This window comes from Rhizomicrobium sp. (genome assembly GCF_056722145.1).
On sequence record NZ_JBWZET010000320.1, the window covers coordinates 1 to 52,683 of the forward strand.

Sequence of the window (52,683 nt, forward strand, 5' to 3'; positions counted from 1 at the left end):
GTTGAGAAGGGATACTCGAGGGGGTAGGGTTGCCGGCAGGGTTTGGCTCTGCGGTCCCCTGCAATCTTTGGGCGCTGTTGTTGTTTCCGTCCGGGCTGGTTCGTCGTCGTTGGCCGCCTTCGGCAGACCGCCCGGCGTCCCGCTCAGCGCCTTTTCGATTTTCGCCGCCACGCAATCCGCGGCCTCGATCAGGTACTTGTCAGGCAAGCGGATGTAGTGGGTCGCGGTGACGCCGCGACGGGCGTGCGCGGTCATCTCGTCGATGGTGGCGTCGCTGTAGCCGAGTTCCGCGGCAGTGGTTGTAAATGTGCGGCGCAAGTCGTGTGCCCGGACATTATCAGGATCGGCAGGGTGTCCCGGCTTCGGTGGTTTCCGCAGGCCCGCGGCGATGAAAATGTCTTCGATGCGATGATCGAAGTCGGCGGAGCCATTGCCTGTCACGTTGGGAAATACCCAGTCACGGGCAGGGCTGTTCAATTCGGTATTATCCGCCTTTGCTTTCAAATCGGCGAGGATTGCCAGCGCCGTCGCGGCTACCGGGCGAGCATTGCGACAGTTCTTGGTGTTCTGGCGCCGGACACAATGGTGTTCAAAGTCGACCTGCGCCCATTTGAGGCCGCAGATTTCCTCCTTGCGAAAGCCGGTGTAGGCCAACAGGCGCACCGCCGTCGCCGCGGCTGGTTGCATGGTTTCGTTCGCCCGTAGCGTCTTTCCCAATGCCCGCAATTCAGCAGTCGAAAGAATGCGATCACGCGGGACCGCTTTGGCCGTCTCAACACCGCGAGCGGGGTTCACGCCCGACACGTAGCCGCGGCGCTCGGCCCAGGTCCAAATGCCGCCGAACATCTGAACGACGCGTGATGCCGAAAAGCTGCCGCCCTTCACGATGCCCTTGCCGCGGCGCTTGGTCTTGAACACGCCGTTGGTCTTTCCCGCTGCCACGGCATCCGCCATACGCTGCACATCGGCGCGTGTGAGCTTGGTAACCGGGATCGTGCCGACCAGGGGCTTGATGTGGCGGGCGATGCGGCTGCGGTCGTTCTCGATGGTGGATGGACGCTTGGGCGTGCGGAAGCGGCTCAGCACCAAGCCGGAAGCTGCGGCTTTCAGGTAGAGATCGCAAACTTCTGCCACGTCGAGGGTTTCGCGGGCATCGTGGCGGGTGCGAGACGGATCACCGCCAGTGCAGACCTCAATAAGCTTAGTCTTGCCAAGGTCGCGGGCGGCGTTCGGAGTGAGGGTGCCGACCTTGCCGATGGTCAGCCGCCGTGTTTTCCCTTCGGGTGTCCGATACTGGATGAAGTAGGAGGCACATCCGGAAGGCATGACCCGGATGCCAAGGCCATGAATGTCGTCGTCCCAGACGAAGTATTCCTTCGTCGGATGCCGGTCCAAATTATCAACGGTGGTCTTGGTGATTTTACTCATCGCGGCCCTCATGTATATTGTTGCGAGGGCCGAATTGAACCGTCACGACCGCATGTTCGCGGAAGCAGGGCGGAAGCTGCGCGAAGAAAAAATCGTCCAATTTTTGGAAATTGTGGAAAGAACGAGAAAACGCAGTTTGACGCGGCTTTTGTGAATTCGTGTGTGGGGCCATGTATTTATCCAAGGCTGTCTGACGCACGAAAAAGCCAGTAAAATCAGGCAAAAATCAACAGGGGCCTTTACACCGAGAGGGTCGGGAGTTCGAAACTCTCACCGCCCACCAGAGAAGTCGTTGAACTGATTATATAATTCATGATTTGTGTCGTAATGCGCTGGGCCGATCGGCGCCCGGGCGCAGAGCGATGCGGTGTGGCGTTCGTTATCGCGAGCCACTCATCGAGTCGGCCCTGGACACGGGATGCGCATTACTGCACCTCGATCCGTGTCACGTCGTGCACCTGGCGACCGCCTTCCTTGTCGCCGGGGACGACGAGCCGGAAGCCGTCGCGCAACGGACGGCCGTCGACTTCGTAGGCGATGATGACGGATTTGGCCTCGTAATTGGGCTCGAATTCGCCGATGGCGAGCGCGGCGGCATAGCCATCGCGCCCGATCACCATCACGCTGTGCTGCAGGAAGGCGTTCTTGCCGGGCTTGTCCTTCAAGCTGGTCTGATCCAAGAGCTTGTACAACAGCACGCCTTTGTATGTACCCTGTGTTCCCGGCTTGCCCGTCAGCACGACCTCGGTCGGCGGCAAACTCCGCAACGTGCCCGCGGTCAAGTGCAGCGGCTTGAGCACGGCGCCGGTGACATCGAGCTCGCCGGTTCCGGCCACGGCTGCGGCCAATGCGAAAAAGGCAGTGGCGCATACGGCAACGACGGTCCTTGCCATGGCGGGCCTCACGATTTGATCCGCAGATTGGCGAAGACGTTGCGCCCTTCCGACGGGAAGCCGTAGGTCACGGTGTAGTTGACATCGAACAAATTCTTCACGCCCACCGCCAGCGTGGTGTGATCGCAAAGATCGTAATCGGTTTCGAGGTTGGTCAGGAAATAGGAGCCGGTCTTGTAGTAGGCCGTTCCCGCCGTGTTGGTGCTCCAGCGATTGGACGCCGTCTGGATGCTGGGGCGGAGGGTCCAATCGGGCAGCGGCGTGAAGGCGAGATACACGAACGCCTGGCTGTTCGGCATGCCGGTCAGATGATAGCCCGCGGTCAGCGCCGGATTGCTGGGGTTTTGCGCGCTCAGGCTGCGATCGACATAGCTGTAGGAAATCCCCGCCGTCAGACTGTCGAGGAGCTTGCCGCTCGCCGCAAGCTCGAAGCCGAGATAATCGCCGGTGCCGACGTTCTGGGTCTGGGTGGTGGAGGTCTTGACGCCCGCCACGCCGGCGGCGCCGGTGCAGTTCTTGGTCGCAGTGGAGGTCGTATCGCAGAATACGATCGGGACCGAGACGATCGCCTTGGTGATGCGGCTGTAGAACACCGCGCCGTCGACATGGACACCATAGAACGTATCGGCGCCGCCGATTTCGTAATTGATGGCACGCTCCGTTTCCAGTGCCGGATTGGAGATGGTGGTGCCGAATTTTGTGGAGTAGCGGTCGAACAGGGTCGGGAAGCGGGCGCGATCGGAAATCGAAGCGTGCAGGCTGCCGCCGTCGCCGAGCGTGTAGATCAATTCGCCCTGGACGTTCGCCGCGCTGCCGTCATGCACCGGATAGTGCACGAAGGTGCCGGTCTGGCCGGCCGCAGCGGGGTCGACAAAGTCCTCCGCCTTGAGCAGGTGGCGGTAGTCGTAGGAAAGCCCGGCCACGAACACCAGCGGATCGGCGATCTGGTAGCGGTTTTCCAAAGCGATGGACCTCGTATCCTCAACGCTGGTCTGCTTCGGTTCGGTGAACGCGGGTTTGTAGATGACCTGCCATTCGGTGTGGCTGTCGCGGCGGTAGAAGCCGGAAAGCTTCAGCGTGTCAGCAGTGCCGAAACTGTAGCCGGTTTCGAGATTGGCGCCGTAGGCATAATCCGAATAGAGGCTGCGGAACGATTTCGGCAGCGTCTGCGCCGTGAAGGTGGCGTCGTCGTAGGAATAGAGCCCGTTGAGGAACGACGAATAATAGACCTTGGTCTTCAGATAGGCGCTGTCGCCGAACGCGGTGTTGGAAAGGAAATAGACGTTCTGGACATTCCACCACGGCCACGTCCAGTTGCGCTGCGAGGCGAGCGTGTCGGACACCGAATACGGCGCTTCCTTCTTGCCCCACTGGCCGGAGTAGCTGAGGGAATATTCGTCGGTGGCGTTCGGCGTGTAGCCGGCCTTGAGGTTCAGGCTGTAATTGCGCGACGCGGAATCGATGCGGTCGCCTTTGGGCTGGGTAGCGGTGCCGGCGAAATCGTCGGACAGGCGGAACTGGTCGGTCTTGGTCACCGTGCCGCTGACGGAGAGATAATATTGGCCGGTGGCATGGCCGAGATAGGCCGAGGCGTTATAGCCGTTGTAACCGAGTTCGTTGCCGGCGGTGAGCCCGATGCGGGCGTCGTATTCGAACTCCTTGGTCGGCTTGCGGGTGACGAGGTTGATGGCGCCGCCAAGCGCGCCGGGCCCGGACAGCACCGAGACATAGCCCTTTTCGACCTGCACCTCGGACAGGTTGGCGGTGGTGAAAAAGCCGATGTCGAGCCGGTTGTCGGCGGGCAGATAAACGCGGATGCCATCGACGAACAGCGGTGTCTGGAAACGATCGAAGCCGCGCACGAAGAACAGTTGCTCGTTGCGGGTGCCGCCGGTGGTCGAGGTTGAAACGCCGGGCACCTGATCGAGCACCTTGTCCAGCGTCAGGGCGTTGAAGGCGGTGATCTGATCGTTGCCGATCTTGGTTTCGCCGATAGCCGCTGCGGCGGCGGTTCCGGCGACGGTGATCTGTTCGATGCGTCCCAAGTTGAAAACGCCGTCGCCGCCGGTGGTCTGGGCCAAGGCCGGGGCTGCAGCGGCGACGAGCGCCAGGATGGAACAGGAGTTCAAACAGAAACGGATGCGCATCTTTTCCCCTCGCAAATACGTCTGGCCCGGTCGGGCCGTCGTGTCGCTTCGCAGCGATCTCTGTCATCTAAAAAGGACAATGTCGTCAGCACAAGACGTGAGGCCGGCTCAATGGCGGGCGAGAGGGTGCGCGCATTGTCGCGACGGCACATTTTGCCGGAGGTGTTGCGCGTTGCTGCTGGTGGATTGGGCACGAGCGCGGCCAAGTGCGCGCGAATTGTGCGCCGTTACGACGTTACGGTCGCGAACAGCACATTGTCGCCGAGCGACAGAACTTCGTCGGCACCGGCATAGAGCCGGTCGGCAAGGCGGATTTCGACGCGCTGAGCGTCCTTGGTCAGCACCAGCGACCAATCGGCAATCGATTTCGCCTTGTCGACGAAGTCGAGCGTGTGCCGCAGCACGCTGCAACCGGTGACGCCTTCGATGCCCTGGGCGAAGAACTGGCCGCCGATAACGGCGGCGTGATCGGCCTCGGTCCGCGACAGGTCAAGTTCCTTCAGGGCGCGCTGTCCGGCGCGAAGTCCGAGCGTCATGCCGACATTCATCGTATCCCAATGCAGGAGCCGCGAGGTGACGTCGATATCGTGGCGGGCGGACCAGTGCAGCGGCGCCTCGGCCATCGGGAAGCTGTCGTAGCGCGGAATGTAGATCTTGATGTCGAGGACGGCGGTGCCATCGAAGGCATCGAGACCCTTCACCGTTAGCCGATTGTTGTCGCGCCGGATAAGTTCGACGACGCACGAGCCGATACCCGAAGGCCGGGCCGGCGAGCGGCTGGTCCAGATGCCTTTGCAGCTCGGTTCGCCGGCGAGCGGCATGATCAACGCCTGCTCGTCGGTTTGCGAAAGCCCCATCTTTTGCTGCCATTCCTGCTTGCGATGCTGGTAATAGAGAACGTGAAGGTGCGTGAAGTGCTCGATGCCGATCAGCCCGTCGGCAAGGTCTTCGCGGATCACCACGGTGCTTTCGGCATCGTAACGGGTGGGCTGCGCAAAATCCTTGAACGCGGATTCCACGACGCCGACCGGCGTGATGGTGACAGGCGCGCGCCAATCGAAGCTCATATCGTACCCTATTTTTTGACGGCCTGCGCCAAAAGCGCGTTCAGCTCGGCGTCGGTCAGGTTGCGGTGATAAAACAGCTGATAGAAATGCCGCGTTTCGGCGCGCAGGTCATAGGGAAACAGGGTGGGGTAAAACGTTTTCGCCAGCCACTTGATGCCGATGATGCGGTTCGCCGACGGCGGCCGGTCGATCCAGTTGAAGGGAAACTGCGGCGCCTCGTAGACGGCATGATCCCTCACCGCCCGGACCTGGCTCCACATCGGATCGCTCCAGACGCTTGAATAAAAGGCTCCAGGCGAATGCTCGTGGTCGTAACCGGCGATGATGACCTCGGGATTCCAGACGAAAATCTGCTCCATCGAGACCGGAACTTCGCCATAGCCATGATCGGTCGGCACTTCGGCGACGTTCTTGCCGCCGGCATAGAGAATGGATTCGGCATGCGCCGAACCGCCGGGATCGGTGTTGAGCCCTTTCGGACCTTCGGCGTAATAGACGCGACGGCGCTTGTCGGGCGGGATCGTCGCGACCCTGGTTTTGACGTCGGTGAGGGTGCGGGTAACGTATTCGGCCAGTTCCTTGGCGCGCGCCTGACGCCCGGTGAGCTCGCCCAGCATGCGATAGTTGTCGGCGAGTTTCTCGATCTCCCAGGTGCCCATCACGACCGGAATCCCGGTCTGCGCTTGCACGCGTTCTTCCGTCGAGGTGCTTGCCGGCGCGCCGATGGAGACCATCACGTCGGGATGCACCTTCATGATCTGTTCGAGATTGCCGGTGTTGTTGCGCCCGTACCAGCCGCCAAGCATCGGCAGGGCGTCGTAGGGCGCGACGAGCATCGCCTTTTCGCCCGGCGTCGGGTCGTAATTCCAGCCGGCGAGGAGATCGGGCGCCAGCGTGTACATCAGCACCTGGCAGGTCGGGCTCATGCAATAGACCTTGCGGATTTTGTCCGGCACGGTGAGCTTGCGTCCGACTTGATCGGTGAAGCTGCGGGCGAGAGCGGGCGATGCCGCGATGGCCAGTGCCAATACAAACGCGATCAGTCTGGATATTCGCATTGCCGTCTCCTCACGCGATCAAGGGCACGCAGACCTTCAGGCCGGGTTCGACTTCGGCAATCTTCAGGTCCACGCCATAGGTTTGTTTCAGGCGCGTTTCCGTCAGCACGCTTTCGGGATCGCCGATGTCGATCAGCTTGCCGCCTTGCAGCAGCGCCACCCGGCTGGCGCACAGGAACGCCTGGTCGGGCAGATGGGTGGTGACCAGAAGGCCGTAGCCGCGCGCCATCAGTTCACGGATTTTCTTCAGAACCTTCACCTGATTGCCGAAGTCGAGGTTGGAGGTCGGCTCGTCCAGCACCAGGAAGCGGCTCTCTTGCGCCACCGCGCGGGCGATCAGCACCAGCTGGCGCTCGCCGCCGCTGATCTCGGTGTAGCGCGCCGTCGCGAGATGGCTGAGGCCGAGGGTGGCGATGGCGTCATCGGCGATCGCGACATCGGCGCGGGAAGGTTGGCCGAACATGCCAAGATGGGCGGTGCGCGCGGTCAGCACCACATCGTGGACGGAATACGGAAAGGGCGGGGTGTGCGCTTGCGGAACGTAGGCGAGGCTGCGTGCGAGGCGGGCCCGTGACCATGCGGCGGTGTCGGTACCGTCGATGGCGACATGGCCGCCCTGGCGCGCCAGCAGGCCCAGCACCGTCTTGAACAGCGTCGTCTTGCCCGAGCCGTTGGGCCCGAGCAGGTACAGCGCTTCGCCGGCTGCGACCGAAAACGAAATCGCTTCGGTTACCGGATGGCCGGGATAGCCGCAGCAGAGATGGGAGACATCCAATCTCATGCCCAGCCCCGGTTCGACCGCATCATCAGGTAGAGGAAGAACGGTGCACCGATCAGGGCGGTGATGATGCCGAGCGGAATCTCGTTCGCCAGGATCGAGCGGGCGAGATCGTCGGCGAGCAGAAGATAGCTGGCGCCGATCAAGACCGAGGCCGGCAACAGCACGCGATAATCCGGCCCCACCAGCATCCGCGCCAGATGGGGAATGACGAGGCCGACCCACCCGACCATGCCGGCGATGGCGACCGATGCGGCGGTCAGAAGCGTGGCGCAGGTGATGATGATCCAGCGCAGGCGGACGGTTTCGGCGCCGAGGGCGTGGGCTTCCTCCTCGCCGAAGGCCAGCACGTTCAAATTCCAGCGCAGCAGGTGCAGCGGCACGAGGCCGATCACCATCGGGATCAACGCGAGCCCCAGGTCTTTCGGATTGATCGCCGACAGGCTTCCCATCAGCCACAGCGTGATCGCCGGCAGCTTCGAATAGGGATCGGCGGCATATTTGGCGAGCGACACCAGGGCGGTGAACACCGCGCCGATCAGGATACCGACCAGAACCAGCGTCAGGATGGGATCGCCGACGCGTTTGAGCCGGGCCGCGGCGAGGCATGTCAATCCAACCGCCGCAAGCCCGAAGCCGAAGGAGAGAAGCTCGATGCCGACGATCGACAGGCCGTAGAGGATCGCGGCGGCGGCACCGAAACCGGCCCCTGCCGAAGCGCCGAGAATATCCGGCGACACCATCGGATTGCGGAAAATGCCTTGATACGCCGCGCCTGCTGCGGACAGTCCCGCGCCGATCAGAATGCCGGCGGCAATGCGCGGCAAGCGCACCTGCAACAGGATTTGTCCGGCGACGCCGGCCTTGTCGGGGGCGGTGACGAGCTGCCACCACGTTTCCAACGGCACATCGTAGCGGCCAAGCCCCAGCGACCACCACGCCACCACGAGGAACATCGCGGTCAACGCGATCAGGGTGGCGCGGGCTGGCTTGCGGTTTGTCATCCAGCGATCCGGCGTTCGAGCGTTACCATCCGCGCGCCGCTGTCGAACAACTGGTGCTGGCCGCCCTGCTGGATCGTGCGCAGAACCTGCGGATCATCCTCGACCACCAGCCCGGCCAGCATGTCGATGCCGAAATCGTAGAGGATCGGCGTCAGCGGCGTGGTCGGGCCTGTCAGCACGATCCGGGCACCTTTGGCGAGCTGCAACAGCCGCGGCAGCGTCTTGTTGATCAGCGTCACCGCCGTGATGACGACGATGTCCTGGCCCGGAAGCACGAATTCGCAGGCCGGATCGGGCAGATCGCCGGGCTGAGGTTTGCGCTCGAGGATCGTCAGCTCACAGATGTCTTGCAGCGGTTCGAGGTCGCGGAAATGGCCGACCACCGCAACCTTCTTGCCGCGAAACGCCTCGCGCAGATAGTGAAAGCAGTTGGCGCTTTCGATGTCGGCGAGGGGCTTGCCGAAAGCGTTGGCTACCGCGGCCGGGGCATTGAAGGCGGCATTGATGGCGGCGACCCCGAGCGCCGCCTCATGGAAGTTCCACGATTTCGACAGCGCTGCAAGGTCGCGCAACGCCATACCGGCGTAGCGTCCGGCCAGCGGCAGCGAGGGCGTGCCGTCACCCGGCGCCATCGCAAGCCCGACGCCGGCGGCGCGGACCGCAAACCAGTGGAGCCCGCAAACGCAATCTTCCACACGCGCTGCGGCCGGCACGGCCTCGATCAGCGCCTCGTACAAATCCCACCGTGTGTCGCTCGATCCCATGGCCATCCGTCGTGATTGTCGCTGTCGTTTTAACAGAACACATGTCATTGGAGAACGACACTGGGGGGCGTGGGGGCGCGCAATGGTGCTAGAGACGGCTGTGGCGACGGTAGGTCGCAAGCCGGGACGGGTGCTTCTGCCCGGTAATAAGCCAGTCCGATTAAGGCCTGAGCACGCGACCGCCTCGATTTCCCGCGGCCATCGTCCGTGCTAAGACGGATGGTGTCACACGCACGGGTCCGGCATGCCTTCGCACAATCGTCTGCTTGAGATGCGCCAGAAGCGCGGCCTCGGTGCTGCCGAGTTGGCGTCCGACATCGGCGTGTCGCGCCAGACCATCTACGCGATGGAGGCCGGCAATTATGTCCCCAATACCACCGTTGCGTTGCGGTTGGCCCGGGTTCTGGGCTGCAAGGTCGAGGAGCTGTTCTTCATCGAGGAGGAGGCGCCGCCGCCGCCCGAAAGTCTCGATGCCATCCTGATCGCCGGATCGCAGCCGAGCTATGAAGGCCAGCCGGTCCAGCTCTGTCCCGTGAATGGCGAATTGATCGCGGTGGCGCCCGACAGTCTCGACTGGAGTCTGCCGCCGGCCGATGCAGTGCTGCTGAGCAAGCCGCGCATCGGCAAGCCCGTCCGCGTACAGCCTTTCCACGGCCATCTCGATCTGTCCAAGCGGCTGCTGGTCGCCGGCTGCGATCCCGGAATCTCGGTGCTGGCGCGACACCTGCGCCGGGCGGGCGTGGAACTGGTGGTGCTGAACCGCAATTCGACCGCGGCGCTCGATCTGTTGAAGCAGGGGCTCGTCCACATCGCGGGCTCGCACTTGAGCGATAGCGACGGGGGCGCGGCCGACAATCTCGGACCGGTGCGGCGGCTGTTCGACCGGCGCAGCGTCGCGGTGATCGGTTTCTCCAATTGGGAAATTGGCATCGTGACGCCGCGCGGCAATCCCAAGGCGATCCGATCGGTCGCCGATTTCGCGCGCAAGGGCGTCAAGATCGTCAATCGCGAGCCCGGCGCGGTGGTGCGGTTTCTTCTCGACGGCGAGCTTGAGAAGTGTGCGATCGCGCCCAAGGCGGTGCAGGGCTACGATACGCTGGCGCGCGGACATCTGCCGGCGGCAATGCAAGTGCTGGCGGGCGCTGCCGATTGCTGCATCGCCACCAAAGCGGCGGCACGGGTGTTCGGCCTCGATTTCGTGACCTTGGTGCGCGAGCGCTACGACCTGGTGCTGCGCAAGAAGCATCTCGACATGCCCGAGGTGCAGGCCTTGTGCGACACCCTCGGGCGGACGCAATTCCGCCAGGAACTCGAAGCGATGGGCGGCTACGATACCAGCCCCGCCGGAACGCAATTCGCCTGACGCTATTTGCCGATCATCACGTCCGACGCTTTGATGATCGCATAAGCGTCGTCGCCGACCGCCAGCCCAAGGTCATCGATGGCCTCGTTGGTGATCGACGACGTGATCACCATTCCGCTGCCGAGGTCGATGGTCACATGCGCGGTGGTCTGACCTTTGGTGACGGCGACGATCTTGCCTTTGAGCTGGTTGCGGGCGCTGAGTTTCATCGCGTTATAATCTCCAAATCCGGGGCGAATCTCACGGGATTCGTCAGCCGGTGCAAGCGGTGTCGTCGGCGCTGAGCGCTCGAAATGGCGGCACACAGCCTACGCCGTGGGCAATCGGCAGCGTAAAGCCAGCCCGCCGCGGCAATATGGCGGCCGTGATGGTATCAATTGCTGCGCATCGCGCGCTTGCACCGCTGGGACGGCGTGGCGCACTTCCTGCAAGATAGGACGCATAAAAAGAAGTCTTCGGGAGGACCGGCCGGCAAGCGACGGAGCGGTCATGCGTGCGGTCGTTATGGATCAGGGTCGTGCGGACCTTTTAGCTGCCCGCAATCGCGCCGAGATGGCGCTTGGCGGCATTTACGAGATTTCCAAACTGCTCGCATCGCCGAACCGGCTGGAGCCGACGCTGTCCGGCGTGCTGGCGCTGCTGTCCAGCTTCCTCGACATGCGGCATGGATTGATCGCATTTCTCACGCCCGACGGTGCGCCCGATCTCGTTGTCGGGTCGGGCTGGACCGAAACCAACGGCAAGACGTTTTTCGAGCGCCTGCCGGAGCGCGCCATCGGCCAGATCGTCGTCACCAAGATGCCGCTGGTGGTGCCCGACATCGCCCGCGATCCGATGTTCTCCTCGGTCGGTGCCGACCTGCGCCGCATGGAGGGCGAGATCGTGTCGTTCATCGGAGTGCCGATCAAGCAGGGCGATGTCGTCCTCGGCACCCTGACCATCGACCGCGTGCAAACTGCGACGCGGCCGGTGCCGTTCGACAGCGACGTTCGCTTCCTCACCATGGTCGCGAACCTGCTCGGTCAGGCATTGCGCTTGCACAAGGTGGTGGCGCAGGACCGCGAGCGGTTGCTCGCCGATCAGTCGCGCCTCGCCAAGGAACGCGAGGACGTGAAAGGGCACAGCGCCGCCACCGTCAAGGGGATCATCGGGCGCAGTTCGGCGCTGCAAGAGGTCTTGGAGAAAGTGCGGCGCGTGGCGCGGAGCAATTCCACCATCATGCTGCGCGGCGAAACCGGCACCGGCAAGGAGATGGTCGCCAACGCCATCCATCATCTGTCGCCACGCAAGAATGGGCCGTTCGTCAAGCTCAATTGCGCAGCGCTGCCGGAAACGGTGCTGGAATCGGAAATTTTCGGCCACGAAAAGGGCGCTTTCACCGGCGCCATCAACCAGCGCAAAGGCCGCTTCGAGCTGGCGCACGGCGGCACGCTGTTTCTCGACGAGATCGGCGAGATTTCGGGCGCGTTCCAGGCCAAGCTGCTGCGCGTTTTGCAGGAGGGCGAATTTGAGCGGGTCGGCGGCGCGCGCACGATCAAGGTCGATGTCCGTCTGGTCTGCGCCACCAATCGCGATCTCGAAGCCGAAGTCGCCAAAGGGGCGTTCCGCGCCGATCTCTATTTCCGTCTCGCGGTGGTTCCGATATTCCTGCCCGCCTTGCGCGACCGGCGCGAAGACATCGGCCCGCTCGCCAAGGAATTTCTCGGCCGCTTCAACCGCGAACACGGCACCGAGCTGACGCTCAACGCGGCGGCGCTGGCGATGCTGGAGTCCTGCTATTTCCCCGGCAACGTGCGCGAGCTCGAAAACTGCATCCGCCACACCGCCACGCTGGCGCGTACCAAGCTGCTCGCCGATGGCGATTTTCCCTGCCAGAAGGAAGGCTGCCTGTCGGCGATGCTGTGGAAGGGCGTCAAGGCGGAACCGCAGCGCGCCGCGCCGGTCGTGGCAATAGCGTCGACGCCGGTGGCGGACGCGGCGCCGGAACGGACCCATCTCGTCGAGGCAATGGAAAAATCGGGATGGGTTCAGGCCAAAGCGGCGCGGATGCTGGGGCTGACGCCGCGCCAGATTGGCTACGCCCTCAAAAAACACGGCATCCCGTTGAAGAAGTTTTGAACCATGACTCCGGACGCTGCCTATCGTTGGTTGATCGGTGAAAACGCAAGTTTCGAGGCGCATGTGCTGGCCTCGATCCTGGCGCTGTCGATCGCGGAAGCCGCCGCCGCCGACCAGCCGGTGCGCGACATGGCTGGCTACGACGGTATGCCGCTCGCGTTCGTTGCGCTGTTTCCGCAGGCTTATGGCTTGCTTGCGGCGGGGAGCGATGTGGTGCGCAGCGACGACGAAGCCTGCCTGCTGAGGCTGCTGCGGCGCGGCACCACATTGGGTTCGCCGCTGGACATGCTGCTCGCCGAACTGATCGCCCGTCGTGCGCAACGTCCCAATCACTTGTGGCAGGACCTCGGTCTGCGCGACCGGGGCGAGCTTTCGGCGCTGATGACGGCGCATTTTGCCCCGCTGGCCCGCCGCAACGCCGCCGACATGAAGTGGAAGAAGTTCTTTTTCCGAATGATCTGCCGCGACGCCGCCTACAATCTTTGCACCGCGCCGTCGTGCGGCGAGTGTTGCGACTACGATGCCTGCTTCAACGGAGAAACCGGTGAATCGCTGCTGGCCCATTTGCGCCGCTCGACAGAGAGCGTGACGTGATGTGTCGGGCGTTGTCGGGTTTCCGACAATGGCCGCGACAAAGCCGCGGCAACGCGCCGTTTCCGGCTGGCATCAACCTTGCTGCGTGTTGCGGCGACGGTTTTCACCGGAGGCTGCCGTGCACTGGGCCTATTTTGACAATGCCGCCACGACGCGGACCGATCCGGACGTGGTTCAGGCGATGCTGCCGTTTTTCGACCAGAGTTTCGGCAATCCGTCCTCGACGCACGATTTCGGCAAGGCGGCGGCAGCGGCGGTGGCCGAGGCGCGCCGTCAGGTCCAGAGCCTGATCGGGGCCGAGCACGACAGCGAAATCGTCTTCACCGCCGGCGCCACCGAGGCCAACAACGCGGCGCTGCTGCAATCGCTGCGGCGCGAGGAACGCAACGAGGTCATCACGACGACGGTGGAACATCCGGCCGTGCTGGCGGTGCTCGCCGATCAGGAAAAGCATGCCGGCATCGTGGTGCATCGCATCGGCGTCGATCGGCACGGCCGCCTCGATAGGACCGCGTTCCGGCGCGCCCTCAGCCGTCGGGTGGCGCTGGTGTCGGTGATGCTGGCGAACAACGAGACCGGAACGATATTCCCGGTCGCCGACCTGGCGGCGCTGGCGCATGACGTCGGCGCCGTCTTTCACACCGATGCCGTCCAGGCCGCCGGCAAAATCCCGATCGACGTCACGGCGACGAGCATCGATCTGCTGTCGCTGTCGGCGCACAAGTTCCACGGCCCCAAGGGCGTCGGCGCGCTCTATGTCAGGAGGTCGACCAAGTTCCGGGCGCTGATCCGCGGCGGACGGCAGGAGCGGGCGCGGCGCGCCGGCACCGAGAATGTCCCCGCCATTGTCGGACTGGGCAAAGCGGCGGAGCTGGCGGTGGCGCGGTTTGGCGAAAATCGGCTGGTGGCCGCCTTGCGCGACCGGCTTGAGCGCACAATTGTCGCCACGATCAACGGCGCCTTCGTGCTCGGCGATGGGCCGAACCGCGTGCCCGGCACCAGCGCCATCGCTTTCGATGGCGCCGATGGCGAGGAGATTCTGTTCCGTCTCAATCAAGCCGGGTTCGCGGCGTCGGCCGGTTCGGCGTGTTCCTCCGGCGCGATCGAGCCGAGCCATGTGGTGCGGGCGATGCGGGTGCCGTATTCCGCGGCGCATGGTGTGGTGCGGTTCTCGCTGTCGCGGGCCAACTCCGATGACGAGGTCGACCGGCTGCTTGGCGTTCTGCCCGAGATTGTCGCCGAGGCCCGCGCCGGTTCGCTGTTTGCCGCGGCCGAATAGGCGATGGTCGAGGAACGCGGGCACTCCACCAATCTCGTCGGCGTTCCGACCGGGCTGATCGCGTCGGCGGCGTTCAACGCCTATCCGGTGGCGCTCCACATCGCCGCGGTGCGCGAACAGAACCGCTCGCTGTTCAAGATGCTGGCCGAAGCCGACACGGCGGAGGTCGCGGCGGGCATGTTCGAGGCCTATATGGCGACCATGTTCGATCTCGACGATCAGGATCGCGATGGCCGCGGCCCGGCCCGCTTCCGGGCGTCGTCGTATCTGCGCCTGCTGCGCGGCTGGGGCTACGAGGCCAACTCGCCGGAAGGGGCGGTGCTGAAAGGCTGGGTGGAAAGCCGTTTCGGGCTGTTTCCGACTTTTCACAAAAAGCCGATCGATCGCTTTTCCGGCGATGCGTGGATCACCTATGTCGAAGAGAAAATGTCGAGCCGGTTTCATTCCAACGCCATCCAGGCTCAGCTCGATCTGTTGTACGAGTTCTGCCAGTGGTGTCTCGGCCGCTTCCATTCGGTCGGCCAGAAGCATGTCCAGCTCTACCGCGGCACCAACGCTTTCGAGGAGCAGAAGTTGATCAGCCGGATCGACAAGCAGCGCGTGGTGGTCAAGCTCAACAGCCTGCTGTCGTTCACCTCGGAGCGCGATCTGGCCGAGAGTTTCGGCGACATCATTCTGGAAGTCGATGTGCCGACGGTGAAGATCCTGTTCTACAACTCGCTGCTGCCGCGCCATGCCCTCAAGGGCGAGGGCGAATATGTCGTGATCGGCGGCGATTACGAGGCCCGGGCGCTCTATTACTGATGAAAATCGACGACAAAACAGTGATGGATCGCGCCCTCGGGGCCTATCTCGGGCTGGCGATCGGCGATGCGCTGGGAGCGACGGTGGAGTTTCTCACGCCGCGCGAGATCAAGCTGAAGTACGGCGAGCACAACAAGATCGTCGGTGGCGGCTGGCTCAAGCTGAAGCCGGGACAGGTAACCGACGATACCGCGATGTCGCTGGCGCTAGGCCGGGGATTGATCCGCAGCGACGGGTTCGAAGCGCGGACGGTGTGCGAGGAATTTGCCGCCTGGCTGCGGACGCGGCCGGTCGATGTCGGCAACACCTGCCGGCGCGGCATTGCCCGCTTCATCCATGATGGCACGACCGAAAAGCCTTACAACGACGGCGATGCCGGTAACGGCGCCTGCATGCGCACTCTGCCCGTGGCGCTCGCCAGTCTGCATTCGCCTTACGACTTCAAACGGTGGACGCTCGGCCAATGCCACATCACCCACAATCATCCGCTGTCGGATGCGGCGACGCTGGCGATCGGTACGATGGTGCAGGCGCTGGTGCTGGGGGGCGGCCCCAAGGAGGTGCGCGCCTTCGCCAATGCCTTGATCGCCGAGCACCGCAGCTTCAATTTCACGCCGTATCACGGCCTGTCGTCGCCCTATATCGTCGATACCATGCAGACCGTGCTGCATTACTATTTTTGCACCGACTCTTTTCGCTCTTGTCTCATTGAGGTGGTGAACCAGGGCGGCGATGCCGACACCACTGGCGCGATTGCCGGCATGCTGGCGGGCGCGACCTATGGCACCGACGGCATCCCCGATGACTGGCTGCGGCGGATGGACCCCAAGGTGACCGCCGAAATCCGCAGCCAGGTACCGGCGCTGGTGGCGCTCGGCGTCAGGATTCCAACCGTCGCGCTTCCAGGCTGACCGGCAGGCGCGTGTCGGGCGCCATGTCGGGGAGCTGGAACACCCAGCCGTTGGCAAGCGTGACGGTGCCGCCCCAGAGGCCGGGCTTTTCCGCCGCCACGACCTTTTCCTCAAGGTCCTTCTTGGCGACGTACACGGAATAGATGTCACCCGCCTTGCGCAGCATGATCTTCATGCGATCTCCAATTCCTTGGCCCGCATGCCGACCACCATGCCGCGGTCGAGGAAATCCACTTCGTAAATGAAAAAGCGCTGCAGGAAGGTGCCGATGGCGCGCACATAGCCGGTCTCGCCGGCCGCAATCAGCTCGTCGCCGACGCGCCGTCCGAGATAGCTGCCGTCGTTGCGCACCAGGCATCGCGCGCGCACCTTGTCGCCGACGCGGAAGGCGGGCGGGGCGTCGAGTTCGACGATCGCATCGTCGCTCATGCGGCGATGCAGGTTTTGGGCACCGGGCAGGCGGCGGCGCATTGCTGCGTCTTGTAGATGCCTTTGCACTCGGTGCATTTGCCGGCGATGATCTGGAACACCGCCCCTTTCGCCTTGATGGCGTTGTTGGGGCATTCGAATTCGCAGGACCCGCAGCCGGTACATTTCTCCGCAACGATCTTGAAAGCCATGTCCAGTCTCCTTGCTTAAGCCGACGCTGCCGCATCGTCGGTGCCGGCATAGCTGCCGTACCAGGTGATTGCCGAAGCCTCGATGTATTCGAACGCATAGTGATCGCTGGCGATGATGCCGGCTTCGGCCAGTCGCGCCCGCGGCCGTTCGCCGATCTTGGCGCACAACAGCGCCGTCACGCCCTCCAGCGCGGCCAGCGTATTGGCCATCGCATCGGCCTCGCCATGGCCGCCGACGCAATACTTGTCGGTGCGGCGATGGCCGACGAATTTGGCGCCGGCGCTGGTGACCTCGAAAATCTGGAATTCGTTGGCGTGGCCGAAATGGAGATTGATGCGGCCGCCGCCCTTGGTCGCGATGGCGACGAGAACGGGCGTTTCCGCATGCCGGTCGGGCTTCTGGGCCATTTCCTTCGCCTTCTGGCGGTCGGCGCGTTCGCGTTCGACCACCGAGAGATACATTTCGCGCTGGCGCGGATCGAACGGTTTCGGCGCCTCGATTTTGTCGAGGGAAAATTCGGCGCCGCGGTCTTCGCCGAGCAGGCCGACGGCATCGGCGCGGCACTGGCGGCAGTGGCGCATCAGCTTGGCATCGGTGCCGAGGCGGTCCTGGGCCGTGCGCAATTCCGCCGGCGTCGGACCGCGCTGACCGGTCAAGCCAAAATGCGTGCCGTGGGCGGGATCGGAAATCAGCGGCATGACGTTGTGCAGGAACGCCCCGCGCGCCCGCACCGCGGCGTTGACGTCGGCGAGATGGGCGTCGTTGATGCCGGGAATGAGCACCGAATTGACCTTGACCAGAATACCTTTCGCGGTCAGCGCCTCAAGGCCCTGCATCTGGCGCTCGTGCAGGATTTGCGCGGCGTCGCGGCCTTCCCAGCGGCGATGGCGGAAGAATATCCAGGGATAGATGCGCTCGCCGACCGCCGGATCGATCATGTTGATGGTGATGGTGACGTGATCGATGCCCATCGCGGCGATGGTTTCGACATGATCGGGCAGCGCCAAGCCGTTGGTCGACAGGCACAGCTTCAAATGCGGCAGCGCCTCTTTGATCAGCGCGAAGGTCCGGAACGTGTTGCTGGGCTGCGCCAGCGCGTCGCCGGGCCCGGCAATACCGACCACCGAAAGCTGCGGCACCTCGGCGGCCACCGCCAGCACCTTCCGCAGCGCCTGTTCCGGCGACAGCTTCTCGCTGACCACGCCCGGCCGGCTTTCATTGCTGCAATCGTATTTGCGGTTGCAGTAGTTGCACTGGATGTTGCAGGCGGGCGCCACCGCGATGTGCATGCGGGCGAAATAGTGGTGGGCGTCTTCGCTGTAGCAGGGATGATCCTGGATCTTGTTCCAGACCTCCGGCGCAAGATCGTCGGCATTCGTGCCGCAGGTACCGGTCGCGGCACAGCCGGTGCTCTTATGATCCTGGAAGCGTCCGATGCTCGATAAGGCGACGATGTTCTGCGTCATGTCCGGGGGCAGGAATGAACTTCGACCCTCCGGGTTGCACGCGGCATGCCAACGCTCGGCGGTCACCGTTTCCCCGATTTCGCAGCGACCAAGCGACAATCGCGTGCGACATACGACAATCGCGGCGCGGACCCGTCGGGCTTTGTCGGTTTTCCGACAACGCGACAAATCAGTGCGGGGCGCAGCGATGCGGGATTCCCGCGGTTTGGGCGCACAAACGCGAAAATGGGAAACTGGCACGGCGATTGCTCCTTGTCGTCGTGGGTTCGAGATTTCAAAGGAGCGTTTCATGGCAGCGTTGCGACAGATCGCGTTCTACGGCAAAGGCGGCATCGGAAAATCGACCACCAGCCAGAACACCTTGGCGGCATTGGCCGAGATGGGGCAGAAAATCCTCATCGTCGGGTGCGATCCCAAGGCGGATTCGACGCGCCTGATCCTGCACGCCAAGGCCCAGAACAGCGTCTTGTCGCTGGCGGCCGAAGCGGGCAGCGTCGAAGACCTCGAGATCGAGGATGTGCTCAAGGTCGGCTATCGCGGCATCAAGTGCGTCGAGTCCGGCGGTCCCGAGCCGGGCGTCGGCTGCGCCGGCCGCGGCGTCATCACCTCGATCAACTTCCTCGAAGAAAACGGCGCCTATGAAGGTGTCGACTACGTCTCCTACGACGTGTTGGGCGACGTGGTCTGCGGCGGCTTCGCCATGCCGATCCGCGAAAACAAGGCGCAGGAGATTTACATCGTGATGTCGGGCGAGATGATGGCGCTTTATGCCGCCAACAACATCTCCCGCGGCATCTTGAAATACGCCTCGTCCGGCGGCGTGCGGCTCGGCGGACTGATCTGCAACTCGCGCATGACCGACAAGGAACTCGAACTGTCGGATGCCATGGCCAAGAAGCTCGGCAGCAAGCTGATCCACTTCGTGCCGCGCGACAACGTGGTGCAGCATGCCGAACTGAGGCGCATGACGGTGCTCGAATACGATCCCGAAAGCCGCCAGGCCGAGGAATACCGCCAGCTCGCGAAGAAGATCCACGCCAACGGCGGCAAGGGCACCATCCCGACTCCGATCACGATGGACGAACTCGAAGACATGCTGATGGAATTCGGCATTCTGAAGCCCGAGGACGAAACCATCGTCGGTCAGGCCAAGAAAGCCGTCGCTTAAATTGCATCGCCAGGAGAACCCATAATGGAAGCGGAAGCCAAAGCAGCCCGCCGCCAGATGCTCGCCGATGTCTTGGCCGAATACCCGGCGAAGACGGGCAAGCGGCGCGCCAAGCATCTGAATGTCTACGACGAGGGCAATTCCGATTGCGGCGTCAAGTCGAACATCAAGTCCATTCCGGGCGTGATGACGGTGCGCGGCTGCGCCTATGCCGGTGCCAAGGGCGTGGTGTGGGGTCCGATCAAGGACATGGTCCACATCAGCCACGGCCCGGTCGGTTGCGGCCAATATAGCTGGGGTCAGCGCCGCAACTACGTCTCCGGCGCGATCACCGGCGTCAATTCCTGGGTGGTGATGCAGATCACCTCCGACTTCCAGGAGAAAGACATCGTCTTCGGCGGCGACAAGAAGCTGGTCAAGGTGATCGACGAGATCGAGGCCATGTTCCCGCTGAACAAGGGCATCTCGGTGATGAGCGAGTGTCCGGTGGGACTGATCGGCGATGACATCGAGGCGGTTTCGAAAAAGAAAAGCAAGGAACTCGGCAAGCCGATCGCGCCGGTGCGTTGCGAATGATTCCGCGGCGTGTCGCAGTCGCTCGGACACCACATCGCCAACGACGTGATGCGCGACTACATGATCGATCCGGCCGCGACCAAGGAAGAGCCAGGTTTCGAATCGACGCCCTACGACGTGATGATCGTCGGCGATTACAATATCGGCGGCGACGCCTGGGCCTCGCGCATGCTGCTGGAAGAGGCGGGGCTGCGCGTCATCGGCCAGTGGTCCGGCGATGCCTCGGCGGCAGAAGTCGAACGCGGCCCCAAGGCCAAGCTCAACCTGATCCACTGCTACCGCTCGATGAACTACATCTGCCGTCATATGGAAGAGAAGTATGGTGTGCCATGGATCGAGTTCAATTTCTTCGGGCCGAGTCAGATCGCCAAGAGTCTGCGCGCCATCGCCGAGCAGTTCGACGATACGATCAAGGAAGGCGCCGAGCGCGTCATCGCCAAATACCAGCCGATGATGGATGCGATCATCGCCAAGTACCGGCCGCGGCTCGAAGGCAAGAAGGTCATGCTCTACGTCGGCGGACTCCGGCCGCGTCACGTTTCGGATGCTTACGGCGATCTCGGCATGGAGGTCACCGCGACGGGCTATGAATTCGCCCACAGCGACGACTATCAGCGCACCACGCATTACATCAAGGACGGCACCGTGGTGTACGACGACGCGTCGGAATTCGAACTCGAGCGCATCGCCCAGACGCTGAAGCCCGATCTGGTCGGCTCCGGCATCAAGGAAAAGTACGGCACCCAAAAGCTCGGCCTGCCGTTCCGCCAGATGCATTCGTGGGACTATTCCGGCCCGTATCACGGCTATGACGGGTTTGCGATTTTCGCCCGCGACATGGACCTTGCCATCAACAATCCGATCTGGCGCATGCACAAGGCGCCGTGGAAGAAAGCCGAGTAACGACCGATGCCCCAATCCGCAGACCGCATCCTCGATCACGCGCGGCTTTTCAACGAGCCCGAATATCAGGACCTGTTCGCCCGCAAGCACGCCCTCGAATGCCGTCATCCGCCCGAGGTCGTCGACAAGCAGCTGGAATACACCAAGAGCTGGGAATATCGCGAGAAGAACCTCGCCCGCGAGGCGCTGGTGGTCAATCCGGCCAAGGCGTGCCAGCCCTTGGGCGCGATGTTCGCCTCCGTCGGCTTCCACAAGGCGCTCGCCTTCAATCACGGCAGCCAAGGCTGCACCGCCTATTTCCGCTCGCATCTGGCGCGCCATTTCAAGGAGCCGTGCGCGGCGGTGTCGACCTCGATGACCGAAGATGCGGCGGTGTTCGGCGGCATGAACAATCTGATCGACGGTTTGCAGAACGCCTACACCGTATACAAGCCCGACATGATCATCGTCTCGACCACCTGCATTGCCGAGGTCATCGGCGACGATCTGACCTCGTTCATCACCAATGCGCGCGAAAAGGGTTCGGTTCCGGCCGATTTTCCGGTGACCCAGGCGCACACGCCGTCGTTCGTCGGCAGCCACGTCAACGGCTACGACGCCGCTATCAAAAGCGTGTTCACCTACTTCTGGGATGGGCTCGAGCGCACGCCGGGCGAGGGCATCAACCTGATCCCCGGCTTTGATGGCTATGCGGTCGGCAACAATCGCGAGCTGAAGCGCGTCTTCAAGGAATTCGGCATCGACGTCACCATCATTTCCGACGTCTCGGATCAGTTCGACACGCCGACCGACGGCAAGTATCGCATGTTCGGCGGCGGCACCACGATTGCAGAGGTCAAGGCAGCGCTGAATGCCAAGGCGACCATCGCGATGCAGAAATACTGCAGCGACAAGACCGGCGAGCTGGTGACGCAGAAGGGTCAGGACTATGTGCCGCTGCATTACCCGCTCGGCCTCGGCGCCACCGACGAGCTGCTGATGAAGTTGGCGGACCTCACCGGCAAGCCGATCCCGGAAAGCCTCGAAATGGAGCGCGGCCGCCTGGTCGATGCGCTCGCCGACAGTTCGAACTGGCTGCACGGAAAAACCTATTCGGTGTTCGGCGATCCAGACTTCGTCTACGGCATGACGCGCTTCCTGCTCGAAATGGGCGCCGAGCCGATCCATCTCTTGTCGACCAACGGCGGCAAGGAGTGGGAAGCGGAGATGAAGGCGCTCTTGGCGACCAGTCCTTACGGCGCCAAAGCGCAGGTGTGGCCCGGCAAGGATTTGTGGGCGATGCGCTCGCTGCTCGCCACCGAGCCGAGCGAATTCGTCATCGGCTCGACCTACGGAAAGATCTTCGAGCGCGATCTCGGGATTCCGCTGATCCGGCTGACGTTCCCGATCTTCGACCGCCACCATCACCATCGCTTTCCAACCTGGGGGTATCAGGGCGGATTGCGCGTGCTGGTGACCATCCTCGACAAAATTCTCGACAAACTCGACCAGGACACGATCAAGACCGGCATATCGTTCGACATGGTGCGCTGATACGCGATGCTGCAGCCCAAGCTCCAACACCTGTTTGAGGAACCGGCCTGCGCCAGGAATCGGGCCAAGGACAAAGAGCTGCGCAAGAAGGGCTGCGGCGGCAAGCCGCTGGCGCCGGGCAATACCGCCGGCGGCTGTGCCTTCGATGGTGCCAAGATCGTGCTGCAGCCGATCGCCGATGCCGCCCATCTGGTGCATGGGCCGATTGCTTGCGAAGGCAATTCCTGGGACAGCCGCCATTCCAAGTCGTCGGGGCCGATGCTGTACCGCACTGGCTTCACCACCGACATCGGCGAACTCGACGTCATCTACGGCGGCGAGAAGCGGCTTTATCGCGCCATCAAGGAAATCGCGGAACGCTACGATCCGCCGGTGATTTTCGTTTATCAGACTTGCGTCACGGCGATGATCGGCGACGATATCGAGAAAGTCTGCGCCGCGGCGACTGAGCGGCTCGGGCGGCCGGTCATACCGGTCAACGCGCCGGGCTTCGTCGGCAAGAAGAATTTCGGCACCAAGCTGGCGGGCGAGGTGCTGCTGAACCACGTCATCGGCACCGAAGAACCGGACGAGACCACGCCAACCGACATCAACCTGATCGGCGAATACAATGTCTCCGGCGATCTGTGGAACGTGACGCCGCTGTTCGCCCGCCTCGGTATCCGGCTGGTGACGGCAATCACAGGCGATGCGCGCTTTCACGACATCACCAAGGCCCATCGCGCCCGCGTCAACATGATGGTGTGCAGCCAGGCGCTGATCAATGTCGCCCGCAAGATGGAGGAGCGTTGGGGCATTCCGTGGTTCGAGGGCTCGTTCTACGGCGTTCCCGAAACCTCGAAATCGCTGCGCACGCTGGCGGCCATGCTGGTGGCGCGCGGTGCTCCCGCCGATCTGATCGCCCGCACCGAAACGTTGATTGCGGCAGAGGAAGCGCGGGTCACTACGGCGTTGGCCGAGATCCTGCCGGGGCTCGCCGGCAAGAAGGTGCTGCTCTACACCGGCGGGGTGAAATCGTGGTCGATGATCGCGGCGCTCAAATGGGCGGGCATGACGGTGATCGGCACCTCGGTGCGCAAGGCGACCGAGGACGACAAGACCCGCGCCAGCGCCCTGATGGGCGAAGAGGGCGATCTCTACGAAAACCTGCCGCAAGCAAAGATGTACGAAAAGCTGAAAGCCGGCGAGGCCGACATCATGCTGTCGGGCGGGCGCACGCAATACGTGGCGCTGAAAGCCAAGGTGCCGTGGCTCGATTCCAACCAGGAGCGCCACACCGCTTATGCTGGGTACGACGGCAACATCGCGCTGCTCACCGCCATCCATCGCGAGCTCACCAGCCCGATCTGGGCCCAGGTGCGCGCCGCGCCGCCGTGGGAGGAAAGCGATGGCTGAAGCCAAGCCGGTCACCATCAATCCCTTGAAGCTCAGCCAGCCGCTCGGCGGCGCCACCGCCTTCATGGGCCTCGACGGCTGCTTGCCGATGCTGCATGCGGCGCAGGGCTGCACCGCCTTTGCGCTGGTGCTGCTGGTGCGCCATTTCCGCGAGGCGATCCCGTTCCAGACGACGGCGATGAACGAGGTCACGACCATCCTCGGCGGCCACGACAATCTGGAATCGGCGATCCTCAATATCGTCGCGCGTGCCAATCCCAAGGTGATCGGCATCTGCTCGAACGGCCTCACCGAAGCGCGCGGTGAGGACATCAAGGGCGACCTCAAGCTGATCCGCGCCCGCCATCCCGAGCTGGCGGATGTGGCGCTGATCCACGCCCAGACGCCCGATTACACCGGCTCGTTCCAGGATGGCTGGGCGAGGGCGGTGGAAGCGATCATCGACCAACTGGTCGAGCCGCTGCCGGGAACCAATCTGCGCCAGGTGAATATTCTCGCCGGCGCCCATTTGACGCCCGCCGACATCGAGGAAATCCGCGACACGGTGGAAGCATTCGGCCTTTCCGCCATCATCCTTCCCGATCTTTCCGGTTCGCTCGACGGCCATGTCGCCGACAGCTGGGTGCCGACTACGCTCGGTGGCACCACGCTCGCCGACATCCGCCGCATGGGCCGGTCCGTCATCACGTTGGCACTGGGGTCTGCCATGGAGCCTGCCGCGCGCGCCCTCGAAACACGCGCAGGCGTTCCGGTCGAGACGTTTCCCCGCCTCACCGGGTTGCTGGCCTGGGATAAATTCATTGCTGCCCTGGCCAGGATTTCCGGCAGGCCCGTGCCGCAGGCCATCCGGCGTCGCCGCAGCCAACTGCTCGACGCGATGCTGGATGGCCATTTCTATTTTGGCCAGAAGAAAATCGGTATCGCCGCCGAGCCCGACCTGCTGTCGGCGCTATCGACCTTCCTCGCCGACATGGGCGCGACCATCGCGGTCGCGATATCGCCCACCAGCAACGCGGTTCTGAAGGATGTTCCGGGGGCGCGCGTCGGCGATCTCGACGATCTCGAACGGGCGGCGACGGGCTGCGATCTGATCGTCAGCCACAGCCACGGCCGGCGTGTGGCCGAACGGCTCGGGGCCGAATTTTTCCCCGCCGGTTTTCCGGTGTTCGACAGTCTGGGCGCGGCGCATCGGCTGAACGTCGGTTATCGCGGCGCCCGCGATCTCATTTTTGCACTCGGCAATCTCTTTATCACCGCGAAGACAGGAGGCGACCATGCGGCGGCTGCACCTCATTGAAACGACCAGCGAGACCGATCCGGGGCCGGCGTCCGGCGCCTTGAAGATCGCCTTCGCCACCCAGGATCTGCATCGGGTGGATGCCCATTTTGGCAGTGCGCCGGCGATCGTGATCTACGAAGTGGGACCGAGCGACTATCGCTTCGTCGAAGCGGTGCAGTTCGAGCAGGTGTCGAACCAGAACGGCGTCCACATCGATGAACCCGAAAGCGATGACCGTATCGGTGCCAAAGTGGCCGCGATCACCGGCTGCGCCATGCTGTTTTCGCTCGCCATCGGCGGCGTTGCGGCGGCGCGGGTGGTCAACAACAAGGTCTATCCCTTGAAGCTGCCGCAGCCCGAAGCCATCACCGACGTGATCGGCCGCGTCCAGACGATGATGAACGGTACGCCACCGCCGTGGCTGCGCAAGCTGCTGGGCCAGCCCGCAGCATCTTTTTTGGATGAGTGAGGCGCGCGTGCCGGAGCTGGGTCCTTTCTGCCGCGAGTTGGTGCGCCAAGTTCGCGCCCGCGACACCTATGACTTGTTCAACGGCAAGCCGGACGCCGATCTGCTGGCGCCGTTCGTAGTCGAAAAATCGCAAGTCCCGATCATCGGCAATCCCGATCCCCGGCTGATCGAACGGCTGGAGCAGTTCTATGCCGCCGTGGCGTTGGCGATCGAGCAACGCAGCGGGATCATGGCGGCGCCGTTGCTGCATGTCAGCGGCGAAGGCTTCGGGCGCGTGGTGCTGACCTGCGGCCGTCTTGTGGCGGTGTCGAAAACGCTGCGCGACGTGCATCGCTTCGGCTTCGCCAGCGTGGAAAAGCTGGAAGCGGCGGGATCGGCGCTAGTCGAAGACGGCCTGCAATGGATCGAGAAATTTCGCGATGCCGCCACGGCGGACTAATCAGGGGAGAGTGTGATGGCTGAGTTTGTAACCCGGGCCGGAGTGCCGTGGGTGCCGGTGTATCTGCTGGCGATCGAGGGCAGCGAATGCCTCGGGTGCGGGCGTTGCTACAAGGTTTGCGGCCGCAAGGTGCTGACCCAGGTGCCGCTCGACGAAGACGGCAATGTCGCCGAGGACGAGGAGGACATCGAGCGCTACGTGATGACGGTGTCCGATCCCGGCGATTGCATCGGCTGCGGTGCCTGCGCCCGCGTCTGCGCCAAGACCTGCCAGAAGCACGGCAGCGAGCCGCTCGCTGAGGCCGCGTAGGAAAGGCGACAAAGCGTGTGTCGGGTTTTGTCGGATTCGGCGAAAACGCCAGCCAATCCGCGGCTCCGCCGGTTGGCAAGCGGCTTGCTTAGGATGAGACAACACAGGAGGCCGCCATCCTCGACCTGACACCAAACGCGATTTCCGCCATCCGCACCCTGATAGCCGGCGCGGGCGACGACGACACGCTCGGTATCCGGATCGCGGTGTGCGGCTCGGGCTGCGGCGGACTGTCGTACCAGATGGGGCTCGAAAGCGAAGCGCGCGACGGCGACGCCGTCATCCATTGCGGCGACGTGATGGTGTTCATTGATGAAGAGTCGAAGCCCTGGCTGCAGGGCACTTGCGTCGATTTCTGCGACAGCCCGGCCGCCGGCTTCGTGTTCGACAATCCCAATAGCTGCGGGTCCTGCGGTAGTCGCACGCGCTGCGGAGGCGTGTGATGCTGGACGGACTTGTCAGCGAACCCGTTTCCGCCGTCGCGGCTCCAGGCGCCAGGCTCTACGATCTCGTAGAGAAGGCAGTCGCAGAGCTGAAGCCGCATCTGAACCGCGACGGCGGGGACATCGAGCTGATCGCCGTCGACGGCGACATGGTCGTGGTCGATCTGACCGGCAATTGCTCCGGCTGCGTGCTGGCATCGGTGACGCTGGCGGGCGTTCGCAAACGCCTGATCGAACTCGTCGGCCGGCCGCTGCGGGTGGTGCCGCTGTCGGCCACCACCATCCCCCGCCCGGAGGCGCGCCAATGAGCGTGGTCGTCAACGACACCACCTTGCGCGACGGCGAACAGGCCGCGGGCGTCGCCTTCCGCCGTGCCGAAAAACTCGACATCGCGCGGGCGCTGGACGCGGCCGGGGTGCCCGAAATGGAAGTCGGCATTCCGGCGATGGGCGAGGATGAACAGGACGATATTCGTGCCGTCGCGGCGCTCGGGCTCACGGCGCGGCTGATCACCTGGTGTCGGATGCGCGACAGCGATCTGGAGGCGGCCCTGCGCTGCAACGTCGGCATGGTCAATCTGTCGATGCCGGTGTCGGACCAGCAGCTCGAGAAGAAGCTCGGCAAGGATCGCGGCTGGGCGTTGGCAGAAATCGACCGGCTGGTGCGCCGTGCCCGTGGCGAAGGGCTCGAGGTCGCCGTCGGGGGCGAGGATTCCTCGCGCGCTGATCTCGATTTCGTCATCACCGCCGCTCGCATCGCGCAACAGGCCGGTGCCCGCCGCTTCCGTTTCGCCGATACGCTGGGGATTCTCGATCCCTTTGCCACCCACGCAATTTTCAAACGCTTGCGCGCGGCGCTGACCTGCGAACTCGAAATTCACGCCCACGACGATCTTGGCATTGCCACTGCGAATTCGCTGGCGGCGGTGCTCGGCGGGGCAAGTCACGTCAACACCACCGTCAACGGCCTGGGCGAGCGCGCCGGCAATGCGCCGCTGGAAGAAGTGGTGATGGCGCTGCATCATCTTTATCACCGCGACACCGCCATTACGCCGCGCCGGCTGCCGGAAATCTCGCGGCTGGTGGCCGAGGTCTCGGGTCGCCCGGTCGCCGCCGGCAAGAGCATTGTCGGTGAAGAGGTGTTCAGTCACGAATCCGGCATCCACGTGCATGGATTGCTGCGCGACCGGCGCAATTATCAGAGCCTCGATCCCGGCGAACTCGGCCGCGAACACCGGCTGGTGCTCGGCAAGCATTCGGGGGTTGCAGCCGTATGTCATGCGTACAGCGAGCTGGGCATGGCGCTTGACGAGACCGCCGCGCAACAAATCCTGAACAAGGTCCGCCGCTTTGCCACCGGCGCCAAGCATGCTCCGGGGCCCGGCGAACTCCTGCGCTTTTACCGCGAGGTGCAGCCATGACCGCATTAACCGAAGACCTTGAACGGCTGTCGAGCGCCGAGGATTTCTTCAGCTACTTCGCTGTCGACTATGACCCGCGCGTGCTGGCGGCATCGCGGCTGCACATCCTGAAATGCTTCCACGACAAATTGGCCGCGGTGGCGGGTCTGGATCTGATGGACGAGCCCGCCCGGCGCGCCGTCTATCGCGAGCAGCTTGCTGCCGCCTACGCGACGTTTGTTACCGGCTCGGCGCTGACGGAGCGGGTCTTCCCGCGTCTGCGGCATGCGCGGGGTGCGTTTGTGGCGCTGTCGGCCGTAGGCGCGCGCACTCCCGGGTGAGGTCGAACTTTCGCAAGTAAGACGCTATCGCATGCGCCAGCGCCGCTACAATCAGGCGTCTGCGACGCTGCGCCATTCTCGCCGAACGCGTTCGCCGAATTAGTGTAAAGCAAAGTGATTCAGCGGCGCTCTCATGCAGGACGGTGCGAAAGTCTGGCAAGCGAGGATCGGCCGGTCGCGGATGACCGGCTGGCGGGCGTTCCTGCTGGCGGGCGTGGTGCTGGCGGTCTCGCAGGGACCGTTGCGCGGTTTCGCCGTTTCTCACGCAGCCGGCTTGCAGCAGAGTGGATTGGCGGCCGCCGTCATGGCCCGGACCGCGACCTATCTGATCATCCTGTTGCCAATGGTCGTCTGGGCGCTGGTATCGTCGCGATGGCTGGAGCGACGCGCCCGCGTCGCCGGGCCGATGTCGGTGTGGACGGCACTGGCGATCGGTGTGCTGGTCGCGGTGCTGGCGTTCGCGCTGGTGCTGTTCATGCTGGTCGTCACCCAGTGCCTCGCGCTCGAGCACGCCATTGAGGCGCCCAGTGCTGCGACCTGGCTCGGGGTCGGTCTGGCGGCCGGATTGGTGGCGTTCCAGGCCGGGGCCGAGGAGATGTTCTTTCGCGGCTGGCTGCAGCCGATCCTGCTGAAACGCTGGGGTGTGTGGCCGGGCGTTGTCGCCACATCGGCGCTGTTCGTCGTCGCCCATTCGGTTCTGCTCCATGGCTGGCTCGGCGTCGTCAACGTCTTCCTGGCGGGGATGCTGTTCGGCCTACTGGCGCTGCGGACCGGCAGTGTGGCGGCGGCGTTCGCGGCGCACGGTGTCTGGAACTGGCTCGAGCAATCGGCGGTCGGTCTGACGCCCAATCCCGGTGTCGATCCGCTCGGCAGTTTCCTCGATCTCAAGATCGTCGGTCCCGACATGATCGGCGCCGGTGCCGATGAATTGACCGGCTCGCTGTATGTCACGCTGATCTTCACGATCTTCGTGGTGATCCTGATCGCCCTGCCGGATCTCGTCACATCGAACGCAGGCGCAAAGCGTCAATCCGGTCGCGTTCGCGAACGAAGCGCTTCAGCCCATCGCCCGTAAGCGGAGGCGCCAAGTCCTGCTTAAATGTCGCCGGATCGATCTGCTGGCCGCCGACGATCACCTCATAATGCAGATGCGGGCCGGTGGAGATGCCGGTGTTGCCGGAAAAGGCGATGACGTCGCCCTGACGCACCCGCGTGCCGACCGCGAGCTTGGCGGCAAACGCCGACAGATGGGCGTAGGCGGTGGCGAGCTGGCCGGAATGATCGATGCGGACGTAGTTGCCGTGATCGCCATGCGGACCGACCCAGCCGATCACACCGTCGCCAGAGGCATAGACCGGCGTGCCGATCGGAACGCCGAAATCGACGCCTTTGTGCATGCGGGTGAAACCGAGCACCGGATGCTCGCGCATCCCGAAGGTGGAGGTGACGCGGCCGCCCTGGACCGGCGTGCGCATCAGGCTGCGGCGGGCCGAGCGGCCTTCGGCGTCGTACCAGTCCGCCGGCGCATCGGGTGTGGGCTGGAAGCGATAGATCGCCTTCGATTTTGCCGCCGTCACCAGCGAGACATAATAGAGCCGCGGCGGTCCGCCGTTGGCCGGCTTATCGGCGCCGACCGCGACTTCGAACACGTCGCCGGGATGAATGTCACGGACGAAATCGAAATCATAGGCGAGAGCGCCGGCGATCTCGGCCACCAGGCGGTCATCGACGCCGGCCGCCACCGCCGAACTGTAAAAGGTCTGCTCGTCCATCTCGCCGCGAAACAGGCGCAGGCGTGTCGCCGCCGGCTGGGCGGCGTGAACGGCCGGACGGGGCGAAACGGCGGGGTGGCGGCCTGCCAAAACAACGATGAGGGCGGCGGCAAATGCGCCCAGTCCACAGCCGATCAGCGCGACTCTTGGCCAAGTCCTCGACGCAGGCTTTGGCCTCTCGGCCGGCGTTTCCGGGGACTGAGGACGCTTCCAGGTGCTAGGGTCATAGGATGGCGATGCTGCCGCTTTGCCCTGTGAGTCTTCGGGAATTGACATTGCCATACGATCCGAATACGCGACTTGAAGTCGTAGTTACGTGAAGACTAGGACATGTCAGCGTCAAAAAGAACCGGACAATTCTGAATCTTCTGGTCAATTATGCACCGGGTCCTGGGCACAGCATTACTTTTCCGAACTCGCCAATCTGCTACACTTTGACCAAACAAGACGGGGGCGAATCGATGGCGCGCGATGAACTGCGTGTCGCCTGGCGCGAAGGACTTCTGCTTCGGCCGCAACATTTCCAGCAGCAGGAACGCTATTTCGACGCCCTGTCGCGGAGCCGCACCAATGCCGTCCGGCCGTATCCGTATGGAATCCTGAGTGCGGCAATCAGCGAAAGCCATGCCGCGCTCGGCAAATTTGCGCTCGAGCAGTGCAGCGGCGTGCTCGCCGACGGCACCCCGTTCGCAATCCCGGCCGACCAGCCGCCGCCGCCGCCGATCGACATTCCCGGCGATGCCCACGACGTCCAGGTCTATCTCACCCTGCAATCGCGCATTCCCGGTTCGACCGACTATGTCGACAGCGACCGGGCCCGGCCCGACGTTCGCCTGCTGGTCGGCGAGCAGGAGGTTCACGACAGTTTCTCGGCCGAACGCAATCCCGAACCGGTCGAGACTGCCAGTCTCAATCTCAATTACGGCGTGACACGCGAGCAGATCGAAGGCCGCATCTGCTTGCCGGTGGCGCGCATCCAGGAAGTCGTCAACGGCCAGGTGATGTTCGACAAGCGGCACATTCCGCCGTTGCTCGACGCGCGGGCCTCGTCGCGATTGTCAGGCTTCCTCAATGACGTGATCGGCCGGCTCGATCAGCGTCTCGACGAGTTGTCGGTGCGCGCAGTGGAAGCGACCGAAGGCGGCTCGGAAACGTTCGCCAATTTCCTGCTGCTGCAGCTGTTCAATCGCGTGCGGCCGGAATTGCAGCATCTGCGCGCGCTGCCGGTGGTGCATCCCGAGCGGCTGTACCAGTGCTTCGCCTCGCTGGCGGGCGAACTGACGACCTTCAGCCGGCCCGAACGGCGTTCGCCGCCGATCCCCGAATACGATCACGAAAACCTGCAGCTGGTGTTCGAGAACGTGTTCGACAGCATCCAGAAATCGCTGTCGATGATCATCGACCGCGCCGCCGGGCTGGTGAAGCTGGAGGCGATCGGGGCGGGCAGCTACACTGGCACGATTACCGACCACGACCAGTTTAAATCCTGCCAGTTCTATCTCGCCGTTTCGGCCGCGACCCCGGCCGAAAACCTCAGGCGCAATCTGCCGTCGGTGGTCAAGATCGGCGCCATCCAGAAAATGCGCGAGATCGTGTCGTCGGCGCTGCCCGGCGTGCCGATCGTGCACATTCCCAATCCTCCGCCGCAAATCCGCGTGCTGCCGGGCTTCGTCTATTTCGAACTCGATCGCAGCGCCCGCGACTGGCAGGAACTGGCGACGGCACCCGCGCTCGGCATCCACGTCGCCGGGGTGTGGCCCGAGCTGAACCTCGAACTGTGGTGGGTCAAGAGGACACTGCGATGAGCGGCCAAGACGGCACGCCGCCCAGCCGGACGGTGATTTTCCGTGCCTCGCCCCTGCAGGAACTGAAAGACAAGCCGGCGCCGGCCGCAAGTTCGGTCGGCGCTGCCGCAACACTGGCCGCCGAAGCCGACGATATCCCGTCGCCCGCCGCCGCAAAGCCGCGCAACCGCCTGCTGTTCGCCGCGGAGTCGCTGCTGTCGCTGCTCGGCAGCGTGCGCGCCGCCCGCGCCCGGATCGAACTGCCGCGCCTGCATAAGCTCGTCGCCGACGCCATCGCGGCGTATCGGGCCGAGATTGCACCCAACTATTCGGAAGAAATCGTCCGCCGTGCCAGCTACGCCCTGTGCGCGACCGCCGACGACGTGGCGCAGAACCTGCCGGGCCTGGAGAGCGATGCGGCGGAATGGGCGCGACGCTCGATGGTGGTGCGCTTCTTCGGCGAGAACATCAGCGGCGACCGTTTCTGGATGCTGCTCGACGATATGACCGCGCAGCCGCCGCAGTATCTCGAACTGCTCGAACTCTATCATGCCTGCATGGCGTCAGGCTTCGAGGGGCGCTATCGCGTTTCCGGCGGCGCTCCCAAGCATGTCGCCGAGATGCAGCGGACCTATCGCCTGCTGGAGCACACGCGCCAGCTTTCGGCCAACGAACTGTCGCCGCGCTGGCGTGGCGTCGCTTCCGAGATGGCCTCGGCCTCGTTCTGGACGCCGCTGCTGGTCGGTGTCGGGGTTGCCGCGCTGGTGCTGACGCTGGTCTATATCGGGCTCAGGGTTTCGCTATACCAGAGTGCGGCGCCGACGGTGGCTGCGATGCAGGCAATCGACACCCAACCGCCGCTGAAGCTCGGCCGCAGCGCGCCGCAACTGGCGCCGGTGACGACCGGGCAGGTGATGCGCATCCGCCAGTTCCTGGCGCCGGAAATCGAGCACAAGCTGGTGGAGGTGATCGAAGATGCCTCCACCGTCCGCGTACGCGCGACCGCGCCGCTGCTGTTTGATTCCGGCCGCGCCGATCTGCGCAAGGAGCATTACGACCTGTTCGGCCGCATCGTCGCGGCGCTCGACACCGAAGCCGGGCCGGTGCAGGTGCAGGGCTATACCGACAGCGAGCACATGTCGTCGGTGCTGTTCCCCGACAATCTCACCCTGTCGCAGGCGCGCGCCGACAACGTCGCCAAGATGGTGCGCCGCACCATCAAGGACCCGTCGCGGGTGTCGTCGCAGGGCTTCGGCGAGACCCATCCGCTGACCGGCAACGACACGCCCGAAGGACGGGCGCGAAACCGGCGCGTGGAAGTCGTGATCCGGAGGAGCGATCACTGATGGCGCGGCGCATTTTTGGCAATTGGTGGGTCGTTTCGCTGATCGTAGCAGCGCTGGTGATCGTGCTGCTCGCGGTGCTGGCGCCGCTGGTGCTGGCATTTTTCGCGCATTGGTCGGTGCGGCTTGGCATCGTGCTGCTGGTGGTGATCGTATGGGGCGCGCTGGCGGCGTGGCACCTGCTCGCGGCGAAAAAAGCCTCCGACCGGCTGCAGAAAAAGCTCGGCATCGAACCCGAACGAACCCTCAAGGAAGGTGACGTGCTGGCGGAGCGGATGCGCGACGCGCTGGCGACATTGCGCGAGGGTGGACGCGGCGCCAGCCTCTATCGGCTGCCTTGGTACATCATGATCGGCCCGCCGGGCGCGGGCAAGACGACGGCGCTGCTCAATTCCGGCCTGCGCCTGCCGGTCGACGTCAGCGACATGCACGGCATCGGCGGCACCCGCAACGTCGAATTCCTGATTTCCGACGAAGCTGTGATTCTCGACACCGCCGGCCGCTACACCACCCAGGATTCCGACGCGGCGGAGGATCATCTCGCCTGGCTGCAACTGCTCGACTTGCTGCAGGCCAATCGGCCGCTGCAGCCGATCAACGGCGTCATCGTCGCCATCGGGCTCGATGACATCGCCGGCGCAGGCGCGCAGGCGCTCGAACGCCACGCCGGACTGATCGAGGCACGGCTCAACGAACTGCAAGACGGCCTGAAAGTGGAAGTGCCGGTCTACGTGCTGTTCACCAAGGCCGATCTGGTCGCCGGCTTCTCCGAATTCTTCGACGACCTCGACGTGGAAGGCCGTCGAGCGGTTCTCGGGGTGACGCTGCCGTGGAAAGGCGCGGTGGCGGTCGACGCCGACGTCCTCACGGCGCATTTCGACGAACTGGTGCAGGCGATCGATGCGCGCACCGCCAAGCGGCTTGAAGACGAGCGCGATGCCCGTCGCCGCGGCCTGATCGTCGGCTTCCCGGCGCAATTGGCGGCGCTGCGCTCGCGGCTTCTGTTCCTGATGGACCGCATCTTCGCCCACAAGAGCCGCAAGGCGCCGTTCGCCTTCCGCGGCTTCTATTTCACCAGCGGTGTCCAGATGGGTATGCCGTTCGATCGCGTGCTTGGCAGGGTGGCGGCGCTTTATGATGCTGCTCCGGCGGCGGCGCAGGGGCGAGGGCGGGCGTTCTTCATCAATCGCTTGCTCAAGGATGTGGTGATCGGCGAGGCCGGACTGGTGCGGCGCTCAAAGGCGATCCTGGCCAAGCAGCAGCGCACGATCTTTGCCGGAGCGGCCGCGATCGCCGCGGTCTGCCTGCTGTTCATGACGCTATGGACGGTCAGCTATTTCAACAATCGCGCCTGGGTGGCGGCCGCGCTCGATGGCGCCAACGCCGTGCGGACCGAACTCGACAACGAGCACGTCAATTTGTTCGAAGTGCGCGACACCGATCCCGATGCGGCGCAAGTACTGCCGTCGTTGCGGGCGTTGAAGGACCTTCCCGGCGGCTATGGCGAGCGTCACGGCTCCGGACATTCGATCTGGGCGACCTTTGGGCTGTATCAGGACAGCGTCGGGCGGCTGGAGGAACTCACCTATCTCGACATCGCCCAGCGCGTACTGCTGCCGCGGCTGATGTTGCGATTGGAACAGCGGCTGCGCACCGATCAGTCCGACCGGCTGGCGAGCTACGACACGCTCAAGGTCTATCTGATGGCGGGCGGCCAGGCACCCGAGCTGGACGCCGATTTCATCCAGAAATGGGCCACAGCCGATTGGGCCGGCGGCGTTTATCCCGGCAGCGATGCCCAGCCGGTGCGCGACGAGCTTTCCGCCCATCTCGGCGCCGTGCTGCACGATCCGCAATTCGGCCAGTTGTGGGATGGCGGCACGGCGCCGCTCGATGCCGATCTGGTCGCCAACGCGCGCACCGTCGTGGAAGGCATGCCGATGGCCGATCGCGCCTATGCCATCCTCAAGCAGAAAGCGATGGCGGGGAGCGGCGATCCCTGGCGCGCGGATGGGGTTCTCAGCCCCGGTGTCGCCAAGGCCTTTGCCAACGGTCAGGCGGTGACGGCGCTGAGCGTGCCGTATCTTTTCACCAAAGAGGGCTATTGGCGCGCCTATCAGACCAATCTTGCCACCGTCGAGCACGATCTGCAGAAGGATGCCTGGGTGCTCGGCCCCGACAAGACCAAGCTGGCGACGGTCGCCTCGTTCCAAAACCTGCGCCGCGGCGTTGCCGACAATTACGCCCGCGACTACATCGATATCTGGCGCAAGGTGCTCGCCGGTGTTGCGCCCGGGCCCTATTTCGACGACATGGTGGCGCTGTCAGCCGCGGTATCGCAGCCCTCGCCGATCAAATTGATGATGCAGGAGGTCGATCGCAACACCTTCTTCGACAAATCGAAGGCGGCCAACGTCGCCCAGCGTCTGGTGCCGCAGGCTGCGTCGGGATTGATCCCGCAAGGCGACAGCAACGATGCGGCGGGGATGATCTCGGCGGCGTTTTCCAGTTTGCATCTCTACGTCAACGGCAAAGCGGAACCTTCGCTCGACGATTTCCTCGTCAAGCTCGCCGCCGCGTCGCAGGCACTGTCGCGCGCGAATAATCAGGGTGCTGATCAGACCGCGGTGCCGGCCGCCGTCGCCGATCTGAAACGGGCCGCCGACATGGCGCCGCGCGATCCGCCGGAGCTCGGCAAGTTCCTGGTCGCCGCGTCGGTGCAGGGCGACAGCGCCCAGACGGCACAGATCCAGACCTCGGCGACGACCACCTACGGCCAGACGTTGCTGCCCGCCTGTCGCGCGGTGACCGAAAGCCGGTATCCCTTCGTCACCAATGCCAGTAACGAAGCGACCGTATCCGACCTGATGCCGGTGTTCGGGCCGGGTTCGCAGTTCGACAGTTTCGTCACCAGCCAGTTGCGCGGTCACCTCGATATGGCCGGGCCGGTGTGGCACTGGCTGCCGTCGGACCGGGTCGCGGCCGGCTTCGATCCGCAAACTCCGGCGCAACTGCAGAAGATCGACGCCTTGCGGACCCTGCTGACGACCGGCGTCCAGGCGAAGATCGAAGCGGTGTCGTTCGGCGGTACCATCACCGCGGCGGAGTTCTTCGCCGGCGGGACGCCGATCCGTTTCGAACGCGGACAATCGGGGGCACGCGCGTTCCTGTGGACGATCACCGCCCAGCCGGAGGCGCGCGTGGCGCTGTTCGCGGGCAGCCAGCCGGCGAAGCAATTCGACTATGCCGGCACCTGGGCTGTGTTCCATCTGTTCGACGGCGCCCGCACCATGGCCGCGACGCCGGATCAGTTCACCGCCACCTTCGGCGACGGCGCCAGCTTCGTCACCTTCCGTGTCAGCCTTGTAGGAGCCAGGGGCAATCCGTTCAGCCGCCTCGGCTTGTGGTCGTTCCGTTGTCCGCCCCGGCTGTGAGCGCGGCGCGTCCGGCGCTGTTCGGCAAATTGCCGACGCACGGCGATTTCTTCAGCCGAGGCCTTGGCGACGACGAGCGCGCCGCCTGGGACGCCTGGGCCTCGCGCGGATTGTCGGCCGCGCGCGCCGTTTTGGGCGAGGGCTTCGACGCGGCGCATGACCGCGCGCCGCTGTGGAATTTCGCAGCCGCGCCCGGCGCCATCGGGCCTTCGTGGTGCGTCGGCGCGATGGCGCCCTCTACCGATCGCGTCGGTCGGCGCTTCGTGATCGTCACCGCGTGGCTCGATCTGTCGTGGCCCGAAATTTCTGCCGGCGCCGCTGGGTTCGCCTCTACCGCCACCGATGCGATCTATCGCGCCTTCCGCGATGGGTTGGATGCGGACGCAGTGATCGCCGCCCTTGCCACCGCGCGTCCGGCGGCAGACGCCACCTCGGCGCTAGTGCTGTTCGACGAGCCCATCGCCGACGGCCTGTGGTGGACGCATGATCGCGACGGGATGCTGTTATCGGTGACGCCATTCGCGGCGCCCGAGAGTTTCGTTCGTCTATTTTCTCCGGTGGAGGACGGCCCATGATCGGCTTCCGGCTCATCACGGCGGGCATCAGCGACAAAGGGCTGGTTCGCTCGGCCAACGAAGATTCGATGCTGATGCGCGATGACGTCGGCCTGTTTGTGGTCGCCGACGGCATGGGCGGGCATTCCAATGGCCAGTGGGCATCGCAGCAGGTGGTCGCCGCGCTTGCGCCGGTTGCCATCGGCGTGGATTTCGATGCCAACGTCGGGGCCATCGCCGATGCGCTGCAGGCGGTCAACCTGCACATCTGCACGACGGCGCAGCAGGCGGGTCTGCAGATCGGATCGACGGTCGTCGCGCTGCTGCTGCACGACGAGCGCTTTGCGGTGTTGTGGACCGGCGACAGCCGCATCTATCTCTGCCGCGACGGACGGCTGGTGCAGCTCACCGTCGATCACACCTATGTGCAGGACCTTGTTGCCGCCGGATCGCTGCGGCCGGAAGATGCCAAGTCGCATCCGTCCGCCCACGTCCTGTCGCGCGCCGTCGGCGTCACCGAACAGCTGAAAGTCGACGCCATCGCCGATGGCGTGGAGTCTCAGGACACGTTCCTGCTCTGCAGCGACGGCCTCTCGGGGCTGGTCAGCGACGGCGAGATCGAGGAGCGGCTGGCACAGTTCGCGCCCGCGGTGGCGGCGCGACGGCTGGTGGAATTGACGATGTCGCGGGGCGCGACGGACAATGTGACGGTGGTGGTCGTCCGCTGCGAGGAGGTCACCAAGCTGGCATTCGGGGATTCCCATGGCTGACGACAAGCCGCCAGTGCGCGACGGAACGGTCGTTTGGGTCGGCGGGCACCCGCCCGAACCTGCGCCGAGTGCCGAGGTGGCCCCCGCGCCGGCACCGCGGCCGGTCTCCAGTCTGGTCGAGATCGGCACCACCTTGAACAGCATCTATCGCGTTACCCGCTTCATCGCGTGCGGCGGCATGGGTGCGGTGTACGAGGGCGAGGCGCTCGAAACCCACGAGCGCGTGGCGATCAAGGTGATCCTGCCCGATCTGGCGAACGACCCGCGGGTGCTGACGTTGTTCCGCAACGAAGCTGGCGCGATGAAGACGTTCGCGCATCCGGCGCTGGTGCAATACCTCGGCCTGGCGCGCGATCCCGAACGCGATGTGCTCTATATCGCGACGCGCTTCATCGACGGGCCGCAGCTTTCCGACGTGCTCGGTGAGCACGAGGTGTCGGCGGAGCAGATGCGGGCGCTCGGCATCCGGCTGGCCTCGGGGCTTTCGGTCGCCCACGAACTCGGCGTCATTCACCGCGACTTGTCGCCCGACAACGTGCTGCTGCCGTCCGGCAGCCTGGAGCAGGCCAAGATCATCGATTTCGGCATCGCCAAGGATATCGGCAGCAGCGGCAAAACTGTGATCGGATCGGCATTCGCCGGCAAGTACGCCTATGCTGCGCCCGAACAGGTCGATGAGACTGGCGACATCGGGTTCTGGACCGATATCTACAGCCTGGGACTGGTGCTGCTGGCGTTGGCGCTGGGCAAGAAACCGCCGATGGGCGATTCACAGCTCTCGGCCTCCGAGGCGCGCAAGAAGGTGCCCGATCTTGCCGCCGTGCCGGAAGAACTGCGCCCGTGCCTCGCCAGGATGCTGCAGCCCGACCGGCGCAAACGCTTCCAGACCATGCACGAGGTGGTCGATGCGCTGGAGAAATCCCGCAGCCGCAAGCCGGCTTCGCCGATCGATGGCGTTATCGCCGATGCCGTACGAATGCTGCGCGCCGCGACAGAGCGGCCGCTGCTGCTGTGGCCGGGCGTTGCGATCGGGGCGGCGTTGATCTTCGTGCTCGCCATCGTGCTGTGGCCGCACGCTCCGGTTCCGGGGCACGGCGGCGCCAGCAAGCCTGAGGCGAGCGGATTGCCGCGCGAGGAAGTCGTGCGGCGGGCGGTGGAGGGCGTGTTGCCGTCGGCTTCGTGCAGCTGGCTCGATATCGATTATCCGCAGAACTCCGCCGGCACCATCCGCGTTGCGATGCGTGGCGTATCGGGCGATCCGGCGTGGATCGGCGCGGGGCTGGCGCAAGTGCAAAAGGCGGCGCGCGGTGCCGCTGCTTCCGCCATCATTGCGGCTGACATGGTGCTGCCGGCCGAACCGCCGGCGTGCCGCGTGCTCGATGCGGTAAGACCATTCCGCGAGGCGTCGTCGCAGGACGGGCGGGCGCTGACCGTCAAGCAGCCGCAATTCCACCTGCAGGCCAACGCCCAGAACTGCGATCCCGAGGTCACCAAGAAAGGCCTGACGCAAGCCGAAATCGTGATGGACATCAAGCTCGACGATCCGAACACGGATTTCACCCTGATCGGCGTCGACGGCAACGGCGCGATGCAGCAGATCATTGCGAGCCGCGCCCAGTTCGATCTCATCCGCGGCAAGTCGAACATGATCAGCGATCTCGGCAACGGCCGCTACCGTTGGAGCTTCTGTACCGACGAGAAGACGGCGCTGTCGAGTCCGCGCGGGCTGGCCGGCATCCTGATGATCAAGGGACACCATCCGTTCGATCTCGGACTGCCGCTCAGCGGCAACGAAACCGAAATGGTTTCCGAACAATGGCTGCAACAGTTCGCAGCGCGGGCGCAGGCCCTGGGCTGGACGACGCAAATGGCGTGGTATCAGGTGCTCAAGGACTGAGGCGCGGCGACACGGACGTCTGCAGCGTGGTGCCGGCGAGGCGGAATTCGAGGATACTGCTGTCCTCGCCTTCGCAACGATAGCATTCGATGCCTTCGAACCACGCCGGCAGTTCGGCGGGCTCGACCAACGGCAGATAAACGCGGAACACGCGCGGGTCCCAGAAGCGGAACAGCACCGGGCCTTCGCCGTCGGGCAGGCGTGCCTGGGTGAAATGGCGCAAGCGGCGGCGCACGAAGCCGAGCGGCTTGGCGGAGTCGAGTTGGATGCCCCACGACTTGCCCCAGCCTTCGCGCCGCCATGCCGCCGCCAGCGGATCGTTTGGCGCCAGCTCGACGAGATGCGGCGAGACCTGTTTCAATTCCGGCGCCAGCCGCCCCTCGAACAAACACGCCGCCGCCCCCGGCTCCAGCCGCGCGATATGCTCGTAGAGCGCAGGCTCGCGGGCGGGATCGAGGACGGCGTAGGTCATCGCACGATGGTCCATTGGCCGGCGATCTTGGCGACAAAAGGATCGAGCGCGAACGTGCTGCCGCCGCCCAGCGCCCGTATCGGCGGACCAGCGGCGCGATCCGTGGCATGCTGGACGCGGCCGTCGGCCATGGTTTCGAGCCGCAGTCCGGCGCGATCGAACGGCGGCACCGTCCAATCGGGCTCAGCCATGCGATCGTTGAGAAAATCGCGATACGACTGGCGCGCCGCGGCCGGATCGAGACCGCCGACAATGGCCTGCTCGGAAAGCTGGATATCCTGTGCGGCGACCACCGCGTCGATGGCACGGGCGGCGAGGGCATTGCGCTGGCGTTCGAGCAGGTCGGCGATGGTACTGATATCGACCGGCGTCGGCTGCAGCACTTGTGCCGCGTGCGTCCAACTCCACACCGCGACCGGTTCCAGGGGAAAGCTGCGCTGCAGCACGGTTTGGCGCGCGCCCGGCGCAAGAGACGTGGTTGCGGCGTCCCAGACGTAATTCGCCAGCTCCAGTTCTTCGCTTGGGCTGATCGCGCGCAGGCGGATTTCGCACCGCTGTGCTGCGGACGACGCGGGCGGCAGCGCCAGCTGGACCCGCAAGCGGTTCTCGCCACGCACCGTCCAGCTGTTGAGACGGATCGCCCGCCGCGACGATGCCACCCCGCCGTTGACGAAGGCGACGCCGTTCCATTCGATCCTCGCGTCGAGTGCGGTGATGGTGGCATCGAGAACGTATTGAACCGGTGTCATGTCGTCACCATGCCTCGCCGCTGCCGCCGATCGATGCGGGTTCGGCCTTGTCGAGCGACCATTCGTGCGAGCCCTCAAATTCGGGACCGACATGGAATTCACGTTCGAACTCGACGATGCCGTAAAGCGTCTTCACGGTCGCCTTTGCCGTCAAACTTTTCCACGCCGCCGAGACCTCCACCGACGTCTCGTCTTCGCGGCCAAGCTTGGCAGCAAACTTGATCGCGGTTTCGCCGCCGACTTCGGATTCGATAACGTCAGGGCTCACCAGCTTCAATTCCAGGAAGACGCCGAACGTGCCGCTGCCTTCTCCATCGATCGAACGCGTGCTCCATTCGGTCTGGCCGTGCGCCGGACGGAATTTTCCCGCCACCGTGCCACTGACATCGAAGCCGGCCGAGAGCTCGCCGAACACGCCGGCCTTGATCCAGCGCGACAGCCAGCCCGGAACCAGCATCAAAGGATAGATCGGGCTTTTGATCGAAACGCCGATCAGCGGCGAGAAGCCGACGGTGAAGGAGTGCTCGAAATAGGCTTCCCAGTTCGCTTTATCCTCCTTCCAGGCGCCTTCGTATTGTACTTGGCCTTTGAGGAAGTCTGCTTTCCAACCTTCTTCGTCTTTGTCCCAATCGATCGGAACCTTGCGTTTGATCTCGTCGATGATGCGTTCGATTTCTGACAGGTCGATGGTGAATTTCACCGACCCCGGCGGATAGCTCTGGATCTCGTACGACCGGCTGCCGCTGCAAGCATCACCCGCGACCGCATAGGTCTGCGGCGACACCCCTTGCAGCGACAGGGGATTGAGGAGAGACGGTTTCCAGGCCCGCGCGGTGAAGCTGAACGAGGTGCCTTTGCCCTGGCTCTGCGATGTGCCCGAAACCGCCCAGGCCGCGTGATCGCCGCAGCCGCCTTTCATCGCCAGCCTGCCGGAAATCGTGTCGCCACCAACTTCGGAACCCGGAACCACCATCAAAATGTTGGAGGGGCCCGGCTTGCGGCCATGGCTGCAGGAAATCTCCATCGCCGTCAGTTCGCAATTGGTGCTTTGGGCGGCTGACGGTGGCGGGGGGGCGGCCAGGTGTGGTGCGACCGCGACCGGTTTGGCCGCGGGAGCATTCGCCATCTTTGCCGCTGCCGCTTTCGCCGCGGCCGCCGCTTTCTGGAAACAGATTTCGCAGAACGCCGTGCCCGATTTGGCCGCTTCGATCAGCACTTGGACCTGCGCCATCGCGGCAGAGAATTCCAGCGCGGCGCCTTCGAACGGCGACACCGATCCGCCGGCGCTGGAACCGCCGATGTCGCCGATCAGTACCGTCGGCAGGCCGACAACGATCACGCCGCCATGCGCCGTCTGATCGCCGAGGCGCGCGGCCGGCTTGCCGTTGACGAAGACGCCCATCGATCCCATGGCGATGGTATCCGGCGGCCCGGCGCACACCAGCATGTCGCCGACGCGCGCCTGCGGCAGCCCGCCCGTGATCACATTCGGCGACGCCAACACCACCGGCCCCCCGACATGCGGCACCGTCCCCGTCACCATCGGACAGGTGTGGAAGTCGGTAACGCGTGCGGCGGGTTTGCCCATAGTCCATACCAGACTGGTCAAATGATCCTTGGATCCAACGCTAGACACATGAGCCGAGGTTACCAGTGGCTCGCGAATTCCTGGGATCGTGCCCAGACGTCATTTGAATAGTCTCCTCCTGTGGTTCCTTGGTCGACGTTGTCCAACGTTGGAGTTTGCCCGCTGGCGTCGCCGTTATAAATTGCAACGGCTCGCTGCAATTGGCGCTCGGGCGGCCATTTCGGGTGGTACTTTTTTACGAGCGCGAGTTTGCCGTTGAGTATCTGTGCAGCCTGGTCGATATGATCGTATCCATTTGGATCATCTTCTCCTGATATTTCGGAATTTGCATTTCTGTCGACCTGCATTATCCCAAATGCATTTCCATTATCGCCGTTGCCGTCTTCGTCGAGGCCCGTCCCCATGCCGCTTTCTCTGCTCGCGATGCCCGCCAGAAGCGCGGGAGGAAGGTCATACTTGGTTCCTATGGCGTTGAAATTGTCTTTCAGACCTTGGTTCATATGTTTGGCATCCTCAAGCGCGAGTTTCTTTGATTCCTCGGCGCCACCGGTTTTCGTGCCGGTGGGCTGATAATCAGACAGTATGGCGTTTGAACCGTGCAACTGCGGCGGCTTTGCAGTGTTTTGGGTTGCCTCTTTTTGGTTTGAACGGTCGTCTTTGGAATAGGGACATTTATTAAGAGCCCGGTTGGCAGGGGCCGGGCTGAAGGTTTTCTTTATGACATCAATGATATCTTCCAGCGACCAACTTCCGGCGCGGTTAGCGTTCTCTTGCGTCGCCACGTTACCTCTCTCCATTTTTTGCATGCAGGAGTTCAGCTTTCTTGAACGCGAACTCTAGATTTTGAATGGGTGTTTGTTCGGAATTTGACATGGCCTCGCGAAACCAATTCGGATCTAGATCAATTTCCGCAAAATTCAACGCAACCGCGATACATACATAGGCGGCAAGCTCTTGCTCCGAGATCAGGTGGTATCGGTCGCTGCGGACTAGGAAACGTTTGACTGTCTCGGTTGTTATGGGGCCACGCAAGGACTCGCTGACAAAGACTGTGACACGCGCAATGAATCTCTCGCGCTGAGCGGCTTCCAACGCGCCATATTGCCAAGCTGATATCGCTAACTGTGCCATCAGATGCATAGATCGCGTTAGTTGGACGGGTCAGGCTTTTTCGCCTTCGGCTCGCAAAGAGTAGTGTTCATGTTGGGAGTTTCATCTCAAAACTTGCCTTCTGGTACGCCTTCTTGAAGGCCTTGGCGAAGAAGTCCATGAAGGCTTCGTCGGAGCCCGCCACTACACCGTCGAAATCGCGTTCGTAGGCGCGCCACAGGGCGGCGTCGCGGGCGGCGGGGAAGAGGGTGGCGAAAAAGCCGGTAGGCTTGGCGCGGGTCTTGATCTTCGCGGGCGAGAAGCGGGCCAGGGTGTCGTGCAGGGCGCCTTGCATCGCCGCCAGCGTCGCCATCTGGTGGGCCTGCAGATCCTTGAACGAGTCATCGATCGTCGCGTCGGCGCTGAGATAGCCGTGCTCCGGCGGGTTCATCAGGCGCGTCACCGCGATCTCGGGCTCGCGCAGGAATTTGAGCAGGTTGTTGCCCTGGCGGCCGAACAACGTCGCTTCGACCATCAGTTCGCGCTTGGCGCGGGCGCGCGCTTCCAGCATCAGGATCAGGCCGGCGACCAAGCGGTTGAGCATGCGGCCGGCGGCGGCGGCGGCTTGAGCCGGCGGCACCTTGATATCCTGCTCGGTCACGCCGGCCGCACGCAGCAGGGCTGCCCAGGCTTCGTCCGCATTGGGCAGCGGCGGCGCTGCGACGGCTGGCTCGGTGACCGGTTGAGCGACTGGCTGCGGCGCGGCAACCGGCGCCGTCCAGGCGATTTCATTGGCGGCTTCGAAGCGGCCCCAGATGTCGGCTGCGGGCTGCGGCACCGGCGGCGGATTGAAATTGCCGGTAGCGGCGCCGGTGCCCGACATTGCCGACTTCGGCTTTTCGTCCGGCCATGGCTGCTTGGCGATCGGCACTTCGCCCCACGGCGAGCGGTCGGGTTGCGGCGCGGCCGGCTCCTTCCAAGCCGGCGCCGACGCCCCCCACCGGGCCTGATCGACAGGCGCCGCCGGTTCATCCCAATGCGACGACGGCGGTTGCATTGCCGGCGTGTTCCAGCCCGCCGGCGGCGGTGCAACGGCAGGCGTATCCCATCCCGACGACGGCGCAGGCGTTGCGGGCGCGTTGTCCCAGTCCCATCCCTTCGCGGTCGGCGCTGGAGCGACGGGCGCGGCGTCGGCTAACTGAGCACGGACGCGGTAGGGGCCGATGACGAATTCGTCGCCGTTGCGCAGCATATGCGGATCGCGCATCCGCTCAGGCGCACTGTTGAGGAAGGTGCCATTGGTCGAGCAGTCGATCAGCATATAGCCGCCGTCGCGATAGACGATCTCGCAATGCGTCGACGAAATGAATTTCTTGGCATCGGGCAGCGGCCAGTCGGCGCTTTGCGAGCGGCCGATCCTGGCGCCGTGGCGATCCAGTACGAGTTGCGTCTTCTCGCCGTTTTCCAGGCTGTCGACGTTGACAAGAGTGAGCGTGAGACTCATGCGCTAGCCAGTCCTTCTTGGGCGAGCCGCTCGCCGTCCTTCAGCGCCTTCGCGAGAACGGCATCGCCGTCATCGCTCCGGGCGGCGGCAATCAGGATCGCCACGGCCGCGAAACGCCCGGCACTGTCGTGCGGCGCCGGCAAAGGCTCGCAGTCGGGCGGCGCGACTGACCCGCCGGAATAGAACGCCGCCATTGCCGCCATCGCTTCGGCGGAGGCCGGATCGCACGCCTGGGCCGCGTCATAGGCGGTGCGGCGGCGGTTTTCCGCTGGGTCCTGCAGCCACGATAGCACCGCCTTCAAGGCTTCGGCTTCGGGCGGGTCGGCGTCATGACCGCAGTCGCGCACGGTAGTTGCCGCCCAGGCGACGGCTTCCAGGCGCGGCAGCGCCAGCGCCAGGAATTTCACCGCTTCATCGAACCGGCCGTCGCGCACCAGATCGGCGTAGTAGAGTTCGGGAGGCTTACGCGCGGTGTCGGGAGCCGCCTTCACTTTCAACAGCGCCAGGATCTGTCCGGCTTCCGACCATTTCACCCGTTGCCATTCCATCGCCGGCCGCCCTCAGTTGATCTTGACGATCGCGCCGTTGATGACCACCTGGGTGGCCGCCTTCAGCTCGCTGGAGAGCCCATTCGCCGACCATGATGCCTGGGCGTTGAGCTTGATCGTCAGTGCATTCACTTCCAGGCCCGCCGGCGACAGCTTCAGCGTGTTGCTGCCGACCCTGAGCAGGATCTCTTGCTTGGCATCGATCAGCACTTTTCCTTTGCTGACTTCGACCGTGTAATTGCCCTTCTGGATCGTGGTCGTCGCGTTGCCGGTTTCGACGGTGAGATCGTCGGCCTTGTGTATCGTGGTGGCGCGCGAACCTTTCTGCACCTGGCGGGTTTCGTCGCCGGTCTCGACGATCAGGGCTTCGTTGTCCTTGATGTTGGTCTGGCGGTTGCGGCCGACGCGGACGGCGACATCGCGCCCGGTCTTGCGGCCTTCATCGAGACGAATCCAGACGTTCTTGTTGCGCTGGGCATGTTCGAAGAACTCCTCGGCGCCGCCTTTGTCCTCGAAGCGGATCTCGTTCATGCCGCCTTCGGCGGGCGGCGGTTCCTCGGCGCCGCTGTAGTTGCTCGATCTGCCGACGGTGCGCGATTTCCAGGTCGAGCGCGTCTTGTGGTCGGGCAGGGCATAGGGCACGTCGCGTTGCGGATTGTAGACGCGGCCAGTGATGATCGGCTGGTCGGGATCGCCGTCGATGAAATCGACCAGCACTTCCTCGCCGATGCGCGGGATCAGCATGGTGCCGAAGCCGCCGTCGGCCCACGCCTGCGAGACGCGCACCCAGCACGAGCTGTTTTCGTCGAGCTTGCCGAGGCGGTCCCAATGAAACTGGACCTTCACGCGGCCGTGCTTGTCGACATAGATCACTTCGCCCGATGGGCCGACCACGGTGGCGGTCTGCGGACCGCCGGCAACGGGGCGAGGCGTGCGCAGTGGCGGGCTCCAATGCGTGCTCGACGGGATTGCTTCCACCTGCACTTCGTGACGCTGCTCCGTTGTCGCGCCGCCGGAGCGATAGGATTCATTGTCGATGACGTGAGAGGTGGCGATCACCAGATATTCGGTATTGAGCCGGCCATCAGGAAAACTCTTCAGCGTGAAGCGCGCGCCGCAAGTGATGCCGAAGGCGTCGCCGTGGCCGTGATAGATTTGGCGCGGCGCCCGCGAAGCATCGAGGCGCAAGGCGGCGTAGCGATCCTTGGCGCGATCCATCTGCGCGACGTCGTAGGCCGCATAGCCGCCGGGATTGTCGTAAAGCTCGAAATCGTCAGCGTGCGAGGCGGCCGGCGCGCTGCTGGTGCCGTGGAATTTGTTGCTCGGCTGCAGGAAGCTGTAGTCGCGCAGCGCCGTTTTGGAAGCACCCGGCCGCAGCTGTTCGTCCCAGCGCCACAGATGCGGCGGGCGGCCCGAGCGATCGGCACCTTCGGCGGCGATGTAGGGGATTTGCTCCTGATCGCATTGCGGATGCTGGGTGACCTTGTCGCAGACATGCATAACATGGCGGCCGTTGCCATGTTCGAAGTAGTAATAAAGTCCTTCCTCTTCCATCAGCCGCGACAGGAAGTTGAAGCCGCTTTCGCGGTATTGGACGCAATACGTGCGCACCGGATAGCTGCCGGTGGCGTCGAAAGCGAAATCGCCGTCGTAACCGCTTTCGGCAATGACCTTCTTCAGAATGTCGACGACGGACAGATTCTGGAAAATGCGGATGTCGAGGTTTTGGGCCAGCAGCGCGAACCACGGCTTTAGAATGAGACGATAGTGCACACCCATATCGGTGGCATCCGTCATCCGCGATTCAAACAGCAGTCCATTGAAGAAACGCGTGGCGCCGACGACGTCTGCTTGCTGCATTGAGACTGTGACTGAAGAACCGAGATGAGCCGAAAAATCGATCGGGCCATCCTGAGCAATGACATCAAGAATTATTGTAAAGGTATCACTGATGTGCTCGCTTGAACTAAGCCGCTCAAGTACAACAACATTATCGCCAAGTTCTGTCGTGACTTTGGCTTGGCGCAGTGTCTGATCAAACCCCATTCTTGATACCCCTGGTCCTGAAGCGCCGGTTCGATTCTATGACAGAGTAATAAAGGCTGTTGTTGCTTCATATTGCAGCAGAATAGGCACGCCAAGTCGCGGTGCACAACGCTTGCACGCTAGTTTCGCTATGCTTATCGTTGTACCCGTAGCGGTGGAGTCTTGGCGCCATGACTGATTACGTCAGACGCAACGGTCTGTTGTTCTGTATCGTTGCAGGGAGTTTTGCGCTGATCTTTGGGCTGCCAGCCATCGCTCAGCCGGCTGCACAGTCGACGACGCAGCCGCAGATCAAGGCCGAGGACATCGTGCGGACCTTCACGGCGCCGACGTCGCGGCCGACGCCGGCAAAGAACTGCGATCCCAACGAAGTGGTCAACACCGAAGATGGCCCGGCGCATCGCAAGTGCAATACGCTCGGCTTCAATCTCGGTTCGGCCGGTGACGTGATCAACAAGCCGGTCGCCAGCACCAAGCCGAAGCCGCGTGGGGCGCAGACCGCTGCCTATTTGCCGCCGGTGGCGCAGCGCAACGTCGACCTGATGCTGACCTTCGCCCTGAATTCCGCCGATCTTACGCCGCAGGCGGTCGCCAATCTCGACCAGTTCGCGCAGGCGCTCCGCGATACCAAGCTGGCCAATATGCGCTTCCAGATCGCCGGCTATACCGACATGTCGGGCATGCGCGCCCACAACCAGGTGCTATCGCAGCGGCGGGCAGAATCCGCAGTGGCCTATCTGACGGCGCACGGCATCGATCCGTCGCGCCTCGTGGCCAAGGGATTTGGGCCGACCATGATGTGGCAGAGAGACCCCAAAGGTCAGGATAATCGTTGCGTCGTTGCACGTCTGGCGCACTGACGTGGAGTGTCCGCGCGTTCTTGCGGATCGTGGGTAGGACGTTTGGCTTTATGAATTCGCCGCTGGGCGGCGATCGGCGGGCGCGCGCAGGGCCGTCTGCCGAGGGCAGGGGGTCTAATGAATATCAGGAAATTCGCGGTGCGCGTCGCCGTATGCGCGGCTGTTTGCGGTTTCACCCTTCCGCTCGGTGAGGCAGCCTGGGCGCAGAGCGCCACGCCATCGCCCCAGGAATTGAACCCGGGCCTGCGCCTGCCATCGGTCCCCGCGGACACCTCCAGCAAGGGCGATCTGTTGACCGCGCCCGAAGGCGGTCCGTGCCCGCTGCGCTCCTCGACGCTGACGTTCACGCTCAGCAGCGTGACCTTCGAAGGTGCCGACAACCTTCCGGCCGGTATTTTCGGCGCGGCCTATACCAGCTTCATCGGCAAGCAGATTCCGGTCAGCGCGATCTGCGATATCCGCGATAAGGCGGCGTCGATCCTGTTCCATCGCGGCATCCTGGCCCGCGTCGAAATCCCCGAGCAGCGCATCTCGCAAGGCACCCTGAAGCTCGACGTGATCGAAGCCTATGTGGCGTCGGTATCGGTGGTCGGCGATATCGGTCCGGCGGGCGGCAAGGTTGCCCAGTACGTTGAACAGCTGCGCGGCATGAAGCCTTTCAACATCAACAAGGCCCAGCGTTATCTCTTCCTCGCGTCCGACATTCCCGGCGTGCGGATTTCCGCCACCCTGAAGCCGTCGCAGCAGGGCCGCGGCGCCGTCGCGCTCGAAATCGCGGTGACGCGCGAAGCCTTCCACGCCATGCTCAACGTGCAGAACACCGGCTCCAATGCGGCCGGACCGTGGGGCGCGCTGGCGCGCGTCGATCTCAACAGTTTTACCAGTCTCGGCGAACGCACATCGCTGATCGGCTACACCACCTATCAGCCCGAAGAGCAGAAAGTGCTGCAACTCATCGAAGACGTGCGGCTCGGCCCGGAGGGGCTGGCGGGGCATCTGTCGCTGTCGTGGGGCCTCACCCATCCCGGCGCCGAGCTGAAAGTGCTGGGTTTGAGAGGGGATTCGCTGGTGGCCGATATCGCGGCGTCGTATCCGCTGATCCGCACCCGTCGCGCCAATCTCAACCTGACCGGCGGGCTTGAAATCGTCGAGCAGTCGGTTGACGTCGCCGGTTCGCTGCCGCTGACCCGCGATCACCTGCGCGTGCTGCATGTCGGCGCCGCCGGCGATTACACCTTCACCGGCGAGATTCCGGTCGCGACTAACATCGAGATCGAATTGCGGCAGGGGCTGTCGGTGCTCGGCGCCAGCAATAAGGGCTCACCGCTCGCCTCGCGCATCGAAGGCCACCCGGATGCGACGGTGCTGCGCGCCAACGGCGGGGTCAGCGTCGGCTGGCTGCCTTATCTGAGCACGTCGGCCAGTTTCGCGGCGCAATATTCGCCCGATCCGCTGCTGTCGTATGAAGAAATGTACGCCGGCAACCTCACCATCGGGCGCGGCTACGATCCGTCGGTGGTGTCGGGCGACCGCGGCATTGCGGGATCGTTCGAAGGCCGTGTCGGTCCGTTCGATTTCGGCATCGCCCAGGCGACGCTGCTGTCGTTCTTCGATGTCTCTTATCTCGACAATCTCGATACCGGCGGCATCCACCGCACGCTTGAATCGGTCGGTGGCGGTGTCGGCTTCCAGATCAGCAACTTCGCACATCTGGACGTCACCTACGCGCATCCGCTCGACAAAATCTCGGATACCGCTGCCAAGCGACCGCCCGATCGCGTGCTCGTCAGTTTGACGCTCAGCTACTAACGGCAGGAGAACATCATGATGAACCCGGCTCCTCGCGCGACAGTAGCCGTACTCAAGCGCACGCTTCTGGTCACAACCGCTGTTACGGCCATCGTTCTCGGTTGCAACTTCGCCCACGCGAACCCCACCGGGCCGACGCCGGGCGCAGGGACGGCGCCGACGATATCGACCTCCGGCAGCACGCTGCAGATCGACCTCAACCAGGGCCGTACGATCATCGACTGGTCGAGTTTCGACATCGCCAGCGGCGAAACCACCAAGTTCGTGTTCGGCAACAACCCGTCGTGGATCGTTTTCAACCGCGTCAACAGCGGATCGGCGACGATCTCGGGCAATCTGCTCGGTTGCGTCACCAGTTCGTGCGCCGCCAATACCGGCAATATCTGGCTCTATGCCAGCGACGGAATCGTCGTGAATGGCGGTGCACGCATCAACGCCGGCGGCGTCCTTCTGACCACCTCGCCGATGGCGACGACGGATTCCGACTTTATCGCTGGCACGGAGCCGACCGCGTTGGCGTTCGACTTTGCGGCGTCGGCGGCGGGCCGCAGCGTCAGCCTGCAGGACACCGCGACCATCACCGGAACCGGCGGCACCGTTGCGCTGATCGCGCCGCAGGTTTCCACCGCTGCCGGGACGAGTGTGTCCGCGCCGGCGGGAAAGGGCTCGGTGCTGTATGGCGCAGCGAGTTCCTACAAGATCAAGTTCACCAACGATGCCGGCAATCTCGATCTCGTCAGCTTCGAGGTTCCCGATGAGGCGAGCGGCTCGGGCAGCAACCAGCCGGTGAGCGTCGCCGGCGCAACCGCGGCCGGTACCGTCTACGTCGCGGCGGTGAACAAGACCGCGGTGGTCAATTCCGTCATCAACGTCAGCGGCACGGTGACCGCCACATCGGCCTCGTCCGACGGCGGCGACATCATCCTGTCGGCCGGTGGTGGCGTCACGGCAGGCGCCGCGGGGGCGCAGGTCGCGTCGTCGGCCGCGACGGCGGTGGATACCAGCAGCGGTACCCTGAACGCCGACCGCAATGTCGAAGTCAAAGCCTCGGGCGCCGCCACGACCGGTGCCGTCACGGCGACAACGGGAAACGTTACGATTGCCGCGGCCGGCGCCATCACGCTGAACGGTAACATCGCAACAGGCACGGGGAACGGAAGCCAAACGGTCACGCTGACGAGCGGCAGTTCGATTGCGCAGAACGGGGGCACGATCACGACGGTGAACCTCACCGGTTCGTCCGTCGGTTTCGCGCACTTTGATGCTATCAACGACTTCGTGAGCCTCGGCGACTTCACGGCCGGTGGCGATTTCCGACTGGGTAGCGCGGCTTCCATGTTGATCACCGGCACGGTCAATGCCAGTGGTTATAGCGTTGACCTCCACGCTTACGGTTCGATCTCGGAATCTGTCTTCGGCACGATCACGGCTGCGACTTTGACCGGCACGTCGTTGGACGCTACGACACTCGGCGGCGCCAATAATATCGGCACGTTGGGTTCGTTCTCCAGCGGCGATTTCACTCTTCATAACGCCGGCGCGCTTGCGATCAATGGCGCGCTGAACGCCGTCGGTCATACAGTTACGCTTAATACAGACTTTGGCACCACAACATTCGGCCCCAGCGGCACGATCACCGCCGCCACGCTCGCCGGTGCGGTGCATGGTGACGTCACCATCGGCAGCGGCAATTCGATCGGCGCCATCGGCGCGTTCTCGACCGACAATCATGACTTCAGCATCACGACGACCAGCAGTCTCGCCATCACCGGCGCACTCAATGCCGGCGGCGGCACCGTGATGATCAATTCCGGCGGCAAGCTGACCGAGTCCGTCTCCGGCGTGATTACCGCCGCGACGTTGACCGGTTCGTCGCTGGGCGCGACCACGCTTGATGGCGCCAATTCGATCGACG

49 protein-coding genes and 1 pseudogene are annotated in these 52,683 nt (G+C 64.0%); 28 read left to right on the forward strand and 22 right to left on the reverse strand.

Translation table 11 applies throughout. The features are described 5' to 3' along the window. The 8 genes from AC1P6P_RS17015 to AC1P6P_RS17050 form a co-directional block, all read right to left on the reverse strand. Positions 1-1,428 (reverse strand): tyrosine-type recombinase/integrase (locus AC1P6P_RS17015; RefSeq protein WP_481403637.1); only part of this gene is annotated, 1,428 nt, incomplete at its 3' end. Between the two features lie 425 nt (positions 1,429-1,853). Then, positions 1,854-2,321, reverse strand: a complete 468-nt coding sequence (locus AC1P6P_RS17020; RefSeq protein ID WP_481403638.1) for a molybdopterin-dependent oxidoreductase — start codon at positions 2,319-2,321, stop codon at positions 1,854-1,856. An 8-nt stretch (positions 2,322-2,329) separates the two neighbouring features. Further along, complete coding sequence (locus tag AC1P6P_RS17025; RefSeq protein ID WP_481403639.1) at positions 2,330-4,468, reverse strand: TonB-dependent receptor plug domain-containing protein; 2,139 nt, start codon at positions 4,466-4,468, stop codon at positions 2,330-2,332. 227 nt (positions 4,469-4,695) lie between these two features. Beyond that, entirely contained in the window at positions 4,696-5,535 is an 840-nt protein-coding gene (gene tsaA, locus AC1P6P_RS17030; RefSeq protein ID WP_481403640.1) for a tRNA (N6-threonylcarbamoyladenosine(37)-N6)-methyltransferase TrmO, read from the reverse strand. A gap of 8 nt (positions 5,536-5,543) precedes the next feature. Further along, positions 5,544-6,593, reverse strand: a complete 1,050-nt coding sequence (locus AC1P6P_RS17035) for an iron ABC transporter substrate-binding protein (protein WP_481403641.1) — start codon at positions 6,591-6,593, stop codon at positions 5,544-5,546. A gap of 10 nt (positions 6,594-6,603) precedes the next feature. Then, complete coding sequence (locus AC1P6P_RS17040) at positions 6,604-7,374, reverse strand: ABC transporter ATP-binding protein (RefSeq protein ID WP_481403642.1); 771 nt, start codon at positions 7,372-7,374, stop codon at positions 6,604-6,606. Beyond that, a complete protein-coding gene (locus tag AC1P6P_RS17045; RefSeq protein WP_481403643.1) occupies positions 7,371-8,375 on the reverse strand; it encodes a FecCD family ABC transporter permease in 1,005 nt (334 codons plus the stop codon). The genes AC1P6P_RS17040 and AC1P6P_RS17045 overlap by 4 nt, the downstream gene beginning before the upstream one ends. Then, positions 8,372-9,139 (reverse strand): Rossmann-like domain-containing protein, encoded by a 768-nt coding sequence (locus tag AC1P6P_RS17050; RefSeq protein WP_481403644.1) that lies wholly within the window; start codon positions 9,137-9,139, stop codon positions 8,372-8,374. Before AC1P6P_RS17050 ends, AC1P6P_RS17045 begins: the two co-directional genes overlap by 4 nt. A gap of 244 nt (positions 9,140-9,383) precedes the next feature. On the opposite strand from AC1P6P_RS17050, the gene AC1P6P_RS17055 reads away from it, so the two are divergent. Continuing rightward, complete coding sequence (locus AC1P6P_RS17055; protein WP_481403645.1) at positions 9,384-10,502, forward strand: substrate-binding domain-containing protein; 1,119 nt, start codon at positions 9,384-9,386, stop codon at positions 10,500-10,502. Between the two features lie 2 nt (positions 10,503-10,504). Here AC1P6P_RS17055 and AC1P6P_RS17060 read toward each other — a convergent pair whose 3' ends face one another. Then, complete coding sequence (locus AC1P6P_RS17060) at positions 10,505-10,711, reverse strand: TOBE domain-containing protein (RefSeq protein ID WP_481403646.1); 207 nt, start codon at positions 10,709-10,711, stop codon at positions 10,505-10,507. 280 nt (positions 10,712-10,991) lie between these two features. Between AC1P6P_RS17060 and nifA the strand changes: the two genes are divergently transcribed. The 5 genes from nifA to draG all read left to right on the forward strand — a co-directional run bounded on the left by nifA (position 10,992) and on the right by draG (position 16,208). Continuing rightward, positions 10,992-12,620, forward strand: coding sequence for a nif-specific transcriptional activator NifA (gene nifA / locus AC1P6P_RS17065; protein ID WP_481403647.1), 1,629 nt, complete (start codon positions 10,992-10,994; stop codon positions 12,618-12,620). 3 nt (positions 12,621-12,623) lie between these two features. Further along, positions 12,624-13,214, forward strand: a complete 591-nt coding sequence (locus tag AC1P6P_RS17070) for a nitrogen fixation protein NifQ (protein WP_481403648.1) — start codon at positions 12,624-12,626, stop codon at positions 13,212-13,214. Between the two features lie 118 nt (positions 13,215-13,332). Further along, the gene (locus tag AC1P6P_RS17075) at positions 13,333-14,493 is read left to right on the forward strand and encodes an aminotransferase class V-fold PLP-dependent enzyme (protein ID WP_481403649.1); all 1,161 of its coding nucleotides are present in this window, start codon (positions 13,333-13,335) and stop codon (positions 14,491-14,493) included. Positions 14,494-14,496: 3 nt separating this feature from the next. Then, on the forward strand, positions 14,497-15,297 hold the full coding sequence (locus AC1P6P_RS17080; protein ID WP_481403650.1) for an NAD(+)--dinitrogen-reductase ADP-D-ribosyltransferase: 801 nt from the start codon (positions 14,497-14,499) through the stop codon (positions 15,295-15,297). A 5-nt stretch (positions 15,298-15,302) separates the two neighbouring features. Then, on the forward strand, positions 15,303-16,208 hold the full coding sequence (gene draG / locus AC1P6P_RS17085) for an ADP-ribosyl-[dinitrogen reductase] hydrolase (protein ID WP_481403684.1): 906 nt from the start codon (positions 15,303-15,305) through the stop codon (positions 16,206-16,208). Here the strand turns inward: draG and nifT are convergent. From nifT to nifB, 4 genes are read right to left on the reverse strand one after another with little or no spacing between them, the layout of a single operon-like run. After that, positions 16,177-16,383, reverse strand: coding sequence for a putative nitrogen fixation protein NifT (gene nifT / locus AC1P6P_RS17090; protein WP_481403651.1), 207 nt, complete (start codon positions 16,381-16,383; stop codon positions 16,177-16,179). The genes draG and nifT overlap by 32 nt on opposite strands. Continuing rightward, on the reverse strand, positions 16,380-16,637 hold the full coding sequence (locus tag AC1P6P_RS17095; protein WP_481403652.1) for a nitrogen fixation protein NifZ: 258 nt from the start codon (positions 16,635-16,637) through the stop codon (positions 16,380-16,382). The genes nifT and AC1P6P_RS17095 overlap by 4 nt, the downstream gene beginning before the upstream one ends. Continuing rightward, positions 16,634-16,828, reverse strand: coding sequence for a 4Fe-4S binding protein (locus tag AC1P6P_RS17100; RefSeq protein ID WP_481403653.1), 195 nt, complete (start codon positions 16,826-16,828; stop codon positions 16,634-16,636). The genes AC1P6P_RS17095 and AC1P6P_RS17100 overlap by 4 nt, the downstream gene beginning before the upstream one ends. Positions 16,829-16,843: 15 nt before the next feature. Further along, a complete protein-coding gene (gene nifB, locus AC1P6P_RS17105; protein WP_481403654.1) occupies positions 16,844-18,295 on the reverse strand; it encodes a nitrogenase cofactor biosynthesis protein NifB in 1,452 nt (483 codons plus the stop codon). A 289-nt stretch (positions 18,296-18,584) separates the two neighbouring features. Here nifB and nifH point away from each other — a divergent pair, with 289 nt between their 5' ends. From nifH to AC1P6P_RS17170, 13 genes and pseudogenes are all read left to right on the forward strand, one after another. After that, positions 18,585-19,463: a nitrogenase iron protein gene (nifH, locus tag AC1P6P_RS17110; protein WP_481403655.1), complete on the forward strand. Its 879-nt coding sequence runs from the start codon at positions 18,585-18,587 to the stop codon at positions 19,461-19,463. Between the two features lie 24 nt (positions 19,464-19,487). Further along, positions 19,488-20,942 (forward strand): annotated as a pseudogene (gene nifD / locus AC1P6P_RS17115) (nitrogenase molybdenum-iron protein alpha chain). Between the two features lie 6 nt (positions 20,943-20,948). Beyond that, positions 20,949-22,475 carry a nitrogenase molybdenum-iron protein subunit beta gene (gene nifK, locus AC1P6P_RS17120; protein WP_481403656.1) on the forward strand — a complete coding sequence of 509 codons (1,527 nt, stop codon included), beginning with the start codon at positions 20,949-20,951 and terminating at the stop codon, positions 22,473-22,475. Positions 22,476-22,481: 6 nt separating this feature from the next. Next, entirely contained in the window at positions 22,482-23,870 is a 1,389-nt protein-coding gene (gene nifE, locus AC1P6P_RS17125) for a nitrogenase iron-molybdenum cofactor biosynthesis protein NifE (RefSeq protein ID WP_481403657.1), read from the forward strand. Then, a complete protein-coding gene (gene nifN / locus AC1P6P_RS17130; RefSeq protein WP_481403658.1) occupies positions 23,863-25,167 on the forward strand; it encodes a nitrogenase iron-molybdenum cofactor biosynthesis protein NifN in 1,305 nt (434 codons plus the stop codon). The genes nifE and nifN overlap by 8 nt, the downstream gene beginning before the upstream one ends. Next, a complete protein-coding gene (nifX, locus tag AC1P6P_RS17135; RefSeq protein WP_481403659.1) occupies positions 25,145-25,618 on the forward strand; it encodes a nitrogen fixation protein NifX in 474 nt (157 codons plus the stop codon). The genes nifN and nifX overlap by 23 nt, the downstream gene beginning before the upstream one ends. Then, the gene (locus AC1P6P_RS17140; protein WP_481403660.1) at positions 25,611-26,057 is read left to right on the forward strand and encodes a NifX-associated nitrogen fixation protein; all 447 of its coding nucleotides are present in this window, start codon (positions 25,611-25,613) and stop codon (positions 26,055-26,057) included. Before nifX ends, AC1P6P_RS17140 begins: the two co-directional genes overlap by 8 nt. Positions 26,058-26,072: 15 nt before the next feature. Further along, complete coding sequence (gene fdxB / locus AC1P6P_RS17145) at positions 26,073-26,366, forward strand: ferredoxin III, nif-specific (protein WP_481403661.1); 294 nt, start codon at positions 26,073-26,075, stop codon at positions 26,364-26,366. 125 nt (positions 26,367-26,491) lie between these two features. Then, entirely contained in the window at positions 26,492-26,809 is a 318-nt protein-coding gene (locus AC1P6P_RS17150; RefSeq protein ID WP_481403685.1) for a HesB/IscA family protein, read from the forward strand. After that, positions 26,809-27,117, forward strand: a complete 309-nt coding sequence (locus AC1P6P_RS17155; protein WP_481403662.1) for a NifU family protein — start codon at positions 26,809-26,811, stop codon at positions 27,115-27,117. The genes AC1P6P_RS17150 and AC1P6P_RS17155 overlap by 1 nt, the downstream gene beginning before the upstream one ends. Beyond that, on the forward strand, positions 27,114-28,229 hold the full coding sequence (gene nifV / locus AC1P6P_RS17160; RefSeq protein ID WP_481403663.1) for a homocitrate synthase: 1,116 nt from the start codon (positions 27,114-27,116) through the stop codon (positions 28,227-28,229). Before AC1P6P_RS17155 ends, nifV begins: the two co-directional genes overlap by 4 nt. Further along, complete coding sequence (nifW, locus tag AC1P6P_RS17165) at positions 28,226-28,549, forward strand: nitrogenase-stabilizing/protective protein NifW (RefSeq protein ID WP_481403664.1); 324 nt, start codon at positions 28,226-28,228, stop codon at positions 28,547-28,549. Before nifV ends, nifW begins: the two co-directional genes overlap by 4 nt. A gap of 133 nt (positions 28,550-28,682) precedes the next feature. After that, positions 28,683-29,624, forward strand: coding sequence for a CPBP family glutamic-type intramembrane protease (locus AC1P6P_RS17170; protein WP_481403665.1), 942 nt, complete (start codon positions 28,683-28,685; stop codon positions 29,622-29,624). Here AC1P6P_RS17170 and AC1P6P_RS17175 read toward each other — a convergent pair. Beyond that, positions 29,551-30,321 carry a M23 family metallopeptidase gene (locus AC1P6P_RS17175; protein WP_481403666.1) on the reverse strand — a complete coding sequence of 257 codons (771 nt, stop codon included), beginning with the start codon at positions 30,319-30,321 and terminating at the stop codon, positions 29,551-29,553. The genes AC1P6P_RS17170 and AC1P6P_RS17175 overlap by 74 nt on opposite strands. A gap of 461 nt (positions 30,322-30,782) precedes the next feature. Between AC1P6P_RS17175 and tssK the strand changes: the two genes are divergently transcribed. Genes tssK through AC1P6P_RS17205 form a run of 6 tightly spaced genes read left to right on the forward strand, consistent with a single transcriptional unit; the run spans position 30,783 to position 40,103 of the window. After that, positions 30,783-32,126, forward strand: a complete 1,344-nt coding sequence (gene tssK / locus AC1P6P_RS17180; protein WP_481403667.1) for a type VI secretion system baseplate subunit TssK — start codon at positions 30,783-30,785, stop codon at positions 32,124-32,126. Beyond that, positions 32,123-33,451 (forward strand): type IVB secretion system protein IcmH/DotU, encoded by a 1,329-nt coding sequence (gene icmH, locus AC1P6P_RS17185; protein ID WP_481403668.1) that lies wholly within the window; start codon positions 32,123-32,125, stop codon positions 33,449-33,451. The genes tssK and icmH overlap by 4 nt, the downstream gene beginning before the upstream one ends. Continuing rightward, complete coding sequence (tssM, locus tag AC1P6P_RS17190) at positions 33,451-36,882, forward strand: type VI secretion system membrane subunit TssM (protein ID WP_481403669.1); 3,432 nt, start codon at positions 33,451-33,453, stop codon at positions 36,880-36,882. The genes icmH and tssM overlap by 1 nt, the downstream gene beginning before the upstream one ends. Next, complete coding sequence (gene tagF, locus AC1P6P_RS17195; protein WP_481403670.1) at positions 36,879-37,457, forward strand: type VI secretion system-associated protein TagF; 579 nt, start codon at positions 36,879-36,881, stop codon at positions 37,455-37,457. The genes tssM and tagF overlap by 4 nt, the downstream gene beginning before the upstream one ends. Then, the gene (locus tag AC1P6P_RS17200; protein ID WP_481403671.1) at positions 37,454-38,206 is read left to right on the forward strand and encodes a PP2C family protein-serine/threonine phosphatase; all 753 of its coding nucleotides are present in this window, start codon (positions 37,454-37,456) and stop codon (positions 38,204-38,206) included. Before tagF ends, AC1P6P_RS17200 begins: the two co-directional genes overlap by 4 nt. Then, complete coding sequence (locus AC1P6P_RS17205) at positions 38,199-40,103, forward strand: serine/threonine-protein kinase (protein WP_481403672.1); 1,905 nt, start codon at positions 38,199-38,201, stop codon at positions 40,101-40,103. The genes AC1P6P_RS17200 and AC1P6P_RS17205 overlap by 8 nt, the downstream gene beginning before the upstream one ends. On the opposite strand, the gene AC1P6P_RS17210 is transcribed toward AC1P6P_RS17205, so the two are convergent. From AC1P6P_RS17210 to AC1P6P_RS17245, 8 genes are read right to left on the reverse strand one after another with little or no spacing between them, the layout of a single operon-like run. After that, on the reverse strand, positions 40,093-40,575 hold the full coding sequence (locus AC1P6P_RS17210; protein WP_481403673.1) for a DUF4123 domain-containing protein: 483 nt from the start codon (positions 40,573-40,575) through the stop codon (positions 40,093-40,095). The two genes, AC1P6P_RS17205 and AC1P6P_RS17210, sit on opposite strands and share 11 nt — an antisense overlap. Continuing rightward, positions 40,572-41,324 carry a hypothetical protein gene (locus tag AC1P6P_RS17215; protein ID WP_481403674.1) on the reverse strand — a complete coding sequence of 251 codons (753 nt, stop codon included), beginning with the start codon at positions 41,322-41,324 and terminating at the stop codon, positions 40,572-40,574. The genes AC1P6P_RS17210 and AC1P6P_RS17215 overlap by 4 nt, the downstream gene beginning before the upstream one ends. A gap of 4 nt (positions 41,325-41,328) precedes the next feature. Further along, entirely contained in the window at positions 41,329-42,912 is a 1,584-nt protein-coding gene (locus tag AC1P6P_RS17220; protein ID WP_481403675.1) for a PAAR domain-containing protein, read from the reverse strand. A 59-nt stretch (positions 42,913-42,971) separates the two neighbouring features. Beyond that, positions 42,972-43,694, reverse strand: coding sequence for a lysozyme family protein (locus tag AC1P6P_RS17225; RefSeq protein WP_481403676.1), 723 nt, complete (start codon positions 43,692-43,694; stop codon positions 42,972-42,974). A gap of 1 nt (position 43,695) precedes the next feature. After that, complete coding sequence (locus tag AC1P6P_RS17230) at positions 43,696-44,052, reverse strand: hypothetical protein (protein WP_481403677.1); 357 nt, start codon at positions 44,050-44,052, stop codon at positions 43,696-43,698. Between the two features lie 58 nt (positions 44,053-44,110). Continuing rightward, the gene (gene tagH, locus AC1P6P_RS17235; protein ID WP_481403678.1) at positions 44,111-45,505 is read right to left on the reverse strand and encodes a type VI secretion system-associated FHA domain protein TagH; all 1,395 of its coding nucleotides are present in this window, start codon (positions 45,503-45,505) and stop codon (positions 44,111-44,113) included. Further along, entirely contained in the window at positions 45,502-46,053 is a 552-nt protein-coding gene (locus tag AC1P6P_RS17240) for a DUF6931 family protein (RefSeq protein ID WP_481403679.1), read from the reverse strand. The genes tagH and AC1P6P_RS17240 overlap by 4 nt, the downstream gene beginning before the upstream one ends. Before the next feature lie 12 nt (positions 46,054-46,065). Next, positions 46,066-48,099 carry a type VI secretion system Vgr family protein gene (locus AC1P6P_RS17245; protein ID WP_481403680.1) on the reverse strand — a complete coding sequence of 678 codons (2,034 nt, stop codon included), beginning with the start codon at positions 48,097-48,099 and terminating at the stop codon, positions 46,066-46,068. A gap of 170 nt (positions 48,100-48,269) precedes the next feature. Between AC1P6P_RS17245 and AC1P6P_RS17250 the strand changes: the two genes are divergently transcribed. The 3 genes from AC1P6P_RS17250 to AC1P6P_RS17260 all read left to right on the forward strand — a co-directional run. Next, the gene (locus AC1P6P_RS17250) at positions 48,270-48,959 is read left to right on the forward strand and encodes an OmpA family protein (protein ID WP_481403681.1); all 690 of its coding nucleotides are present in this window, start codon (positions 48,270-48,272) and stop codon (positions 48,957-48,959) included. 117 nt (positions 48,960-49,076) lie between these two features. Further along, the gene (locus AC1P6P_RS17255) at positions 49,077-50,768 is read left to right on the forward strand and encodes a ShlB/FhaC/HecB family hemolysin secretion/activation protein (protein WP_481403682.1); all 1,692 of its coding nucleotides are present in this window, start codon (positions 49,077-49,079) and stop codon (positions 50,766-50,768) included. 15 nt (positions 50,769-50,783) lie between these two features. Next, the coding region (locus tag AC1P6P_RS17260; protein ID WP_481403683.1) for a beta strand repeat-containing protein at positions 50,784-52,683 on the forward strand (1,900 nt) is incomplete at its 3' end.

Bases quoted from the DNA above. Each gene is read 5' to 3' on its own strand.
- AC1P6P_RS17255 (WP_481403682.1), top strand. From the start codon at position 49,077: ATGAATATCAGGAAATTCGCGGTGCGCGTCGCCGTATGCGCGGCTGTT.
- AC1P6P_RS17080 (WP_481403650.1), top strand. From the start codon at position 14,497: ATGGTCGAGGAACGCGGGCACTCCACCAATCTCGTCGGCGTTCCGACC.
- fdxB (WP_481403661.1), top strand. From the start codon at position 26,073: ATGGCTGAGTTTGTAACCCGGGCCGGAGTGCCGTGGGTGCCGGTGTAT.
- AC1P6P_RS17200 (WP_481403671.1), top strand. From the start codon at position 37,454: ATGATCGGCTTCCGGCTCATCACGGCGGGCATCAGCGACAAAGGGCTG.
- AC1P6P_RS17140 (WP_481403660.1), top strand. From the start codon at position 25,611: ATGAGTGAGGCGCGCGTGCCGGAGCTGGGTCCTTTCTGCCGCGAGTTG.
- AC1P6P_RS17035 (WP_481403641.1), bottom strand. From the start codon at position 6,593: ATGCGAATATCCAGACTGATCGCGTTTGTATTGGCACTGGCCATCGCG.
- nifV (WP_481403663.1), top strand. From the start codon at position 27,114: ATGAGCGTGGTCGTCAACGACACCACCTTGCGCGACGGCGAACAGGCC.
- tssM (WP_481403669.1), top strand. From the start codon at position 33,451: ATGGCGCGGCGCATTTTTGGCAATTGGTGGGTCGTTTCGCTGATCGTA.
- AC1P6P_RS17100 (WP_481403653.1), bottom strand. From the start codon at position 16,828: ATGGCTTTCAAGATCGTTGCGGAGAAATGTACCGGCTGCGGGTCCTGC.
- AC1P6P_RS17215 (WP_481403674.1), bottom strand. From the start codon at position 41,324: ATGACACCGGTTCAATACGTTCTCGATGCCACCATCACCGCACTCGAC.
- tsaA (WP_481403640.1), bottom strand. From the start codon at position 5,535: ATGAGCTTCGATTGGCGCGCGCCTGTCACCATCACGCCGGTCGGCGTC.
- tssK (WP_481403667.1), top strand. From the start codon at position 30,783: ATGGCGCGCGATGAACTGCGTGTCGCCTGGCGCGAAGGACTTCTGCTT.
- nifB (WP_481403654.1), bottom strand. From the start codon at position 18,295: ATGACGCAGAACATCGTCGCCTTATCGAGCATCGGACGCTTCCAGGAT.
- AC1P6P_RS17175 (WP_481403666.1), bottom strand. From the start codon at position 30,321: ATGGACGAGCAGACCTTTTACAGTTCGGCGGTGGCGGCCGGCGTCGAT.
- AC1P6P_RS17205 (WP_481403672.1), top strand. From the start codon at position 38,199: ATGGCTGACGACAAGCCGCCAGTGCGCGACGGAACGGTCGTTTGGGTC.
- nifK (WP_481403656.1), top strand. From the start codon at position 20,949: ATGCCCCAATCCGCAGACCGCATCCTCGATCACGCGCGGCTTTTCAAC.
- nifA (WP_481403647.1), top strand. From the start codon at position 10,992: ATGCGTGCGGTCGTTATGGATCAGGGTCGTGCGGACCTTTTAGCTGCC.
- AC1P6P_RS17050 (WP_481403644.1), bottom strand. From the start codon at position 9,139: ATGGGATCGAGCGACACACGGTGGGATTTGTACGAGGCGCTGATCGAG.
- icmH (WP_481403668.1), top strand. From the start codon at position 32,123: ATGAGCGGCCAAGACGGCACGCCGCCCAGCCGGACGGTGATTTTCCGT.
- AC1P6P_RS17045 (WP_481403643.1), bottom strand. From the start codon at position 8,375: ATGACAAACCGCAAGCCAGCCCGCGCCACCCTGATCGCGTTGACCGCG.
- nifT (WP_481403651.1), bottom strand. From the start codon at position 16,383: ATGAAGATCATGCTGCGCAAGGCGGGTGACATCTATTCCGTGTACGTC.
- AC1P6P_RS17055 (WP_481403645.1), top strand. From the start codon at position 9,384: ATGCCTTCGCACAATCGTCTGCTTGAGATGCGCCAGAAGCGCGGCCTC.
- AC1P6P_RS17230 (WP_481403677.1), bottom strand. From the start codon at position 44,052: ATGCATCTGATGGCACAGTTAGCGATATCAGCTTGGCAATATGGCGCG.
- AC1P6P_RS17070 (WP_481403648.1), top strand. From the start codon at position 12,624: ATGACTCCGGACGCTGCCTATCGTTGGTTGATCGGTGAAAACGCAAGT.
- nifX (WP_481403659.1), top strand. From the start codon at position 25,145: ATGCGGCGGCTGCACCTCATTGAAACGACCAGCGAGACCGATCCGGGG.
- AC1P6P_RS17220 (WP_481403675.1), bottom strand. From the start codon at position 42,912: ATGGGCAAACCCGCCGCACGCGTTACCGACTTCCACACCTGTCCGATG.
- AC1P6P_RS17240 (WP_481403679.1), bottom strand. From the start codon at position 46,053: ATGGAATGGCAACGGGTGAAATGGTCGGAAGCCGGACAGATCCTGGCG.
- AC1P6P_RS17245 (WP_481403680.1), bottom strand. From the start codon at position 48,099: ATGGGGTTTGATCAGACACTGCGCCAAGCCAAAGTCACGACAGAACTT.
- nifH (WP_481403655.1), top strand. From the start codon at position 18,585: ATGGCAGCGTTGCGACAGATCGCGTTCTACGGCAAAGGCGGCATCGGA.
- nifW (WP_481403664.1), top strand. From the start codon at position 28,226: ATGACCGCATTAACCGAAGACCTTGAACGGCTGTCGAGCGCCGAGGAT.
- AC1P6P_RS17020 (WP_481403638.1), bottom strand. From the start codon at position 2,321: ATGGCAAGGACCGTCGTTGCCGTATGCGCCACTGCCTTTTTCGCATTG.
- AC1P6P_RS17170 (WP_481403665.1), top strand. From the start codon at position 28,683: ATGCAGGACGGTGCGAAAGTCTGGCAAGCGAGGATCGGCCGGTCGCGG.
- AC1P6P_RS17025 (WP_481403639.1), bottom strand. From the start codon at position 4,468: ATGCGCATCCGTTTCTGTTTGAACTCCTGTTCCATCCTGGCGCTCGTC.
- AC1P6P_RS17095 (WP_481403652.1), bottom strand. From the start codon at position 16,637: ATGAGCGACGATGCGATCGTCGAACTCGACGCCCCGCCCGCCTTCCGC.
- tagH (WP_481403678.1), bottom strand. From the start codon at position 45,505: ATGAGTCTCACGCTCACTCTTGTCAACGTCGACAGCCTGGAAAACGGC.
- AC1P6P_RS17040 (WP_481403642.1), bottom strand. From the start codon at position 7,374: ATGAGATTGGATGTCTCCCATCTCTGCTGCGGCTATCCCGGCCATCCG.
- AC1P6P_RS17250 (WP_481403681.1), top strand. From the start codon at position 48,270: ATGACTGATTACGTCAGACGCAACGGTCTGTTGTTCTGTATCGTTGCA.
- nifN (WP_481403658.1), top strand. From the start codon at position 23,863: ATGGCTGAAGCCAAGCCGGTCACCATCAATCCCTTGAAGCTCAGCCAG.
- AC1P6P_RS17210 (WP_481403673.1), bottom strand. From the start codon at position 40,575: ATGACCTACGCCGTCCTCGATCCCGCCCGCGAGCCTGCGCTCTACGAG.
- nifE (WP_481403657.1), top strand. From the start codon at position 22,482: ATGCTGCAGCCCAAGCTCCAACACCTGTTTGAGGAACCGGCCTGCGCC.
- AC1P6P_RS17060 (WP_481403646.1), bottom strand. From the start codon at position 10,711: ATGAAACTCAGCGCCCGCAACCAGCTCAAAGGCAAGATCGTCGCCGTC.
- AC1P6P_RS17155 (WP_481403662.1), top strand. From the start codon at position 26,809: ATGCTGGACGGACTTGTCAGCGAACCCGTTTCCGCCGTCGCGGCTCCA.